General features: G+C 70.9%; 61 protein-coding genes (2 of these 61 running past the window's edge). 22 read left to right on the forward strand and 39 right to left on the reverse strand.

The features are described from left to right. From AB0N03_RS03570 to AB0N03_RS03605, 8 genes are all read right to left on the reverse strand, one after another. On the reverse strand, positions 1-1,799 hold the 5' portion of the coding sequence (locus AB0N03_RS03570) for a BTAD domain-containing putative transcriptional regulator (RefSeq protein ID WP_364365345.1). The gene continues 949 nt to the left of window position 1, outside the view; 1,799 of the gene's 2,748 nt are visible here — the first part of the coding sequence; its start codon is at positions 1,797-1,799; its stop codon lies beyond the left edge, outside the window. Positions 1,800-2,267: 468 nt separating this feature from the next. Then, the gene (gene thpD, locus AB0N03_RS03575) at positions 2,268-3,170 is read right to left on the reverse strand and encodes an ectoine hydroxylase (RefSeq protein ID WP_364364754.1); all 903 of its coding nucleotides are present in this window, start codon (positions 3,168-3,170) and stop codon (positions 2,268-2,270) included. A 32-nt stretch (positions 3,171-3,202) separates the two neighbouring features. Continuing rightward, the gene (locus AB0N03_RS03580) at positions 3,203-3,595 is read right to left on the reverse strand and encodes an ectoine synthase (RefSeq protein ID WP_364364757.1); all 393 of its coding nucleotides are present in this window, start codon (positions 3,593-3,595) and stop codon (positions 3,203-3,205) included. A 13-nt stretch (positions 3,596-3,608) separates the two neighbouring features. Further along, positions 3,609-4,862 carry a diaminobutyrate--2-oxoglutarate transaminase gene (ectB, locus tag AB0N03_RS03585; protein ID WP_364364760.1) on the reverse strand — a complete coding sequence of 418 codons (1,254 nt, stop codon included), beginning with the start codon at positions 4,860-4,862 and terminating at the stop codon, positions 3,609-3,611. Between the two features lie 15 nt (positions 4,863-4,877). Next, on the reverse strand, positions 4,878-5,387 hold the full coding sequence (gene ectA / locus AB0N03_RS03590; RefSeq protein WP_364364762.1) for a diaminobutyrate acetyltransferase: 510 nt from the start codon (positions 5,385-5,387) through the stop codon (positions 4,878-4,880). 267 nt (positions 5,388-5,654) lie between these two features. Further along, a complete protein-coding gene (locus AB0N03_RS03595) occupies positions 5,655-8,810 on the reverse strand; it encodes a patatin-like protein (protein WP_364364765.1) in 3,156 nt (1,051 codons plus the stop codon). A gap of 107 nt (positions 8,811-8,917) precedes the next feature. Further along, positions 8,918-10,153 (reverse strand): DUF445 domain-containing protein, encoded by a 1,236-nt coding sequence (locus AB0N03_RS03600; protein ID WP_364364768.1) that lies wholly within the window; start codon positions 10,151-10,153, stop codon positions 8,918-8,920. A 4-nt stretch (positions 10,154-10,157) separates the two neighbouring features. Then, the gene (locus AB0N03_RS03605) at positions 10,158-10,964 is read right to left on the reverse strand and encodes an Abi-alpha family protein (protein ID WP_364364771.1); all 807 of its coding nucleotides are present in this window, start codon (positions 10,962-10,964) and stop codon (positions 10,158-10,160) included. 82 nt (positions 10,965-11,046) lie between these two features. Between AB0N03_RS03605 and AB0N03_RS03610 the strand changes: the two genes are divergently transcribed. Further along, positions 11,047-11,868 (forward strand): maleylpyruvate isomerase family mycothiol-dependent enzyme, encoded by an 822-nt coding sequence (locus AB0N03_RS03610; protein WP_364364774.1) that lies wholly within the window; start codon positions 11,047-11,049, stop codon positions 11,866-11,868. Here AB0N03_RS03610 and AB0N03_RS03615 read toward each other — a convergent pair. Genes AB0N03_RS03615 through AB0N03_RS03630 form a run of 4 tightly spaced genes read right to left on the reverse strand, consistent with a single transcriptional unit; the run spans position 11,865 to position 15,122 of the window. Then, complete coding sequence (locus AB0N03_RS03615; protein WP_364364777.1) at positions 11,865-12,329, reverse strand: LapA family protein; 465 nt, start codon at positions 12,327-12,329, stop codon at positions 11,865-11,867. The two genes, AB0N03_RS03610 and AB0N03_RS03615, sit on opposite strands and share 4 nt — an antisense overlap. A 46-nt stretch (positions 12,330-12,375) precedes the next feature. After that, complete coding sequence (locus AB0N03_RS03620) at positions 12,376-13,515, reverse strand: dipeptidase (protein ID WP_364364780.1); 1,140 nt, start codon at positions 13,513-13,515, stop codon at positions 12,376-12,378. A gap of 42 nt (positions 13,516-13,557) precedes the next feature. Beyond that, the gene (locus AB0N03_RS03625; RefSeq protein WP_364364783.1) at positions 13,558-14,160 is read right to left on the reverse strand and encodes an alpha/beta hydrolase; all 603 of its coding nucleotides are present in this window, start codon (positions 14,158-14,160) and stop codon (positions 13,558-13,560) included. Continuing rightward, positions 14,157-15,122, reverse strand: a complete 966-nt coding sequence (locus tag AB0N03_RS03630; protein WP_364364786.1) for a ring-cleaving dioxygenase — start codon at positions 15,120-15,122, stop codon at positions 14,157-14,159. Before AB0N03_RS03630 ends, AB0N03_RS03625 begins: the two co-directional genes overlap by 4 nt. Positions 15,123-15,205: 83 nt before the next feature. On the opposite strand from AB0N03_RS03630, the gene AB0N03_RS03635 reads away from it, so the two are divergent. Together AB0N03_RS03635 and AB0N03_RS03640 are read left to right on the forward strand one after the other, a co-directional pair. Next, positions 15,206-15,652 (forward strand): MarR family transcriptional regulator, encoded by a 447-nt coding sequence (locus tag AB0N03_RS03635; RefSeq protein WP_364364789.1) that lies wholly within the window; start codon positions 15,206-15,208, stop codon positions 15,650-15,652. Positions 15,653-15,704: 52 nt separating this feature from the next. Next, positions 15,705-16,085 carry a VOC family protein gene (locus AB0N03_RS03640; RefSeq protein WP_364364791.1) on the forward strand — a complete coding sequence of 127 codons (381 nt, stop codon included), beginning with the start codon at positions 15,705-15,707 and terminating at the stop codon, positions 16,083-16,085. On the opposite strand, the gene AB0N03_RS03645 is transcribed toward AB0N03_RS03640, so the two are convergent. The 7 genes from AB0N03_RS03645 to AB0N03_RS03675 all read right to left on the reverse strand — a co-directional run bounded on the left by AB0N03_RS03645 (position 16,077) and on the right by AB0N03_RS03675 (position 25,571). Next, positions 16,077-16,931 (reverse strand): amidohydrolase family protein, encoded by an 855-nt coding sequence (locus tag AB0N03_RS03645; RefSeq protein WP_364364794.1) that lies wholly within the window; start codon positions 16,929-16,931, stop codon positions 16,077-16,079. The genes AB0N03_RS03640 and AB0N03_RS03645 overlap by 9 nt on opposite strands. Continuing rightward, positions 16,928-18,472, reverse strand: coding sequence for a benzoate-CoA ligase family protein (locus AB0N03_RS03650; RefSeq protein ID WP_364364797.1), 1,545 nt, complete (start codon positions 18,470-18,472; stop codon positions 16,928-16,930). Before AB0N03_RS03650 ends, AB0N03_RS03645 begins: the two co-directional genes overlap by 4 nt. Before the next feature lie 8 nt (positions 18,473-18,480). Next, positions 18,481-19,902, reverse strand: a complete 1,422-nt coding sequence (gene boxB / locus AB0N03_RS03655) for a benzoyl-CoA 2,3-epoxidase subunit BoxB (RefSeq protein ID WP_364364800.1) — start codon at positions 19,900-19,902, stop codon at positions 18,481-18,483. A gap of 5 nt (positions 19,903-19,907) precedes the next feature. After that, complete coding sequence (gene boxC / locus AB0N03_RS03660; RefSeq protein ID WP_364364803.1) at positions 19,908-21,527, reverse strand: 2,3-epoxybenzoyl-CoA dihydrolase; 1,620 nt, start codon at positions 21,525-21,527, stop codon at positions 19,908-19,910. A 32-nt stretch (positions 21,528-21,559) separates the two neighbouring features. Beyond that, entirely contained in the window at positions 21,560-21,997 is a 438-nt protein-coding gene (locus tag AB0N03_RS03665; RefSeq protein WP_364364806.1) for a hypothetical protein, read from the reverse strand. 91 nt (positions 21,998-22,088) lie between these two features. Further along, entirely contained in the window at positions 22,089-22,991 is a 903-nt protein-coding gene (locus AB0N03_RS03670; protein ID WP_364364809.1) for a GNAT family N-acetyltransferase, read from the reverse strand. Positions 22,992-23,144: 153 nt separating this feature from the next. Continuing rightward, positions 23,145-25,571, reverse strand: a complete 2,427-nt coding sequence (locus AB0N03_RS03675) for a glycoside hydrolase family 3 C-terminal domain-containing protein (protein WP_364364812.1) — start codon at positions 25,569-25,571, stop codon at positions 23,145-23,147. A gap of 73 nt (positions 25,572-25,644) precedes the next feature. Here AB0N03_RS03675 and AB0N03_RS03680 point away from each other — a divergent pair, with 73 nt between their 5' ends. Next, positions 25,645-26,226, forward strand: a complete 582-nt coding sequence (locus tag AB0N03_RS03680) for a TetR/AcrR family transcriptional regulator (protein WP_364364815.1) — start codon at positions 25,645-25,647, stop codon at positions 26,224-26,226. Between the two features lie 2 nt (positions 26,227-26,228). Here the strand turns inward: AB0N03_RS03680 and AB0N03_RS03685 are convergent, their stop codons facing one another. Continuing rightward, complete coding sequence (locus AB0N03_RS03685) at positions 26,229-26,612, reverse strand: PPOX class F420-dependent oxidoreductase (protein WP_364364818.1); 384 nt, start codon at positions 26,610-26,612, stop codon at positions 26,229-26,231. 11 nt (positions 26,613-26,623) lie between these two features. Continuing rightward, entirely contained in the window at positions 26,624-27,211 is a 588-nt protein-coding gene (locus AB0N03_RS03690) for a dihydrofolate reductase family protein (protein ID WP_364364821.1), read from the reverse strand. 89 nt (positions 27,212-27,300) lie between these two features. On the opposite strand from AB0N03_RS03690, the gene AB0N03_RS03695 reads away from it, so the two are divergent. Beyond that, on the forward strand, positions 27,301-27,753 hold the full coding sequence (locus AB0N03_RS03695) for a helix-turn-helix domain-containing protein (protein WP_364364824.1): 453 nt from the start codon (positions 27,301-27,303) through the stop codon (positions 27,751-27,753). A gap of 3 nt (positions 27,754-27,756) precedes the next feature. Here AB0N03_RS03695 and AB0N03_RS03700 read toward each other — a convergent pair whose 3' ends face one another. After that, the gene (locus AB0N03_RS03700) at positions 27,757-28,203 is read right to left on the reverse strand and encodes a MarR family transcriptional regulator (RefSeq protein ID WP_364364826.1); all 447 of its coding nucleotides are present in this window, start codon (positions 28,201-28,203) and stop codon (positions 27,757-27,759) included. A gap of 49 nt (positions 28,204-28,252) precedes the next feature. Between AB0N03_RS03700 and AB0N03_RS03705 the strand changes: the two genes are divergently transcribed. The 4 genes from AB0N03_RS03705 (at position 28,253) to AB0N03_RS03720 (ending at position 31,808) form a co-directional block, all read left to right on the forward strand. Next, positions 28,253-28,720, forward strand: coding sequence for a DUF1579 family protein (locus tag AB0N03_RS03705; RefSeq protein WP_364364829.1), 468 nt, complete (start codon positions 28,253-28,255; stop codon positions 28,718-28,720). Positions 28,721-29,093: 373 nt separating this feature from the next. Then, a complete protein-coding gene (locus AB0N03_RS03710) occupies positions 29,094-31,019 on the forward strand; it encodes an ABC transporter ATP-binding protein (RefSeq protein WP_364365348.1) in 1,926 nt (641 codons plus the stop codon). A gap of 104 nt (positions 31,020-31,123) precedes the next feature. Further along, the gene (locus tag AB0N03_RS03715) at positions 31,124-31,255 is read left to right on the forward strand and encodes a hypothetical protein (protein ID WP_364364832.1); all 132 of its coding nucleotides are present in this window, start codon (positions 31,124-31,126) and stop codon (positions 31,253-31,255) included. Between the two features lie 34 nt (positions 31,256-31,289). Next, complete coding sequence (locus tag AB0N03_RS03720) at positions 31,290-31,808, forward strand: alpha/beta fold hydrolase (RefSeq protein ID WP_364364835.1); 519 nt, start codon at positions 31,290-31,292, stop codon at positions 31,806-31,808. Between the two features lie 18 nt (positions 31,809-31,826). Here AB0N03_RS03720 and AB0N03_RS03725 read toward each other — a convergent pair whose 3' ends face one another. Both AB0N03_RS03725 and AB0N03_RS03730 read right to left on the reverse strand, forming a co-directional pair. Further along, on the reverse strand, positions 31,827-32,582 hold the full coding sequence (locus AB0N03_RS03725; RefSeq protein ID WP_364364838.1) for a fumarylacetoacetate hydrolase family protein: 756 nt from the start codon (positions 32,580-32,582) through the stop codon (positions 31,827-31,829). Further along, entirely contained in the window at positions 32,579-33,379 is an 801-nt protein-coding gene (locus AB0N03_RS03730) for a 2-keto-4-pentenoate hydratase (RefSeq protein ID WP_364364841.1), read from the reverse strand. The genes AB0N03_RS03725 and AB0N03_RS03730 overlap by 4 nt, the downstream gene beginning before the upstream one ends. A 139-nt stretch (positions 33,380-33,518) precedes the next feature. On the opposite strand from AB0N03_RS03730, the gene AB0N03_RS03735 reads away from it, so the two are divergent. The 4 genes from AB0N03_RS03735 to AB0N03_RS03750 are packed head-to-tail and all read left to right on the forward strand — an operon-like array spanning position 33,519 to position 35,810. After that, positions 33,519-34,022 carry a VOC family protein gene (locus AB0N03_RS03735; RefSeq protein ID WP_364364844.1) on the forward strand — a complete coding sequence of 168 codons (504 nt, stop codon included), beginning with the start codon at positions 33,519-33,521 and terminating at the stop codon, positions 34,020-34,022. A 56-nt stretch (positions 34,023-34,078) separates the two neighbouring features. After that, positions 34,079-34,651, forward strand: coding sequence for a hypothetical protein (locus AB0N03_RS03740; RefSeq protein WP_364364847.1), 573 nt, complete (start codon positions 34,079-34,081; stop codon positions 34,649-34,651). A gap of 23 nt (positions 34,652-34,674) precedes the next feature. Next, a complete protein-coding gene (locus AB0N03_RS03745; RefSeq protein ID WP_364364850.1) occupies positions 34,675-35,076 on the forward strand; it encodes a CoA-binding protein in 402 nt (133 codons plus the stop codon). A gap of 11 nt (positions 35,077-35,087) precedes the next feature. Next, complete coding sequence (locus tag AB0N03_RS03750) at positions 35,088-35,810, forward strand: dienelactone hydrolase family protein (RefSeq protein WP_364364852.1); 723 nt, start codon at positions 35,088-35,090, stop codon at positions 35,808-35,810. A gap of 7 nt (positions 35,811-35,817) precedes the next feature. Here AB0N03_RS03750 and AB0N03_RS03755 read toward each other — a convergent pair whose 3' ends face one another. From AB0N03_RS03755 to AB0N03_RS03780, 6 genes are all read right to left on the reverse strand, one after another. Next, entirely contained in the window at positions 35,818-36,351 is a 534-nt protein-coding gene (locus AB0N03_RS03755; RefSeq protein WP_364364855.1) for an NHL repeat-containing protein, read from the reverse strand. 74 nt (positions 36,352-36,425) lie between these two features. After that, positions 36,426-36,986 (reverse strand): GvpL/GvpF family gas vesicle protein, encoded by a 561-nt coding sequence (locus AB0N03_RS03760; protein WP_364364858.1) that lies wholly within the window; start codon positions 36,984-36,986, stop codon positions 36,426-36,428. Next, entirely contained in the window at positions 36,983-37,300 is a 318-nt protein-coding gene (gene gvpJ, locus AB0N03_RS03765) for a gas vesicle protein GvpJ (RefSeq protein ID WP_364364861.1), read from the reverse strand. The genes AB0N03_RS03760 and gvpJ overlap by 4 nt, the downstream gene beginning before the upstream one ends. 85 nt (positions 37,301-37,385) lie before the next feature. Further along, a complete protein-coding gene (locus tag AB0N03_RS03770) occupies positions 37,386-37,583 on the reverse strand; it encodes a GvpL/GvpF family gas vesicle protein (protein WP_364364864.1) in 198 nt (65 codons plus the stop codon). Between the two features lie 159 nt (positions 37,584-37,742). Next, entirely contained in the window at positions 37,743-38,027 is a 285-nt protein-coding gene (locus tag AB0N03_RS03775) for a gas vesicle protein (RefSeq protein WP_364364867.1), read from the reverse strand. Positions 38,028-38,044: 17 nt separating this feature from the next. Beyond that, a complete protein-coding gene (locus AB0N03_RS03780) occupies positions 38,045-38,182 on the reverse strand; it encodes a hypothetical protein (protein ID WP_364364870.1) in 138 nt (45 codons plus the stop codon). A gap of 179 nt (positions 38,183-38,361) precedes the next feature. Here AB0N03_RS03780 and AB0N03_RS03785 point away from each other — a divergent pair, with 179 nt between their 5' ends. After that, complete coding sequence (locus AB0N03_RS03785) at positions 38,362-38,502, forward strand: hypothetical protein (RefSeq protein WP_364364873.1); 141 nt, start codon at positions 38,362-38,364, stop codon at positions 38,500-38,502. Here AB0N03_RS03785 and AB0N03_RS03790 read toward each other — a convergent pair. Together AB0N03_RS03790 and AB0N03_RS03795 are read right to left on the reverse strand one after the other, a co-directional pair. Beyond that, entirely contained in the window at positions 38,489-39,169 is a 681-nt protein-coding gene (locus AB0N03_RS03790) for a response regulator transcription factor (protein WP_364364876.1), read from the reverse strand. The genes AB0N03_RS03785 and AB0N03_RS03790 overlap by 14 nt on opposite strands. After that, entirely contained in the window at positions 39,169-40,557 is a 1,389-nt protein-coding gene (locus AB0N03_RS03795) for an ATP-binding protein (RefSeq protein WP_364364878.1), read from the reverse strand. The genes AB0N03_RS03790 and AB0N03_RS03795 overlap by 1 nt, the downstream gene beginning before the upstream one ends. Positions 40,558-41,054: 497 nt before the next feature. Here AB0N03_RS03795 and AB0N03_RS03800 point away from each other — a divergent pair, with 497 nt between their 5' ends. The 3 genes from AB0N03_RS03800 to AB0N03_RS03810 are packed head-to-tail and all read left to right on the forward strand — an operon-like array spanning position 41,055 to position 44,091. After that, positions 41,055-41,837, forward strand: coding sequence for an IclR family transcriptional regulator (locus tag AB0N03_RS03800; protein WP_364364881.1), 783 nt, complete (start codon positions 41,055-41,057; stop codon positions 41,835-41,837). 3 nt (positions 41,838-41,840) lie between these two features. Next, complete coding sequence (locus AB0N03_RS03805; RefSeq protein WP_364364884.1) at positions 41,841-43,526, forward strand: lactate permease LctP family transporter; 1,686 nt, start codon at positions 41,841-41,843, stop codon at positions 43,524-43,526. A 10-nt stretch (positions 43,527-43,536) separates the two neighbouring features. Beyond that, positions 43,537-44,091 (forward strand): HD domain-containing protein, encoded by a 555-nt coding sequence (locus tag AB0N03_RS03810; protein ID WP_364364888.1) that lies wholly within the window; start codon positions 43,537-43,539, stop codon positions 44,089-44,091. On the opposite strand, the gene AB0N03_RS03815 is transcribed toward AB0N03_RS03810, so the two are convergent. From AB0N03_RS03815 to AB0N03_RS03825, 3 genes are read right to left on the reverse strand one after another with little or no spacing between them, the layout of a single operon-like run. Next, complete coding sequence (locus tag AB0N03_RS03815; RefSeq protein ID WP_364364891.1) at positions 44,088-45,353, reverse strand: RNA polymerase sigma factor; 1,266 nt, start codon at positions 45,351-45,353, stop codon at positions 44,088-44,090. The genes AB0N03_RS03810 and AB0N03_RS03815 overlap by 4 nt on opposite strands. A 39-nt stretch (positions 45,354-45,392) precedes the next feature. Beyond that, entirely contained in the window at positions 45,393-45,740 is a 348-nt protein-coding gene (locus AB0N03_RS03820; protein ID WP_364364894.1) for a YciI family protein, read from the reverse strand. Next, positions 45,740-46,165, reverse strand: a complete 426-nt coding sequence (locus AB0N03_RS03825; RefSeq protein ID WP_364364897.1) for a YciI family protein — start codon at positions 46,163-46,165, stop codon at positions 45,740-45,742. Before AB0N03_RS03825 ends, AB0N03_RS03820 begins: the two co-directional genes overlap by 1 nt. A gap of 142 nt (positions 46,166-46,307) precedes the next feature. Here AB0N03_RS03825 and AB0N03_RS03830 point away from each other — a divergent pair, with 142 nt between their 5' ends. Then, positions 46,308-47,282, forward strand: a complete 975-nt coding sequence (locus AB0N03_RS03830; protein WP_364365351.1) for a small ribosomal subunit Rsm22 family protein — start codon at positions 46,308-46,310, stop codon at positions 47,280-47,282. Further along, a complete protein-coding gene (locus AB0N03_RS03835) occupies positions 47,279-47,851 on the forward strand; it encodes a dihydrofolate reductase family protein (RefSeq protein WP_364364900.1) in 573 nt (190 codons plus the stop codon). Before AB0N03_RS03830 ends, AB0N03_RS03835 begins: the two co-directional genes overlap by 4 nt. On the opposite strand, the gene AB0N03_RS03840 is transcribed toward AB0N03_RS03835, so the two are convergent. Then, complete coding sequence (locus tag AB0N03_RS03840; RefSeq protein ID WP_364364903.1) at positions 47,848-48,684, reverse strand: maleylpyruvate isomerase N-terminal domain-containing protein; 837 nt, start codon at positions 48,682-48,684, stop codon at positions 47,848-47,850. The two genes, AB0N03_RS03835 and AB0N03_RS03840, sit on opposite strands and share 4 nt — an antisense overlap. A 63-nt stretch (positions 48,685-48,747) precedes the next feature. On the opposite strand from AB0N03_RS03840, the gene AB0N03_RS03845 reads away from it, so the two are divergent. Genes AB0N03_RS03845 through AB0N03_RS03855 form a run of 3 tightly spaced genes read left to right on the forward strand, consistent with a single transcriptional unit; the run spans position 48,748 to position 51,457 of the window. Beyond that, complete coding sequence (locus AB0N03_RS03845; RefSeq protein ID WP_364364905.1) at positions 48,748-50,073, forward strand: HAMP domain-containing sensor histidine kinase; 1,326 nt, start codon at positions 48,748-48,750, stop codon at positions 50,071-50,073. Positions 50,074-50,129: 56 nt separating this feature from the next. Continuing rightward, on the forward strand, positions 50,130-51,032 hold the full coding sequence (locus tag AB0N03_RS03850) for a DUF2079 domain-containing protein (protein WP_364364908.1): 903 nt from the start codon (positions 50,130-50,132) through the stop codon (positions 51,030-51,032). Further along, positions 50,927-51,457, forward strand: a complete 531-nt coding sequence (locus AB0N03_RS03855) for a DUF2079 domain-containing protein (protein WP_364365354.1) — start codon at positions 50,927-50,929, stop codon at positions 51,455-51,457. Before AB0N03_RS03850 ends, AB0N03_RS03855 begins: the two co-directional genes overlap by 106 nt. A gap of 215 nt (positions 51,458-51,672) precedes the next feature. Here the strand turns inward: AB0N03_RS03855 and AB0N03_RS03860 are convergent, their stop codons facing one another. The 3 genes from AB0N03_RS03860 to AB0N03_RS03870 form a co-directional block, all read right to left on the reverse strand. After that, on the reverse strand, positions 51,673-52,278 hold the full coding sequence (locus AB0N03_RS03860; RefSeq protein ID WP_364365357.1) for a DUF4232 domain-containing protein: 606 nt from the start codon (positions 52,276-52,278) through the stop codon (positions 51,673-51,675). A gap of 14 nt (positions 52,279-52,292) precedes the next feature. Continuing rightward, on the reverse strand, positions 52,293-52,784 hold the full coding sequence (locus tag AB0N03_RS03865) for a DUF4232 domain-containing protein (protein ID WP_364364911.1): 492 nt from the start codon (positions 52,782-52,784) through the stop codon (positions 52,293-52,295). Between the two features lie 132 nt (positions 52,785-52,916). After that, positions 52,917-54,616, reverse strand: partial view of a CHAT domain-containing tetratricopeptide repeat protein gene (locus tag AB0N03_RS03870; protein WP_364364914.1) — the 3' portion only. Its footprint extends 817 nt past the window's final position; 1,700 of the gene's 2,517 nt are visible here — the last part of the coding sequence; its start codon lies beyond the right edge, outside the window — the gene reads right to left on this strand; its stop codon occupies positions 52,917-52,919.

Here is a 54,616-nt window from a genome sequence, read left to right on the forward strand (position 1 = left end):
ACCGTCCAGCCGATCGCCTCGTCGCGTTCCTTCTCGCCCAGCTCCTGTTCCGCGAGCTCGCGCAGGTAGAGCCAGACGAGGTCGTGCGGGGCGAAGACGTCCCGCGCGGTCTCGGCGATCAGGTTGTGCGCGGCCAGCGCGCGCAGCCGCCGCCGGGCCTCGACGACCGGGATCTGCGCCACCGCGGCCATCAGGTGCGGCCCGACCAGCACCCCGGGCACCGCGCCGAGCTGCAGGAACGTCTCGGCGATCTCGCCGGGCAGGCCGCGGAAGGAGACGTCGAAGGCGGCGCGCACGCTGTCGTCGGCGCCGTCGACCTGCAGCCCGGCCAGCCGGGTCCGCTCGTTGCCCAGCTCGTCGACCAGCTCCTCCGCGGTCCGTTGTGGACTCGCCGAGAGCCGTGCCCCGGCGATCCGCAACGCGAGCGGGAGGTAGCCGCAGAGCCGCGCGAGCGCGTGGTTGAGCCCGGCCGGGCCGGCGAGCTCCTCGATGAGCCGCACCGCGTCGTCCGGCGCGAGTGTGCCGAGGACGCGCTGCTTGGCCGCGTTCGACACGGCCAGCCCGTCGAGGCGCGACCGGCTGGTCACCACCGTCATCGTCCGCGCGCTCGGCGGCAGCAGCGGGCGCACCTGCTCGGCCGCGCGGGCGTCGTCGAGCAGCACGAGCATCCGCCGCCCGGCGATCAGCGACCGGTAGAGCGCGACGCGTTCGTGCAGCCGCTCCGGGATCTTCGCGGTTTCGACGCCGAGGCCGAGCAGGAACTGCGTGAGCAGCTCGGCGGGCTCCAGCGGCGGGTGGTGTGGGTCGAAGCCGCGCAGCGACGCGAACAGGACGCCGTCCGGGAACCGCGGCGCCACCCGGTGCGCCCACCACACGACCAGGGTGCTCTTGCCGACGCCGGCGGTCCCGGTGACGATCGCGATCGTCGTTTCGCCGGCTTCGGCGCGGGTGACCAGGCCGTCGAGCCAGGCCAGCTCACCGGCCCGCCCGGCCAGGCTCGGCACCGCGGCGGGCAGCTGCGAGATCGGCTTGCCCGGCTCCTCGGCGGCGGCCGGGGTGGCGGCCTTCCGCGCCGGGAGGTCGTCGTTGAGCACGCGCTCGTGCAGCCAGCGCAGCTCGGCGCCGGGCTCGACGCCCAGGGTGCGGAGGGTGGCGCGCGAGACCGTCCGGTACAGCTCGAGCGCGTCCCCGCGGCGCCCGGCGTGGTACAGCGCCCGCATGAGCTGGCCGGCGGTCCGCTCGGCGAGCGGGTCGGCGCGGACGATCGGGCTGAGCTCGACGATCAGCTCGGCGTGCCGGCCGAGGCCGAGGTCGGCGTCGACGCGGGCGCCGTGCACGGCGAGGCGGAGGTCCTCCAGCTCGGGCGCCCGCAGCGAGTCGGGCACGCCGCCCAGCGCGGGGCCCTGCCAGAGCGCGAGCGCCTCGGCGAGCAGCGCGGCAGCGGTCTCCGGGGTGGCCACGGCCGCGCGGTCGAGCAGGGTACGCGCCCGGTGGACGTCGATCCGGTCGGGCTCGACGGCCAGGCGGTAGCCCGGCGGGGTGGTCAGGATGCTCGGGCCGTCGATGTCGCGCAGGATCCGCCGCAGGTGGGAGACGTTGCCGTGGACGATGGTGCGGGCGGTGGCGGGCGGATCGTGGCCCCAGAGGGCGTCGATGATCTCGTCGAGCCCGACGACCTTGCCGGGCTTGAGCGCGAGCAGGGCGAGCAGCCCGCGGACGCCCGGGCCGCCGATCGGGACGGCGACGTCGCCGTCGAACAGCTGGACGGGCCCGAGCAGCTGGAACCGGCATTCGGCCATGCTGGCGCCCACCTCCCCGGGGTCTCCCTCGCCGCGAAAATCAACCTACCGTGGTGACGGGTTGTCGAGCAGGGCCGGTACCAGGAGTTTTGGGCCTTCTGCGAATTCCGCAGCGAAGAGCGGGACGGGGTGCGACATCCATGGGCCGAGCGTCACCCGGACGTGAGACGACCCCGTACCAGCGGTCCCGATCCGCTGGTACGGGGTCGTAGTGAAACTCCCGGCTGGGCCGTCAGGGGGCACGGTCCACCCGTTCGTCTTCGAAGGCGACCGGGCGGGTGAGCTCACCCCGAGCGAAGCACCCGCCGATCGTCCGCGAAGACGTCTGTTGCGCGGGCCACACGCCCACGCGGTGGCGACACGGTAACAAAGCGCACCGGGTCGGTCACCGCCGGGTTGACTCAGCGCTTTCGGGGGCTCCGGGTGGCGGAGCCCCCGGCCCGGGGCGAAGCCCCGGTATGACTCGGCTCACCGCGAGATCGGGGTCGAGTCGCGGCCGGCGATGAACGCCGGCCGGGGCACGCTCGCCGCGAACGGCTCCTGCAACGCGTTCTCCACGCTGTTGAACACCAGGAAGATGTTCGAGCGCGGGTACGGGGTGATGTTGTTGCCGGAGCCGTGCATGATGTTCGAGTCGAACCACAGCGCCGAACCGGCCTGGCCGGTGAACTGGTCGATGCCGTGCTCGGCCGCCATCTTCGTGATGTCGTCCTCGCCCGGCACGCCCACCCGCTGGTCCTTGAGCGACGCCTTGTAGTTGTCGTCCGGCGTCTCCCCGGCGCACTGGACGAACGTCCGGTGCGAGCCCGGCATGATCATCAGGCCGCCGTTGAACGGGTAGTTGTCCGTCAGCGCGATGGAGCAGCTGACCGCGCGCGGCGTCGGCATGCCGTCCTCCGCGTGCCAGGTTTCGAAGTCCGAGTGCCAGTAGAACCCGGTGCCCTTGAACCCCGGCATGTAGTTGACGCGGCTCTGGTGGATGTACACCTCGGAGCCGAGTAGCTGCCGGGCCCGGTCCAGCACGCGCGGGTCGCGCACCAGCTCGGCGATCAGGTCCGAGAGCTCGTGGACGTCGAAGATCGACCGGACCTCCCCGGTCTTCGCTTCGCTGATCACGCGTTCGTCCCTGGCGAGCTCCCGGTCGGAGGACAGCCGCACCAGCTCCTGCCAGTACGTCTGCACCTCCCCGACCGAGAGCGTGTCCTCGACCACGGTGTAGCCCTTGGTCTCGTGGTTCGCCAGCGTGGCGGCGTCGATCGGACCGTCGGCTTCGGTGCCCCACACCGTGGGGTGCATGCGCGGCAGCCGGGCCGGCGTGCCGGTGATCCGGGTCGGGTAACCGTCGTCGACCCGGGTGTCCGTCAGCGTCACGGGGCTTCGCCTCCCTGTTTCCTCTCCGGCTCTTACGATTCCTCGGTGATCAGCGGGTAAACGCCGTTCTCGTCGTGGACCTCGCGCCCGGTCACGGGCGGGTTGAACACGCACACGCACTTGATCTCGGTCTTCGGCCGGACCTGGTGCTTGTCGTGGTCGTTGAGCAGGTACAGCGTCCCCGGCGCGAGCTGGTGCACCTCACCGGTGGCGAGGTCTTCGATCTCGCCCTCGCCGGAGGTGATGAACACGGCTTCGATGTGGTTCGCGTACCAGAAGTCGTTGACCGTTCCCGCGTACAGCGTGGTCTCGTGCACCGAGAAGCCGACACCCTCCTTGGCCAGGATGATCCGCTTGCTGCGCCAGTTCTCCGTCTTGATGTCGGCGTCGGTGTCGGTGACCTCGTCGAGGGTGCGAACGAGCACGGGTGAAACTCCTTTACTTCTTCAGGACGGCCTTGATGGACTCGTCGATGATCGACAGGCCCTGGGTCAGCTCGTCGTCGGTCAGGGTGAGCGGCGGCAGGAGCTTCATGACTTCGCCTTCGGGACCGGAGGTCTCCATCAGCAGGCCGCGCGCGAACGCTTCGGCGCAGACCCGGCCGGCCAGGTCGCCGTTCTCGAACTCCAGGCCGCGCGCGAGGCCGCGGCCCTTGGCGACCAGGTTCGCGTCCGGGTAGGCCTCGACGATGCCCGAGAACGCGGCGGCGATGCGCTCGCCCTTCGCCTTGGTCGACTTCTCGAGCTCGTCGTCGCTCCAGTAGGCGTTGATCGCCTCGGTCGCGGTGACGAACGCGGGGCTGATGCCGCGGAAGGTGCCGTTGTGCTCGCCGGGCTCCCAGACGTCGAGCTCCGGCTTGATCAGCGTCAGCGCCATCGGGAGGCCGTAGCCGCTGATGGACTTCGACAGGCAGACGATGTCCGGCTTGACCCCGGCGTCCTCGAAGCTGAAGAACGGCCCGGTGCGGCCGCAGCCCATCTGGACGTCGTCGAGGATCAGCAGGATGTTGTGGCGCTTGCAGAGGTCGTCGAGACCCTTCAGCCACTCCAGGCGCGCCGCGTTGATGCCGCCCTCGCCCTGGACGCCCTCGACGATCACCGCGGCCGGCTCGTTGAGCCCGCTGCCGGAGTCCTTGAGGAGCTTCTCGAAGTACAGGAAGTCCGGCATCGCGCCGTCGAAGTACGCGTCGTACGGCATCGGGGTCGCGTGCACCAGCGGGACACCGGCGCCGCCGCGCTTCATCGAGTTGCCGGTGACCGACAGCGCGCCCAGCGTCATGCCGTGGAAGGCGTTGGTGAAGTTGATGACCGATTCCTTGCCGGTCACCTTGCGCGCCAGCTTCAGCGCGGCCTCGACGGCGTTCGCGCCACCCGGACCCGGGAACACGACCTTGTAGTTCAGGTCGCGCGGGTCGAGGATCTTGTCGCGGAAGGTCTGCAGGAAGTCGCGCTTGGCCACGGTGTACATGTCGAGCGCGTGGGTGACGCCGTCGCGCTGGATGTAGTCGATCAGCGCCTGCTTGAGCCGCGGGTTGTTGTGCCCGTAGTTCAGCGCGCCGGCTCCGGCGAAGAAGTCCAGGTAGGACTTTCCGCTCTCGTCGTAGAGATGGCTGCCCTGGGCGCGGTCGAACACGACCGGCCAGCCGCGGCTGTAGCTGCGGACTTCGGATTCGAGCTCTTCGAAGATGCTCATGACGTTTCTTTTCTCCTACTCGCCCGGATCTTTGCGTGCGGTGAGCGGACCGATGCGGTAAAGCTCTTCGGCGAGGTGCCCGGCTTCGGGGAAATCCTCACCGGCGAACAGCACACTCGTTTCCACCGCGGCGTTCCAGCGCTTCGCGAACGACGTGAACAGCCGGATGGACGCTTCGTTGTCCGGGGTGATGGTGGTCTCGAGGTAACGCACCCCATCGGCGACGAGCCGCGTGTACAGAGCGTCCAGCAGCGTGCCGGCCAGGCCTTTTCCCCGCTGCGACGCGTCGACCGCGACCTGCCAGACGAACCCGACCCGGGGGTCTTCCACCCGGCGGTAGCCGGTCACGAATCCGACCGCCTTGCCGTCTTCGCGCGCGACCACCGAGGACTCGGCGAAATCGCGGCACCACAGCATGTATGCGTACGGCGAGTTGAGATCGAGCTTGGCGGAATCGCGCGCGATTCTCCACAGCTCCGCGCCGTCCGCCTTGGTCGGGGATTCGATCAAGTGCGTTACGGACATACTCAGGAAACGTAACAGAGAATTTTCCGCTTGCCAGCGACGTGGCTCACGAACCCCGCAATGACCTGCGACGACGCGGAGTACCCGGTGAGCAGTCCCACAAACATGTTTAGGGTGAACGGTGCCTGGGCATACGGGCGGCCTGGTCGCGTGCCCGTGGCTCGCGACCTACCCGCACCATGAACCTTCGAGCCCGTGATCGCAAGGCGACGGGCCGTATTCCGCACGAGTCCGCACGAGCGGCGCCCTTGTCCGGACACCTCGCGCTCACGATGAGGGCTCGGGAGCTTGGGCCGCCGGGCCGGTGTCCGGGAGAGCCACGGAGGCCGGGGTCGTCAGGACGACCGCGGCCGCCGTCTTCGCCTGTTCCTCGCGCCCCACCGGTCGCGCACCAGGTTTCTCGGGCTTCGCCGGACGGTCGCCGGGGCGGATGCGCCGCCACAGGGTGCCCATCGGCGGCACGACCCACGGCAGCAGCAGTACGGCGACGAAGACGACCCACGCGACCGGCGCGTCACCGCGGCCCCAGCCGTCGACCACCGAGCCCAGCCAGCCGAAGAACGGCTGCGCGAGCACCGGCAGGAACGGTGCGAGCACCAGGCCGAGCACCACGAGCAGGCCGAGCAGGTAAAGCACGAGCAGCGGTGACTTCTTCGACATCAGCAGCACGTTGACGACGACGAAGACCACCCCGCCGGCCAGCACCGGCAGCCCGATGAGCCCCACGATCGCATTGCCGTTGCCGCCCATCAGCAGGCCCGCTACGAGGGCGAGCACCGCGGCCGCGATGGTTCCCGGTGTCTTCAGCGCCATCGCGCCCTTGGTGATCCGCCACGTGCTGCGGGCCGTGGCGCGGACGGCGGTGACCATCGACCTGGCGGCCTTCGGGGTCGACGGCGCGGTCGCGGCCACCGCGTTGACCCCGGCCGCGGCCAGCTTGATCACGGTCTTGACCAGCAACGGAGTGCCACGCTCGTCCGAGATCCGTTCGGCCGAGACGCGGCAGGCCTGGAACACTCCCTGGGTCCGGTCGTCGCCGTCCAGCGGGAACACCGCATTCCCGGTCTTCGGGTCCGGTGCGGCCAGTGCGCGGAAAGCCTTCGACTTCTTGTCGCTCGCCTTCGCCTTGACGACGTCGTCGTCCGCGTGCCGCCACACGACCGGCAGTTCGGCCCGGGCGATCTCCAACTGCCGCGACCTGGCGAGGACCAGTGCGGTGACCGGCATGCTTTCGGGCACTTCGGAGGCGTATGCGACCGGCTTCAGCTGCCCGTCGAGCCCGAGGAAGCCCAGCTCCTTGCCGAGCTGAGCGGTCAGCTCGGCGACGTCCGCTGTGCTGAGGTGGTCCGCCTCGCGCGGCGGGCACCAGCCGATCTCCCCGAAGGTCCGCTGCACCTGCGCGCGGAACACGTCCCGGTCGGCGAGGTCGGCGAGGTTCCGCAGCCGGACCGGGTCGAGGAGGACCTGCATGAGCCAGCCCGCCCCGTCGATCCGGCCCCACATCCAGTCGTTCGCGCGCCAGGACGCCTTGTAGAAGGCCCCGAAGTGGCCCGCCTGCATCCCCGTCAGCTTCTCCCACGAGCGCCGCCGGTCCATGTCGAGCAGCGTCCGGGAATCGGCGCTCACCTGCACGAAATCGGCTCGCTGGTCGACGGCGGGTGCCTCCGCCAGCAGCCCGCGGCCGGCGACGTGCAGGGCGAGCAACCGCGCCTGCACGACCTCGTCGTCGTTTTCGCCTTCGAGCACGAGCCAGTCCAGCAGCGTCTTCACGACGTCGTTTTCGTCCGGTCGCGCATCGACCCGGCGGCGCAAGGCTGGTGCCGTGGTCCGGAGCGCGTCGACGACGCAGGACCAGGCACCGGCGAGGTCGTCCGTGTCCACGGCCGCTGCCCACCCCCGGGCCAGTTCGCCGACCCACGCTTCGAGGGACTTGTCCGGCTCCGGCTGTGCCGAGACCCACTCGTCCAGTTTCTTCTTCCGAGCGGCATTCTTCCGCGCATCGTGCAGCTTTGCCCTGGCGTCGTTGAGCACCTCGGCGTCGACCGCGTCCGGGCCGAGCAGGAAAGCCGCGTTGATCAGCTGAAGTCCGGTCGCGACGGCGTCAGCGAGGGCCGAAGTGCGATAGGGCAGCAGCGCTGCCACCGGCATCCGGGTCAGCGGCGGAGCGAGCGCGCTCGTCAGCCCCTCGGCCGCCTTGTCGCGCAGGGTTGCCGACATCCCCGTGGACCACTGCAGCTCCAGACTGTCCACATGGGACTGTGCATACCGGCAGGCGGCGAGCTCGGCCAGCTTCGCGGCGTCCTCGGCCGTCCGCCGCTCGAGGTAGGCGCGGAAGAGCTGCTTGTCGATCAGCGACTCCGCGCCGCCGCGCAGCCCGAGCCCGGCCAGGACGACCCGGGTGTCCCTCGTCCGCACCACACCGGCGTTGTGCCGGGAGAGCTCCTCGAGCTCGGCACTGATGGACTGGCTCATCACCGCGGTGACGACCTTGCCCATCGTGGTGGTGAGCATCGGGAAGTCGTTGGCGTCACAGGGTTTCGCGACGGCCTCTTGCTCCCCGGCCGGCACGACGTACAGCAGCAGCCGCCGGACGTCGGAAGCGGCGGGCCGGGCGAAGATCTCCTCCAGGGCCGGCCGGAGCGGCTTGGTGAGCAGCACCCCGCCGTCGGTCACCCAGTGCGAGCGGCGGAGCTGGGTGTACAGCTTCATGTCCGGGTGCTTCTCGTCCGTCTGCGGGGTATCGATCGGCACCCGGGACAGCTCGAACGCACCGGGGTAGGAGGAGGTGGACCGGGCAGCGAGGGCGAGCGGCCCGAGCACCTTCCCCGATCGCCAGTGCTCGCCGTGGAACCGGAAGAGCATGCGGTGCTCGGTGTCCCGCACCAGGTTGCCCAGCGCGTCCTGGTACCGGGTGCTCTCGCCGTCGATCATGGTTCCGGTGAGCAGCACGGTGAGATCGGGCGGGCCCGCCGCCGGTCCCGGGCTGTTCCCCTTGATCTGGTCGAGCGCGCAGCGGAGCCCGTCGAGGAGGACGCGGTCGCCGTCGAACAGCGACCGCGGTTCAGGCTCGGCGGGATCGCGGATCAGCTTGTCCAGCGAACCCGTCGAGATCCAGGTGTCGCGCAGAACCTCCGGGCTCGAGTCGAACGCCTCCGCGAGCCCGAGGCAGGCGGCGTTGATACCCCCGGCGCTCGTCCCGGTCAGGACGTCGACCGAGACGTCCGCCCGGAGCAGGCCGGTCAGCTTCCGGTAGCTGCCCGGGGCCACGCTGTCCCGTGCCTCGCGGAGCAACTGGGACGTCTCGGCCGCGATGCCGCCGATCCAGACGGCGAGGCTCGTGCCGCCGACCATGGTCATCGCGAGCCTGATCTCCTGCCGGGGCAGTTTGTCCTCGGCGCTTCCGGGTTCCGGTGTCTCAGCCATGGGCTCCCCCGCCCGTCGTCGTCCTGCGCAGATTAGAGGCGTGAAGTGAGCGCGGGGATACGTCCGGGTGTACGGCCGTTCGGGTGGACTTGCTCGCCCGGCCGGGCTCAGGCGGCCAGGTGCTCCAGCAGCAGCACCTGACCCTCACCGACCGCGAAGCCCAGCACCGCCCCGGTCGCGATCAGGATCCACTCGTCCTGTTCGAACGCCGGGCGCAGCAGCCGCTCGAACTCGTGCGGCGAGAGTTCCTTCATCTTCGACACCAGCACGTTCCGGATGTCCATCGCGTCGGTCGCGTAGTCCTCGATGTACCGCATGGTCTCCGGCAGCCGGTTCATGATCTGCTCGGCGATCGACAGCTTCACGTCCTGGTACTTCCGGCTGCCCACCGCGAACACCAGCAGCGGCCTCGCGACACTGCCGAGCTCCCGGTCGAGCTGACGCTGGATCAGGGCCAGCACCCGGTCGGACAACGGCCCGTGCAGGATCGCCTCGATGACGTTGTGCGGGGTGATGATCTCCTGGGCGATCAGCGAGCCGTACGCCTCCGCGACCTCCGCGCGCCGCTTGAGGAACAGGCCCTGCCACTGCACGCCGAAGTAGCGCCGGGGCTCGATCGGGTAGAAGATCATCCGCAGCGCCAGCCAGTCGGTGAACCAGCCGGTGAACAGGCCGAACAGCGGCATGATCAGCGGGAACTCGAACAGGATCCAGGCCCCCATCTGGATCACGCCGATCGCGCCGCCGAACACGAGACCCGACCGGGCGATGAACTTGAACTCCTTCGCGCCCGCCTCCTGGAAGATGCGGTTCAGCAGCCGCTTGTCCTTGACCAGGCTGGTGACCACCATGCCCTTGAGGTCGAACACACTGTCCACATCGGACTTGATGAGGTCGAGCACGGCCGCGACCATCCGCGGCGACTCGTGCTGGACGCGCTCGATCACCAGCCGCTGCACCCGCACCGGCAGCGACTCCCACAGCCCCGGCTGGTAGTGCCCGGCCACTTCACGCACGATGTCCTCGACGCCCGCGAGCAGCGGTTTCTCGATCTCTTGGGCGATCCGGGAAGCGTCCAGCCGCGCGACGACCTCGGCCGGCTTGATCAGCTGCTCGGTCATCGTGTCGCAGGCGATGCTCGCCATCCGCGCGGCGCGCTTGGGCACGATGCCCTGCCAGCCGAGGAACGGCTTGACGCCGATGAACTCCACCGGCTGGAACATCATCCGGATCGCGACGAGCTTGGTGCCGTAGCCGATCAGCGCGGCGACGACCGGGATCGAGACGTAAAGGGGCCAGTGCTGCGCGAAGTCGGCGACGATGCCGGCGAGGAACGACCCCATCCGGCTAGGCGAAGCTGGGTGGTTGAAAAGCGGGGTCGCAGGCCTGCCAGAACTGCGCCCCCAGGCGCGAGATGTGGATCGTCCGCCGGACGTACTTCGCGCGTTTGACGTGCTTCTCCGCGTCGCGCACGGTCTCGTCGGTCAGCAGGATCTCGTACTGCGTCTCCAGCGAGGGCACCTCTTCGTCGAGGTCGACCAGGCCCAGCCCGATCAGCCGCGTGACGTACCCGGGCACCTGGTCGGGCAGCGACACCCCGGCCGCCTTGCCGACCGTGGAGGCGTTGCGCAGTGCGACGCGCCCGCTGCTGCCGAGGCCGGTGCGCTCGACGACGTCGATCACGGGGAACGGCGAGCCGTCCGAGAGGGCGGAGAGGATGCGGGCCTCGTCCGGCGTCAGCTGGCGCAGGATGATCGCGTAGAAGTACTCGCGGGACCGCTCGCGGCCGAAGCCGATGGAGTGGTTGAGCAGCTCGGCCATCGCGGCACGCAACGGCTCGGCGTGGTTGTCGCGCGCGGGCACGAGCGTCACGGTCGCTTCGACCTTCCCGGGCACCGCCGGGCGGTTCATCGCCGACGCCGCCGTCAGCGCCGCGTGGTACGGGTCGTCGACCTCGTCGAGCCGTCGCCGCAGCTCGGCCAGCAGCTGGCGCTCGACCTGCCGCACGCCGCGTTCGGCGGTCTCGACGCCGGGGAGCTTGCGGCCGAGCGCGAACCCGGTGCGCGCGGCCCAGCCCGCCAGCTGCCCGGCGCGCCGGGCGAGGTCGGCCACCTCGTCGCCGGTGCCCCGGCCGTTCGGTCGCGCTGCGTTCACCGGCGGACTCCCCTCTGCTTACGCGCCGATGCTACCTGCGGGTAGGCCGAACGGAGGTGTGACATCCGTGTTGGATGGACGCATGAGTCCGACGCGCTGGGGCCCGCCGATCGACGTCCTCCCGTACTTCTCCAAAGAGGAACAGTCGCTGATGACGCTGCTCGGCGCGCTGACCGAGGAAGACTGGGAGCGTCCGACGATGTGCGCCGGCTGGACGGTCAAGGACGTCGCCGCCCACCTGCTGGGCGACAAGGTCGGCCGGCTGTCCCGCGGCCGCGACGGGCACGCCTCCGAAGCCCCCCGTCCGGGTGAGGCGTTCCCGCGCTTCATCGACCGGATCAACGAGGAGTGGGTCGTCGCGTGCCGCCGGCTCTCGACGGACGTCCTGCTCACGATGATGTACGAGTTCATGGGCCAGACGACCGAGTACTGGGCGAAGCTCGACCTCGACGTCCTCGATGGGCCGGTGAGCTGGGCGGGCGACGAACCGGCGCCCCGGTGGCTCGACGCGGCCCGCGACTATTCGGAGTTCTGGGTCCACCACGTGCAGATCCGCGAGGCGCTGGAGCACACCCCGCTGGAAGCCGAGTACGCCGAGCCGATCGCCGACACGTTCGTCCGCGCGCTGCCGCACACCCTGCGCGACGTCGACGCGCGCGTCGGCAAGCAGGTCGGTTACACGGTCGCCGGCGCCGGCAAGTGGTACGCGCGCCGCGAGCGCGACGGCTGGCTCCTGGACCGCGGCGCGCCACCGTCCCGCACCCCGCTGGCCACCGTGACGACGGACCTGGACACGTTCTGGCGGCTCTGCACGCGCAACGCCGCCGACGTCGGCCGCGTCCGCACAACAGGCGACGAAAACGTTTGCGCGCAGGTGCTGACGATGACTTCGATCATCGTCTAGCGGCGGCGCGCCTGCTTCCGCAGCTGCAGGATCCGGGCGCCGCCGATCAGCGCGACCAGCGCCGCGCCGCCGATGGCCGAGAACAGCATCGCGATGGCCAGCGGCAGGCTGCCTTCGGCGCCGAAGAAGTGCACCGTCGCCGGATCGAGGTTCTGCAGGATGAAGACCAGCAGCACGATCAGCACGACCAGGCCGGCGATGACGGCGACCCAGGTGCCGCTGATCCGCGTCGGCCGTGGCTTCTTGGCGGCGGACGCGGGCCTGGCCGGCGCCGGGCGCACCGGCGTGACCTCCTCGGCGCCGGGCCGGACGTCGCCGGCGCGCAGTTCGGCGGGCTCGAGGGCGCCCTCGGGCACCTCGTTCCCGGGCAGGTCGCGGTGTGTCGGGCCGCTGCTTCCGGGCAGGTCGTGGCTGGCGGGGCCGGTGGGGCGGTCGGCCGCGTCCCCGCGCGCGTGCGTCATGTACTCAGTGTCCGTCCGGGACGCGGGGAGCGCCGTGCCAAACCCCCTAACGGGCGAAGCCGTCGACCTCCCGCAGCACGCGGAGCGTGTTCTTCCCGGCCAGCTTCACGCAGTCTTCGTCACTCCACCCGCGCTCGAGCAGCGCCGCGAACAACACCGGGTACTTGGAGGTGTCCTCCAGCCCCTCCGGCAGCGTGCCGACGCCGTCGTAGTCGCCGCCGAGGCCGATGTGGTCGATCCCGGCGACCTCGCGGGCGTGCTCGACGTGCGCGACGACGTCGTCGACGCTGGCCTTCGGCTTCACCGGGCCGTCCCACGCCTTCACGAACTCCCCGCGCTGGGCCAGGTTCCGGTACTCCTGGCCGGCGGCCTCCATCGCGGCCTTCAGCTCCTGGTCCCACGCGCTGACCTTCGGCGAGATGAACGCCGGCACGAAGGTCGTCATGGCGACCCCGCCGTTGCCGGGCAGCAGCGCGAGGACGTCGTCCGGGATGTTGCGCGGGTGGTCGTTGACCGCGAGGCAGGAGGAGTGGCTGAAGATCACCGGCGCCGAGCTGACCTCGATCGCCGCGCGCATCGTCGACGGCGCGACGTGCGACAGGTCGACCATCATCCCGATCTTGTTCATCTCGCGCACGACGTCGCGGCCGAACTCGGTGAGCCCGCCGTGGGCCGGCTCGTCGGTGCCCGAGTCGGCCCAGGTGGTGTTGAAGTTGTGCGTCAGCGTCATGTAGCGGACGCCGAGGCGGCGCAGGATCCGCAGCACGCCGAGCGACTCGGCGATGCTGTGCCCGCCCTCGGCGCCGAGCAGCGACGCGATCCGGCCGTCGGCGAACGCGGCCTCGGCCTCGTCGGCGGTGTCGACCAGCCGGAGCCGGTCGGGGTAGCGCTCGGCCAGCTGGTGGACGACCTCGATCTGTTCGAGCACGGCGGTGACGGCACTGTGGCCCTCGAACTCGCAGGGCACGTACACCGACCAGAACTGCATCCCGAGCTTCCCGTCGGCGAGCTTCGGGAAGTCGGTGTGCAGGGCCGGCTGCCGGACGGTCAGGTCGAGCGACGCGGCGGCCTCGACCGGGTTCGGGCCGCCGTGCAGCCGCAGCTCCCACGGCAGGTCGTTGTGCCCGTCGGCGAGGATGACGGCGTCCAGCAGTTTCGTAGCACGCTGTAGTGCCTCGTTAGTCATCGCCTGATAGTAGGGCGAGCCGATATACGCTCCGTACAAACGTCAGGTCATGATCCACTTCTTGGCCGCCTCGACGCCGCCCACCGTGATCTGGTGCCCACCGGGGTGGCGCTGCGTGACGACGTCGGCTCCGCGCTCGCGCAGCAGCCCGATCAGCTCCTCCGTGGACGCCAGGGGCGCCATCGGGTCGCGTTCGCCGTTGGCCAGGAAGACGCGGGAGCCGGACAGGTCGTGCGACGGCGGGTCCGGGATCGGGGACATCGCCGCGAACAGCGCGGCCTCGCGGACGACGTCCGGCCGCAGCAACGTCACCGCGGCCGCGATGTTGGCGCCGTTCGAGAAGCCGACGGCGACCAGCCGCCGGTCGCCCAGCCCGTACCTCTCCCGGGCCTCGACGACGAAGTCCGCGAGCTGGTTCGCGCGCTTGACGACGTCTTCGTGGTCGAACACGCCCTCCGCGAGCCGCCGGAACCAGCGCGCGGCGCCGTGTTCCGAGACCGGGCCGGCCGGGGCCAGCACGGCGGAGTCCGGGCTCAGCTCGCGCGCCAGGCCAAGCAGGTCGCCGGGGCTGCCGCCGGTGCCGTGCAGCAGGAGCAGCAGCGGCGCGTCCGGCGAACCCTCGACGTACTCGTGATCGAACGTCATGACAGCTCCGGGTTGTTCTCGGCGGGGAGGTTCAGTGCGGGGAGCATGCGCTGGATCTCGTCGCGGCGCGGCTCCAGCCACGGCGGCAGCTTGAGCGCGCGGCCCAGCTCCAGCAGCGGCTCGTCGATGGCGAACCCGGGCTCGTCGGTCGCGACCTCCAGGAGCGTGCCGCCCGGCTCGCGGAAGTAGATCGAGCGGAAGTACTGGCGGTCCAGGATGGACGTCACGTGCACGCCCTGGCCGACGAGCTCTTCGCGCCAGGCCTTCTGGGTCTCCTCGTCCGGCGCGCGCCAGGCGACGTGGTGCACGGTGCCCGCGGCGACCAGCCCGCGCGGCGCGTCCGGCGTCACGAGGACGTCGACCAGCGCGCCCGGTCCGCCTTCGCCGGCGGAGAAGCGCAAGCGATTGCTGTCCTGGGTCGAGAAGCTGAGGCCGAGACCGTCGGTGAGCATGCCGGCGGTGGCGTCCTCCTTGATCACGGAAAGCGTCACCGAGTGCAGGCCGCGGATCGCGTGCTCGGCCGGGACCAGCTCGGTGTCCCACGGGTCGCGCGGGTCGCCCTGCGGGTGCGCGACGAGGGCGAGCTTCAGGCCGTCGGGGTCGCGGAAGGTGAGGGTGTCCTCGTCGTCGGCGTTGCGGATCTCGCCGGTTTCGATCTTCTGCGCGTTCAGGTGCTGCTTCCACCAGCCGATCGACGCCTCGGGGATCGAGAACGACGTGGTCGTCGCCTGGCCGGTGCCGTGGCGGCCGCTCGGCGCGTCGGGCCACGGGAAGAAGGTCATCAGCGAGCCCGGCTTGCCGGCGCTGTCGCCGTAGTAGAGGTGGTAGGTGCCCGGGTCGTCGAAGTTCACGGTGGTCTTCACCAGCCGCAGGCCCAGGGTCCGCAGGTAGAAGTCGGCGTTGCGCTGCGGGTCGCCGCCGATCGCGGTGACGTGGTGCAGGCCGGACGTCTTGATCGCCATGGTTGCCTCCTGGATTCAAGGTAACCGGAGAACCTCTCGCGAGCAAGATATATTCCATACAGACTTTCCGGTAGGCTGGCCCGGTGGAGCCGAAGACCGACGACGACGAGATCGTGACGTGGTGGGGCCTGGTCATCGAGGGCTACCTGGCCACGCAGGACAAGCTGATGGGCGAGATCGCCGACCGCCTCGGGCTCGCGCCCGCGTCGTTCGACATCCTGCTGCGGCTGGTCCGCTCGCCCGACCACCGGATGCCGATGACCAAGCTGGCCACGGAGGCGGCGCTGTCCAGCGGCGGCTTCACGAAGGTGGCCGACCGCCTGGTGGCGGCGGACCTGATCTGCCGCGTCCCGAGCCCGGACGACCGCCGCGTCACGTTCGCGGCCCTCACCGCCCACGGCCTCGAGATGGCGAACAAGGCCCGCACCGCGGCGGCGGAGATCCTTCGCCGCATCGTGCTGACCCCGCTGGGTGACGACGCGCCGGCACTCGCGGAAGCGATGCGGACACTGCGCGCGTTCAACGGCTGACGGTGAAAAAGTCGAGGTCACCGCGGCGCCGGGGGCGGCGCACCATGGAGCCATGCTGACCGAATCGACCATCACGACCATGCTCCCGGTGACCGACAGCGAACGCGCCGGCCACTTCTACGCGGACTGCCTGGGCCTGAAGCAGACGGGGAAGGGCGAAGACGGAACGCTGTACTTCGCGGCGGCCGCGGGGGCCATCGGGCTCCGGACCATGCCGGCGGGTGCGCAGAGCCAGAACACGGCGTTGAGCTTCGAGGTCTCGGACCTTTCGGCCGAGGTCAGAACCTTGGAAGACCGTGGGGTGCGGTTCCAGGACTTCGAGCTGGAGGACCTGAAGACCGTCGACCACATCGCGGAAGTGGGGAACGAGCGGGCCGCGTGGTTCACCGACTCCGAAGGCAATGTGCTCTGCCTGCACGAGGTTCTAGGCTAGGCCCGGCATCAGCTTCACCGCGTTGCCCCCGAGGACGCCGTTCAGGACGTCCTCGGGCCAGCCCAGCCCGATCAGCGTCCGCACGTTCTTCGCCACCGAAGGCACCCCGGGCCAGTCCGTCCCGAACACGAACTTCCCCGCCAGCCGGGCGAGGTCGAACCGCTGGTAGTACTCCGGCAGCTTCTTCGGCGGCAACCCGGCGAGGTCCAGCCAGACGTTCTCCCGCGCCAGCGCGAGGAACGCCGCGACGTCGTACCACCACCCGCGACCGCCGTGGGCGAAGACGAACTGCAGCGACGGGAAGTCCTCGACCACATCGGACATCAGCTCGGGATTCCCGAAACTGGTGCGAGAGCCCGGAAAGCTCGACGTTCCCGAGTGGAGGATCACCGGCACGCCGCGTTCGGCACACAGCGAATAGACCGGGTACAGCTCCTTGTCCGCCGGGGAAAACGCGCCGTGCACCGGGTGGATCTTCAGCGCCACCGCGCCCAGGTCCAGCTGCCGCGCGACCTCCGACGCCGGCGGGTGGTGCAGGTACGGATTGACGTTCGCCACCAGCCGGAACCGCGTCGGATTGTGCTCCACCAAAGGCAAGTTGTCTTCGATGGGCTGGATCCCGGTCGCCCGGGGGCTGTACTCGCAGAACAACAGCACCCGGTCGACGCCCTCGGACTCCATCAGCTCGTCCATCGCCGACGGGATCACCTCCCCCGAAGAGGAGTACACCGAACGCCACGGGTACGAACCCGCGAAGTCGTGCGCCCACTGCGTCCAGGCGGGCTTGAGCGTCGGCAGGCGCGGTGTGTGGACGTGCGCGTCGACCACGAAGTAGCCGTCGATCACGTGCTGGGCACCACCCGCAGGACGTCCCGGACCTGCTCGCGGATCACGTTCCGGCGGATCTTGCCCGTCGCCGTCTTCGGCAGCTCCGCCAGTTCGACCACGCCTCTCGGACGCTTGAACGCCGCAAGGCCCTCGCGGCAGAACTCGATCAGCTCGTCCGGGTCGACCGCGAACCCGGGGGCCGCCACCACGCACGCCACCGGCTTGTCGAGCCCGTCGCCGTCCGGTGCGGCGACCACCGCGACCTCCGCCACGGCCGGGTGCTGACGCAGCCGTTCCTCCACTTCGGACGGTGACACCCAGATTCCGCCCGCCTTCAGCATGTCCCCGAACCGGCCGAGACAGCTGTACGTTCCGTCCTCGTTGCGGACGTAGCTGTCACCGGTCCGCAGCCATTCGCCCTGGAAGACGAGCTTCGTCGCGTCGTAGCGCGCCCAGTAGCCGGTCGCCGTCGACGGCCCGGCCACGAACAGCTCGCCGGGCTTGCCGCAGGCGTCGATCACCGCGCCCGCCTCGTCGCGGATCTGCACGGAGTACCCCGGCACCGCGACGCCGGTGGTGCCCGGCCGTACCGCGCCGGGCTGGTTCGACAGGAAGATGTGCAACGCCTCGGTCGACCCGATGCCGTCGAGGATCTCCAACCCGAAACGGGCCCGGAACCGTTCGAACAACGACGCCGGCAGCGGCTCACCCGCCGAAACCGCGTGCCGCACCGAAGAGAACGAGTCGTCCGGGACGTCGCTCGCGAGCAGCGCCGCGTAGAACGTCGGGACGGCGAAGAACAACGAAGGCTGTTCCTCGCGCGCGCGTCGAGCGAACAACGCCGGCGTCGGCCGCGAAGGCTCGAGCAACGTCGTCCCACCCGCGCCCAGCGGGAAGAAGCACGAATTCCCGAGCCCGTAGGCGAAGAAGAGCTTCGGCACCGACAGGAACCGGTCCACCGGCGTCGTCGCCAGCACGTCGCGCGCGTACGTCTCGCACACCGCGCGGATGCTCGCGTGCCGGTGCATCGCGCCCTTCGGCTGTCCCGTCGTCCCCGACGTGTACAGCCACAACGCGGGCGAGTCCTCCCACGTCTGTCCACTTCGGAACGTTCCGCTCAGCGACGACCACTCGTGCGTCCGGACGCCGAACGCCGCCGCGTCCGACCGGTCGAGGAGGACGTCGGTGACCTCGGGGGCGAACCCCAGCGCGATCGCCGCCTGCTCGGCGAACTCCCCGGACACGCACAGCAGGCGCGCCCGCGAGTCGGCCAGCATCCTGCCCAGCTCGAGCCCGGTGACCATGGTCGAGACCGGCACCGCGACGGCGCCGGCCAGCATCGCGCCGAGGATGCCGGTGAGCAGCTCGACGTCGTCGACCATGCAGAACATGACGCGCTCTTCGGGCCGCACGCCGAGTTCCACGAGCCCGCCCGCGACCCGGCGCGACTCCTCCGCCAGCTCGGCGTAGGTGAGCGCGCGGCGGGGCGAGACGACCGCGGTCGCGTCCGGGTGCCCGGCCGAAAGCAGGTACTCCGCGGCATTGAACCCTGTCGCCACCAGACCTCCTACGTGAGGTAGACGTACTCGTAGTCGAAGGGCTTCCCGTTGATGCCCTGCCGCGGCGGGGCCACCCAGCTCGCGATCTTCCCCCGCTCGTACACCGGGTGCATGAGCGAGCGGACGAACGTCAGGTCCTCGGTGGTGGGCAGCCATTTGCTCTTGCCGGCCTGCCAGGTCGCCTCGTCGACGATGGTGCCGTCGGGAGTGACGTGGTGGCCGGAGTTTATGCCGACTTCGCGGTTGAAGCCAGGGTGCGGCAAGCGGAACGTGTGGTCGATCCCGGCGTCGGCGAGGATCTTGTTCCAGCGCTTCACGCCGGTCTGGCAGTCCGTCACGTATTCACTGCGCAGGTCGAGGTTCAGCAGCAGGATCGCCTGCATCTCCTCCGACGTCCACGTGCCGTCGCCGGCCGGTTTCTCCAGCGTGCGGGCGTCGCCGGTGAGCTTGTGGTCGTCCTTGCGGCGGGCCTCCTGCCAGCGGCCCTTGAGCCCGGCCGTGTAGTAGTTCGCCGCGTTCGTCGACGTCTCGCTGCCGAACAGGTCGAGCGAGACGGTGTAGTGGAAGTTGATGTACTTCTGGATGAGGTCGAGCGGGATACCCCCGTGCGGGGCGATGTCGAGCGTGTCGTGCTCGCGGATCAGCTCAGCGCTGCGGATCACCACCCGGTCGACGCCGGTGGTGCCGACCATCATGTGGTGCGCCTCCTCCTTCAGCATGAACTCGCAGGTGCGCGAGAGCGGGTCGAAGGAGCTCTCCTTGAGCGTGCCGAGCTGGTACTTCCCGTCGCGGTCGGTGAAGTAGGTGAACATGTAGAAGGCCAGCCAGTCGGCGGTCTCCTCGTTGAACGCGCCGAGGATGCGGGGCGCGTCGGGACTGCCGGAGTTGCGCAGCAGCAGCCCTTCGGCCTCGTCGCGGCCTTCGCGCCCGAAGTAGGCGTGCAGCAGGTACACCATCGCCCACAGGTGCCTGCCCTCTTCGACGTTGACCTGGAACAGGTTCCGCAGGTCGTAGAGGCTCGGCGCGGTGAGCCCGAGGAGTTTCTGCTGCTCGACCGACGCCGGTTCGGTGTCCCCCTGGATGACGATCAGCCGCTGCAGGTCGGCGCGGTACTCGCCGGGAACCTGCTGCCAGACCTCCTCGCCCTTGTGCTCCCCGAAGGCGATCCGCCGGTCCGGGTCGCGCTCGGCGAGGAAGATGCCCCACCGGTAGTCCGGGACGTTGACGTGGTCGAAGTGCGCCCACCCCTCCCGGCCGACGCTGACCGCCGTGCGCAGGTAGACGCCTTGGGTCTCCAGCGTCGGGCCCATCTCGCCCCACCAGTGCATGAACTTCGGCTGCCAGCCCTCCAGCGCGCGCTGCAGCCGGCGGTCTTCGGAGAGGTTGACGTTGTTGGGGATCTTGGCGTCGTAGTCGATCTTCTCGGGCATCTGCGCTAGACCCGCTTCCTGTCGAAGACGGCCTTCCGACCCGTACCGTATCGGCGCAGCGCGCCTTCCGGCCCGGATGCGTTCGGCCGGGTGAAAATCCAGTTCTGCCAAGCCGCCAGCCGGCCGAAGATCTTGGTCTCGATGGTCTCGGGACCGACGAACCGGTGGTTGGCCTCCATGCCGGTGAGCGCGTCCGGGCTCAGCGACGCCCGGCCTTCGAGCGCGATCCGGATCTCGTCCTCCCAGTCGAGGTCGTCCGGGGCGTCGGTGACCAGGCCGAGTTCGACGGCTTCGGCCGCGCTCAGCTCGTGGTCCTTTTCGCGCGCCAGCCAGGCGAGGTGGTCGTCGTCGCCGTAGAAGCGCGTCTGCAGGCGGGTGAGGCCGTTGCCCATCGGGAACAGCCCGAAGTTGGCTTCGGACAGCCGGATCGTCGCGCGTTCGTCGCTGTCCTCGTCGTCGATCGGCGGCCCGTCCAGCAGGTACTGGCGGTCGGCGGCGAGCGCGAGTTCGAGCAGGGAACCGGCGAAGCAGCTACCGGGCTCGATCAGCGCGATCAGCGTGCGGCTGGTGACGTCGAGGCGCTTGAGCGTCCGCTTGAAGTACTGCGTGATCTCGTTGCCGAGCCAGTCCTTCGCGCCGAACACGGCCTGCTCGTGCGCGAGCACCTTCTCCGGGTCGCCCTGGGTCTTCAGGATCCACGTGCCGGCTTCGACCTCGTTGGTGCGCAGCCGCAGGATGGCGTCGTCCAGCTCGCGGGTCATGGCGAGGAACCAGCCGTTCGCGCCTTCTTCGTGCAGGTCACCGGGGTTGTTCTCGGGCCCCTTGACGGTGATGGTGACCTGATCCTTGGCGACGTCGATGTCGACATGGCGATGTTCCAGCGGGGTCAGCTCGATGCCGCCCTCGCCGGTCCGGTCGGACTCGCGCGCGATCTCCCGGGCCCGTTTCGCCACGGCCTCGCGGAACCCTTGGCGCGGGACCAGTTCGTCGACCAGGCGCCAGTCGACGGCGGTCTTTCCCTTGACGCCGTCGGAGCGCGTCGCGAAGACGTCGGCGAGGTCCTTGCGCACGCGCCGTTTGTCGACGACGCGGGTCAGGCCGCCGGTGCCGGGCAGCACGCCGAGCAGCGGCACCTCCGGCAGCGCGACGGTCGAGGAGTTGTCGTCGATCAGGAGGATCTTTTCGCAGGCCAGCGCGATCTCGTAGCCGCCGCCGGCGCAGGTGCCGTTCACCGCGGCGACGTAGGTCTGGCCGGAGTGCGCGGTGGCGTCCTCCATGCCGTTGCGGGTCTCGTTGGTGAACTTGCAGAAGTTCACCTTCCAGTGGTGCTCGGAGGCGGCGAGCATCCGGATGTTCGCGCCGGCGCAGAAGACCTTGTCCTTCGCGCTGGTCACCACCACCACGCGCACCTCGGGGTGCTCGAACCGCAGCCGCTGGGTGGCGTCGTACAGCTCGATGTCGACGCCGAGGTCGTAGGAGTTGAGCTTGAGCTCGTAGCCCTCGACGAGCCCGCCCTGCTCGTCGACGTCCATTTCCAGCCAGGCCACCTCCCCGTCGAGCTGGAGGCGCCAGTGGCGGTACTCGTCCGGACGGCGATCGAAGGTAACCGGAGTGGTGGTGGTCACTCATCCGAGTGTCTACATAGTTTCGACGAACGTCAATGTTGTGTAGAAACTTGATCTCGCGAGGTCACCCGGTTGAGTGTCGCCCAGGCCCACGTGAGGAACGCCCAGAGCGCGAGCCCCGCTGCGGCATCCGTGAAGATCGTCGCGAAGAAGAACCCGGGGATCTGCGGCACACCGGTCAGGAAGTGGCCGAGCGTGATCATCCCGGCCAGCGAATAGACCAGCAGGAACGCCAGCGCCCGTGGGTAGTTTTTTCGCACGTACGCGCGGTAACCGAGCCAGCCGAACGCCGTGAACAGCACCCAGCCGAAGGCGACGACGATCCCCGCCACCGTGGCCGGGACGCCGGGCAGCTGCGGGTAGTCCGCGACGCGGATGGTGTTGTGGGCGTAGTGGATTGTCGTGCTGACCAGCGAAAAGCCGAGGATCACGCGGAGCGGCGTCAGCCCCTTCTCCTGCAGAACGTCCATCTCGGGCCCCCTGTCAGCCGATTTGATAGATCGCTCTAGCGACGGTACCGCGCGGCGGCCGCGCCCGGCAAGACGCGGCCGCCGCCGGCAATCACACGAGGTCGATGCGGTGCTGGGTCACCGGGTAGCCCGCCTTGGCGAACGCCTTGGCCATCGGGACGTTGCCGACGTCGGTGCCGGCGACGATCTTCTCCGCGCCGTACCCGACGAGGTCGTGCGTGGCCTCGACCAGCAGGTCGTACGAGTAGCCGTGGCCGCGGTGCTCCGGCACCACGGCGACGTACCCGACCACCGGGTCGTAGGCGTTGCGGCTCGGCAGGACGAGCCCCACGAGTTCGCCCTCGGGCGTGTACGCCAGCCGCCACCAGTCCCGCGGCGCCGGCATCCACAGCATGATGTCGAGGTCCTCACGCGCGGCCGCGTCGAGCCCGTGCTCCTCGATCGTCTTCCGCACGTGCGCGTCGAGGCTGCCGACGTGCACCCGCTTGAAGACGTCGAGGATCACGTCGTCGTCCGGCTCGGGCCGGTAGACGAGCCTGCCGGTTCGTGCCGGCAGGCCGTTTTCCGGCGTCCAGCAGAACCGGTAGCGCTCGACGAGCTTGCGGTAGCCCGCCTTCTCGGCCGCCTCGACGCGGATGGCGACCTCGTGCGCGACGTCCGGGTCGTCCTGCCAGCCGGGCGGCGTGGTCAGGGCGTACTCCGCGCGCAGCGGCACCCTCTTCAGCAGCTCGACTCCCGCGTCGAAGTCGGTGAAGTCGAACCAGTCGAGCGCGATCGGTTCCGCGTCCTTCGGGGTTCCCCACCACGCGGCGCGCGCGACGACGACGTCATCGCGCAGCGCGACCCAGACCCAGTCGGGCCGGTACTCGCCCTTGGCCGCCATCTCGGCGAAGTCGTTGCCGAACAGCTTGCGGCCGACGAGACCGCGGTCGGGCAGGGAGGTGAACAAAGCTTCTTCGCCCGCTTCGAGCGGGCGCACGACCAGATCGGTCATGGAAGTCCTTCCGGGAGTACGCGCTCCCGGTCAGAAACCCGGCACCCTCGAGGCGAGGTGGGAGCGCGTGATCGGTTGCGTGATCATCGGACCCACCTCCCTTTCGCTCGTTCCGGGGTGCGCGGCTGAAGTTAGGGGCTCCCGCGTCGCGCGTCAACGTATTTTCTGGAGGACGACGCGCGTGCTCAGCCGGGGCTGCGCGTAGGAGTGCGAAGCCTCCAGGACGTACTCGCCGGCGATGTGCTGCCAGCCGTCGCGCCAGACCTCGACCGATCTCGGCCGGATGACGATGTCGGTCTCGACGGCCTCGCCGGGCCCGGCTTCGACGCTCGCGAAGCCGGCCAGCCACCGGGGCGGCCGGTCGCCGCGCTCGGTCGGGGCCAGGTAGAGCTGGACGACTTCGCGGCCCTTGCGCGTCCCGGAGTTGCGGACGCGGACCCGCACGCGTGCGCCACCTTCGTCGTCCGGGAAGACGTCGAGTTCCTCGTACACCCAGGTCGTGTAGCCGAGGCCGTGACCGAACCAGTACGCGGGTTGCTTCTCGGTGCGCGCCCAGGCGCTGTAGCCGATGTACACGCCTTCGCCGTACTCGAGGACACCTTCTTCCGGCGTGACGTCGGTTACCGGCGCGTCTTCGAGCTTCGCGGGCCAAGTCGTCGGCAAGCGGCCGCCGGGTTCTTCGCGGCCGAAGAGGACGTCGGCGAGCGCGTCGCCGCCGGCCTGGCCGGGGAACCAGGTGAGCAGCACCGCGGCGACGTCGTCGCGCCACGGCAACTCGACCGGGGAGCCGGCGTTGACGACGACCACGGTGTTCGGGTTGGCTTCGGCGACCCTGGCGACGAGTTCGTCCTGTCTTCCCGGCAGCGCCAGGGAAGTCCGGTCGAACCCTTCGCTCTCGACCTCGGCGGTCGTGCCGACCACGACGACCGCGACGTCCGACTTCCCCGCGAGGGCAACGGCTTCGTCGAGGGCGGCGTCCGGAGCGGGGACCGGGCCGCGGTGGCCGAGCGCGAAGGTGACCCAGGCGAAGGTGCCGCGGGCGAACTCCGCCATCTCCGACGGGATCCAGTACGTCAGGCTGACGTCGACGAGTTCGCCCGCCGTCAGCTCGACCTCCCGGCGCTGCTCGATCACCTGCATGATCGACGTGAAGACGTCGCCGCCTTCGGGCAGGTTGACGCCGTCGAAGAGGATCTGGCCCGCGACGTCGAGGCGGAGGTCGCCGGGACCGGTGACGGCGAAGGTGTGCGTGCCGGTTCGCTCCGGCAGGTAGGTGCCTTCGATCTCGACCGACGCGAGCGTGGCGATGTCGAGCCCGTTCGGCAGCTCTCCGATCCAGTTGATTTTGGCTTCTCTGAGCGGAAATTCAGCCAATCGGGTGCCATCTGCACTCTTGGCCGTCGCGCGGAGCCGGAAATTGTCGGTGGCCGGCGGTAGCGTCGTTCGCGGATCGGCACCGATGGCGAACGCGAGGTCGGTGCCCGGGGGAACGGCCTTCCGGAGGCCGTCGAGAGGGGAGACGATGTGATCGGGGAACACGGTGGCGCTGCCGCCGCCGAGGATCTTGGGGTCGGCGGCCAGCGCGCCGATCAGGGCGATGCTCTGTGGTTGCTGGAAGGGGAGGACACCGGTTTCGTTGCTGAGCAACACGAACGACCGGTGCGCGACCTCGCGCGCGATCGCGTCGCCGTCCACAGTGGACGGAATGGAGACAGGACTGCCGCCGAGCGCGCCGGTCCGGTGGGCCAGCTGGAGCACGCGGCGCACCATCTTGTCGACGACGTCTTCGTCGACTTCGCCGCCGCGCACGGCTTCCGCGAGCTGTTCCCCGAAAACCGTGCGGGGGCCGGGCATCGCGACGTCGAGGCCGCCGTTCGCGGAGGCGACGGTGTCGCGCGCGGCGAGCCAGTCGGAGACGACGAAGCCGTCGAATCCCCATTCGTCGCGCAGCACGCCGTCGAGCAGTTCGGCGTGCTGAGTCATCGTAGTGCCGTTGACGCTGTTGTAGGCGGCCATGATCCCCCACGGCTTCGCCCGCCGGACGATGAGTTCGAACGGCGCGAGGTAGAGCTCGCGCAGGGCGCGCTCGCCGACGTGGACGTCGGCCGTGAAGCGCTCGGTCTCGAAGTCGTTGGCGACGAAGTGCTTGACCGTGACGGCGACCCCGCCGTCCTGCACGCCGGTGACGTAGCCGGCGCCGATCATCCCGGTGAGGAGGGGATCTTCCGAGTAGCACTCGAAGTGACGGCCGCCCAGGGGCGAGCGCTGGAGGTTGATCGTCGGGGCGAGGAGGACGTGCACGCCCTTGCGGCGGGCCTCCTGCGCGAGCAGCCGCCCGGCGCGCACGGCCAGCCGCGGGTCCCAGCTCGCGGCGAGCGCCGTCGGGCTGGGGAGCGTCACCGAGGGGTCGTCCGGGCTCCACCGGACCCCGCGGACGCCGACCGGGCCGTCCGAGAGCACCAGCGACCGGAGCCCGATCCGCGGGAGTGCGGGCAGGCTCCAGACGTCCTGGCCGGCGAGCAGCCTCGCCTTGGCGTCCAGGTCGAGCTCGGCCAGCAGCGCGTCGACGTCGAAGCTCATGGGACGTACTCTACCTGGCGATGAGTAGTGAACGTTACGATTCCGTGACAGCCCGTCCCGTAGGCTCGGGATCATGACCCGGGCCAGGGGCGCCGACCGCCGAGCGAGCATCGTCCGAGCGGCGTTCGAAGTGATCGCCGAACGCGGCTATCGCGGCACTTCGCTGGCAGCGGTGGCCGAGCGCGTCGGGCTGACCCAGCAGGGGCTGATGCACTACTTCCCCACGAAGGAGGACTTGCTGGCGGCGGTGCTGGAGACCCGCGACGAGTGGGACCTGCTGCACTTCGGCCACGCCCCGCAGGGCGACGAGTCGTCGATGACGGTCAACCAGCTGGCCGAGCTGGTCGACTACAACGCGACCCGGCCGGGGATCGTCCAGACGTACACGGTGCTGTCGGCGGACAGCGTCACGGAAGACCACCCGGCGCGCGAGTACTTCCACGACCGGTACGAGCGAGTCCGGGCGGGCATGACCCAGATGCTCGAACGCCACCGGGACGAGCTCCCCGCGGGAGCGACCCCGGAACAGCTGGCGCCGATCGCGATAGCGGTCCTGGACGGGTTGCAGCTGCAGTGGCTCCTGGACCCGGCGGCGGTCGACATGCCGGCCGGGTTCCGCACGTTCCTGACGCTGCTGGGCATCAAGCCGGACTGACCTCAGTCCATCCCCACGCTCTGCCGCTCCACCGCGATCAGTGCCACGGCCCGCTCCTGCTCACGCGGGTACGGCTGCCCGATGTACTTGGTCGCGATCCGGTCGATGATCGCCCAGCCGGCGTCGCCGTCGATCCACTTCTCCACCCGGCCGCGGATGATCACCGGCTCGAACGGGTTGTCCGCCGGCGTCAGGGACAACGCCACCCGCGGGTCGCGCCGCAGGTTGCGCGCCTTGCGGGAGTCCGGGCCCGTCATGATCGCGATGTGGTCGCCCTCGGGGTCGACCCAGATCGGGATCGAGTGCGGGGCGCCGTCGGGCAGGAGAGTGGCGAGGTGACCCACCACGGCGGTCTCGAGGATGCGGCGGACGTCAGCGTTGATCATGGCGATCTCCTTCAGGCAACCGAGTAGTGGAGGTGGGTGACACCGGGCGCGGCAACGGCTTCGACGAGCCGCAACCGTACGTGCGAAGGCAGCTCCTGGAAGAACGGCCGCCCACCGCCGAGCAGGACCGGCACCTGGTGCAGGACGATCTCGTCGACGAGCCCCGCCGCCAGCGCCGCGGTCAGGACGCCACCGCCCATGAGGCCGACATCCTTGCCATCCGCCGCCGTGCGAGCGGCCTCGATGGCTTCCTTGACGTCGCCGAACAGCGCCTGCCGTTCGGTCAGCTCGGGCGCCGGCCGGTGGCTGACGAGGAAGAGCGGGGCGCCCGGGTGCGGGCTGCCGCCGCCGAAGTGGTCCGAGTCCTCGTACGTGTTTCGGCCCGCCACCACCGCGCCGACGCGGCCGGCGAGGTCGTCGAAGACGCGGGCGCTCGGCTCGCTGAGCTTGAAGAAGTCGAACACCCGGCTCTGCGTGTCGCCGTCGGTGTACCAGTCGAAGAGCGTTCCGCCGTCGCCGAGACCGTGCCCGGGGCCGGCGTCGCGGCCGGTGATGTACCCGTCCACCGACACCGCGTGGGCGCTGAAGACCTTGCTCATCGCCACGATCCTTTCTGGGTTCCTTGAGGAGACTCCAGAACCGTAGCAGTCCAAGTTCCCTAAGGGAACCCCGAATGCTAAAGTGCCTCATGCAGCGAACGAACTTCAGCGAGCTGGCGGCGTGCTCGATCGCGCGCACGCTCGACGTCATCGGTGAACCCTGGTCACCACTGATCCTGCGGGACGTGTGGGTCGGCATCAGCCGGTTCGAACAGATCCAGGGCGACCTGGGCATCTCGCGCAAGGTCCTCACCGAACGCCTGAACCACCTCGCCGACCAGGGCATCGTCGAGCGGCGGCCGTACGACCGGCGGCCGCGCTACGAGTACGTCCTGACCGACAAGGGCACCGAGCTCGTCGACATGCTCATGGCCATGACCCGCTGGGGCGACAAGTGGCTCGCGGGCGAGGCCGGCCCGCCGGTGCTCTACCGGCACCACGCGTGCGGTGAGATCACCACCATCGACCTCCGCTGCACCCACTGCGGCGAGTCGATGCACGCGCGCGACATCGACGTGCTCCCCGGGCCCGGGGCGGCATGACCCTCAACGCAACCGCGGCCGGGCCACGACCTCGCGCAGCCGCCGCAACGTCCGCAGCGTCGTCTCCAAATCCTCCTGGGACACCTCCGCCGCCACGTCCTCCGCCCACTCCTCCTGCCGCGCCCCCAGCTCGCGCAGCGCCTCTTTCGCCCGTCGCGTCAGCGACAGCACCGGCGCCCGCGCGTCGGCGGGATTCGGGACGCGGTCGAGCATTCCGTTGCGCAGCAAGCGGTTCACCGTCTCCTGCACGCTCTGGCGCCGCAGCCCGCGGCGGCGCGCGACCTCCGCCGCGGTCGCCGGGCCGTCCTCGAGGAAGCCGAGGACCTGCCACTGCGCCGCCGTCAGCCCGACCGGCCCCGTCAGCGCGTCGCCCGCGGCCAGGAAACCGCCATTGCACGCGAAGACCGCGTCGATCACCCGGGTGAACGTCTCGGCTCGAGGGGATCGCATGCGTGCTAGTCTCGCATATCGACAGGCGCCTGTCGAAATGGAGACGACCATGGACATGCCCACGCTCGGCCCCGCGCACGACGCCCTGAAGGCGTTCGCCGGCGACTGGACCGGCACCGAGGACCTCGCCGCTTCACCGTGGGCGCCGGCCTCGACCGCGCGCGCCGACTGCGAATACCGCGTGGCGCTCGACGGTTTCGCGCTGATCCAGCACTACCGGCAGCACCGCGAGGACGGCTCGGATCTCCTGGGGCACAACGTCTTCGCCGTCGACCCTCGAACCGGCGAGACGCTCTGGTACGGCTTCGACAGCTACGGCTTCCCGCCCGAGTCGCCCGCCCGCGGCGGCTGGACCGGCGCCACGCTCGTCCTGGAGAAGAAGACCGCCCGCGGGGTCGCCCGGCACCGGCTCACCCCGGACGGCGGCACCCTGACGCACGAAATCGACGTCAAGATGGGCGAAGACCGCGAATTCAGCCCATTTCTGCGCGCGCGGTACACCCGGGAAAAGAAGTAGAGGAAACAGGCGACGCCCCTCCCCCCTTACCCGAGGACGTCACCTGTTTCCGGTCTCTGCCACCACATCCGCGGACCTACCGACCTCGGGCGATCCAGCGACGGGTCAATTACACAACAATTATTAGTTATTCCGTCTTGCTCGTTTCCCGCCTGCCAGCGAGTGTGTCCCCGATACTGCCGAAGGCCCAGAGAAAACGATTACTTTCACCCGAACGGCCTAGCATCGGCACCCGCCCACCGCGAGCCCGCCGCCGCGCGGACGTCCGGAATTGTCGGACCCCCGGAGTAGAGATGGAGGCGTGCGCAGATCCGCCGGAACACCCCAGGACACCACGGAATCGCCCCCGCTGATCGGGGTCGAGAACCTGAAGATGCCCGAATGGGCGCGCGTCGACGAACGCGTGGCCGACGCCGGGTTCGGCCAGGCCGTGCGCGCGCTGCCGGCCGCGATCGCCGTCGTGCTTCGGCTGGCCTGGCGAACCTCGCCGCGGCTGACGCTGCTGGCCGGCTTCGTGCACGTCGTCTCGGGCTGCGTGACGGCGTTCGGGCTGCTCGCCACCGCGAACGTCTTCACCGCGTTGCTCGAACAGGGCCCGACTCCGGAGCGGGTGCTGCAGTCAGTGCCGGCGATCGCGGTCGTCATGGGTTCGTACGCGGCGCGGGCGGTGCTGGACGCGGCGGTCGCGGCCGTCGAAGGAGCGCTGCGGCCGAGGGTCACCGCGGCGGCGGACGACGCGGTGACGGCGTCGGTCGTGCGCGTCGGGCTGATCGCGTTCGAGGACGCGGACTTCCGGGAGCTGGCGCGGCAGGGCGCGCGGTTCGGCGTCCGATCGATCGAGACGAGCCTGCGCCGGGTGGCCGACCTGACGTCGTCGGCGATCTCGCTCGCGGCGGCGATGCTCACCGCGGGCCTGCTCAACCCGTGGCTGGCGCCGGTGCTGCTGCTCGCCGCGGCCGCCGACGGCTTTGCCGCCGCCCGCATCGCGAAGCTGAACTACCGGCACTTCATCGACACGGTCGGGCGCAACATCCGCAAGTCGGTCGTCGAGGAGGTCGCCACCTGGCGGTCGATGGCCCTCGAACGCCACGCGCTGACCCTGCAGGAGCCGCTGCTCGGCGAGTACCGGCGCATCTCGCGCAGCCTGACGCGGGAGGAGGTCCGGCTGGCGCACCGCAGCAACCTGGTGCGCACCACCGGCCGGGCGGCGGCCGGGTTCGGCACCGCCCTCGCGTACCTCGTGCTCGGCTGGCTGCTCTACTCCGGCGGGATGGAGCTGGCGCTGGCCGGCACGGCGGTGCTGGCGATGCGCACGGCGTCGACAGCGCTGTCCAACACCATGCGCGCGGTCAATTCGCTGTACGAGGACTCGTTCTACATCGGGTTCTACAACCAGCTGCTGGTGGAGTCGGTCAAGCGGCAGCCGCCGCCGACGGCGCTGTCCGCGCCGGCCGACCCGGCCGAGATCCGGCTGGAGAACGTCACGTTCACCTACCCGGGGCGGGAAAACCCGGCGCTGCGGGACATCTCGCTGACGATCCGGCGCGGCGAGGTGGTCGCGCTCGTCGGCGAGAACGGCTCGGGCAAGACCACCCTCGGCAAGCTGCTGACCGGGCTCTACCCACCGAGCGAGGGCGTGGTGCGCTGGGACGACGTCGACCTCGCGCACGCCGACCCGGCGTCGGTGCACGCGAACATCGCGGTGATCGCGCAGGAACCGGCGGAGTGGCCGATGACGGCGGCGAACAACGTCACGGTGGGCCGCCTCGGCCACGCCGATCCCGACGGCCGGGCGTGGCGCGAAGCGGTGGACTACTCGGGCGCGGACGAGGTGATCGAGTCGTTGCCCGCCAAGGAGAACACGGTGCTGTCGAAGAAGTTCGACGAGGGCCACGACCTGTCGGGCGGCCAGTGGCAGCGCATGGGCATCGCCCGCGGCATCTACCGCGACGCCTCGGTCCTGGTGGCCGACGAACCCACGGCGGCGCTGGACGCCCGAGCGGAGGCCCGGGTGTTCGCGGGCCTCCAGCACGCAAGCACCTCCCACGACGGCCGCCGCACGACGGTCCTGGTGACGCACCGGCTGGCCAACATCCGCTCGGCGGACCGGATCCTGGTACTGGAGAAGGGAAGACTGATCGAGCAGGGAACGCACGAGGAGCTGATCCAGGCGGGCGGGGTGTACCACGAGCTGTACGAAATCCAGGCGCGCGCGTACCGCAACGGCACGGAGGTCCCGGCGCCCCGCGTCACGAGCGGGTCGAACGAGCCCTCGCCGGGCGGAACGCCCTCGCGCTAGGGAGGGTGAGAGCGCCACCTGCGGGCACGCCCCGCACCCGGCCAGCGGATTTACCCCCGCCGATCCCGCGGGGCAGACTGGCCTGCCGAGCCGGAGGAGGCGCGATGCGTCAGCTCACCGCCCTGGACGTGCAGTTCACGCCGGAGCAGGCGAAAGACGCCGGGAACGAGGTGTCGGTCATGCTCGCCCGCTGCCGACGCACCTCGCCGACCCCGCCGCGCGGCTGGCCGAGCTGACGAAGCTGGCCGCCGAGCACACGCGGGAGGCCTGATGGCGGAGCAGGTCGCGGCGGTCAACGGCGTCGAGCTGTGCCACGAGACCTTCGGCGACGCGGGCGGGCGGCCACTGCTGCTCGTCATGGGACTCGGCGCGCCGATGATCTGGTGGGACGAGGAGTTCTGCGAAACCCTTGCCGAACAAGGGTTTTACGTCATCCGGTTCGACAACCGGGACGCCGGGCGGTCGAGCCGGATGCGCGGCCGGGCCAACCTCGCGCAGGCGTACCTGCTGCACCGCGCGCCGTACTCGCTCGCGGACATGGCCGCCGACGCCGCCGGGCTGCTAGACGTGCTGGGCATCCCGGCCGCGCACGTCGCCGGCGCGTCGATGGGCGGGATGATCGCGCAGAACCTGGCCATCCGGCACCCCGAGCGGGTGCGGTCGCTGACGTCGATCATGTCCAGCACCGGCGGGCGGCTGGTCGGCCGGCCGAGCGGCAAGGCGATGTCGATGCTGCTCACCGCGCCGCCGCGCGACCGCGCGGCCTACGTCGAGCTGCTCGTCGCGTGATTGGAGGGGCGACACGGCTTACGTGGAGAGGGTGACCGAGCCCAGGTGGGAGAAGTGGGCCGCGATGCGGGAGCCGCGGCGGACCGGGACCGCGTCCGTCATGCCGCCGGTCAGGACCAGCCAGCCCGGCTCCAAAGCCAGGCCCCGCGCGCCCAGGGCGTTCGCCGCCAGGGCCAGCGCCTCCGCCGGGTGGCCCTGGACCGCCGCGCCGGTCGCCGTGTCGACGATCTGGCCGTCGACCTCCAGCAGTGCCGCTTCCAGCGACAAGTCCAAAGCCGACGGCGGGAGGCCTACCGGACCCACGCTGAAGAGCGCCGACGAGCCGTTGTCCGCGACGGCGTCCGGGAGCGTGAAGCGGTAGTCGGCATACCGGCTGTCGATGACCTCGATGCCGCCGTACACGCGGTCGACCGCGGCCAACGCCGTCGCGGCCGTGACGCCGGGGCCCGCCAGCCGCGAGCCCAGCACGAAGACCAGCTCCGGCTCGGCCCGCGGGTGGATCAACGAAGGCACGGGGACTCCCGCCGGCAGGACCATCGCGTCCGTCAGCCAAGCCAGCAGCGGCGAGTCGATGCCCATTCGCTGCTGCTTGGCCCAGGACGTCAGCCCCAGCTTCAGCCCGATCAGCGTCTCGCCGCGGGCCCGCCGCTGCCGCAGGGCCTCGTCCTGGATCGCGTACGCCGTGTCGACGTCCAGCCCGGGCCACTCCTCCGAGAGCGGCGAGCGCTCCGAAACCGTCCCCAGCAGCGCAGCGGCTGCCTCGCGCACGTTCACGATTCCTCCGAAGCGGGAGCGAAGACCGCGGTGACACTGCCGAGGCCGGCGATGGTCGCGACGACCGTGTCGCCCGGCGACACCGGGATCGCCCGGGTCATCGATCCCGGCAGCACGACGTGCCCGGGTTCCAGGGTGACCCCCAGCGGTCCCACGGTGTTCGCCAGCCACACCAGCGAGTTCAGCGGCGAGCCGAGCACCGCGCCGCCCGCGCCCGTCGCCGCCACCGAACCGTTCTGGTAGAGCACGCAGCCGGCCAGCCGCAGATCCACGGAACCCAACGCCGTCGGACTGCTGCCCAGCACCACGCCACCGGACGACGCGTTGTCGGCGATCGTGTCGAAGAGCGAGATCTTCCAGTCCCGGATCCGCGAGTCGACGATCTCCAGCGACGGCAGCACGAAGTCCACCGCGCGGACCGCGTCGGCGACCGTGACGCCGGGGCCGCGCAGCGCCGAGCCGAGCACGAACGCGATTTCCGGCTCGATCCGCGGCTGCAGGAAGGCCGACGTCGGGATCGCCTGGTGCTCGAGGTGGAACATGCTGCCGGTGAGGTGCCCGTAGTCGGGCTGGTCGACGCCCATCTGCCGCTGCATCGCGGCGGACGCGAGCCCGACCTTGTGCCCGCGAACGGCGTCACCGCCTTCGACCCACTGCCGCACCTGTTCCTGCTGGATCCGGTACGCGTCCTCGATCCCCGCTTCCGGGTAGGTCTTGATCAGCGGCTCGATCGGCTCGCGGGTCGCGTAGGCCCGCGCCAGTACGGCGGCGGCCTCCTGCACCTTGCTGACGTCCACTCCGGGGACTCTGCCGTGAGCGCTTCCCCTGAGCAACCCTCGATGTTCCGCTCAGCGGACCTCTCGCCAGACAACCTCTTGCGTGCGAGATAAATCCGGCGTACCGTGAACGACACCACCAGGAAGGGACGTGAGGGACATGGCACCGACCCAGGCCGAGGTCACCAAGCTCGCCGAGGTCCGCGACGAGCTGCGCGAGCGCCACCTGCGCCCGGCCGCCGACCGCCCGGCGACGAACGGGCGCGGCATCCACCACACGGCGCTGATCTCCAGCGACGTCGAGCGGACCATCGGGTTCTACCAGGACATCCTCGGCTTCCCGCTCACCGAGCTGATCGAGAACCGCGATTACCCCGGCTCCAGCCACTTCTTCTTCGACGTCGGCAACGGCAACGCCGTCGCGTTCTTCGACCTGCCCGGTCTGGACCTCGGCCCGTACGCGGAAGTCCTCGGTGGACTGCACCACCTGGCCCTGTCCGTCACGCCCGAACGGTGGAGCGCGATCAAGGACAACCTCGACGAAGCCGGCGTGCAGTACCTGCTGGAGAGCAAGACCTCCATCTACCTGTCCGATCCGGACGGTGCCCGCGTCGAGCTGATCTCCGATCCGCTCGGCGAGATGTACGGCGAGAAGATCGGCTGAAACCGTGTTCCGGGCGCCGCGCGCCGTTTAGCCTGTGCGCGACGCCTGGAGGTCCCATGTCCGATTGGACGCTCTCTCGCGCGAAGGCGCGGCTCGATCACCGCGAACGGCTCGACGAGCTCAGCGCGCGCACGCGGTTCGAAGTCCGGCTGCACCTCAACGAGCCGGCGACGAACGGCGCCTACGACGAGCTCACGAGCATCTTCGCGATCGGGCACGGCGAGTGCGCCGCGCTGCTGGCCCACCAACGGCTGCTGCCGTGGTGGGAGCGCTCGCTCCTGCACCGGTACGCGCGCCGCCTGCACGGCAAGGCGATCACGCGCAGTGTCGGCGTCGTGCCCGCGGAGGTCGCGCCGCAGGCGGCCCGCGCGTTCGGCGCCGAGATCGCCGAGCTGGCCCCCGACTCGGGGGACACCGGCGCGAAGTACGACCTCCAGGGCCGCGGCCTGCTGACGGTCTTCCGGATCGCCATCGGCGCCAAGGGCGAGGTCTGGGCGGATCGGCACGAGGTCTCGACGACGTCCGCCCGCAACATCCTCACCTGCGCCGCGACTTTCGCCCGCCGCAAGCCATGGCACGTGATCTGGCCCGTCTACCGCGTCCGCGGCTTGCGGCTCTGGAAGCTTTGACGCCGTCCGGGCGTTCCCCCCACATGAAGGCAGAAGAGATCCTGGCCGACGCGAAGACCATCGCCGTCGTCGGCCTGAGCCGCGACCCGGCCAAGGCCGCCCACGGGGTGCCCGCGGTGCTGCAGGCGCACGGGTTCCGGATCATCCCCGTGCACCCGAGCGCGACCGAGCTGCTCGGCGAGAAGGTCTACCGGTCGCTGAAGGACATCCCGGAGCCGGTCGATGTCGTGGACGTTTTTCGGCCGTCCCCCGAGGCACCCGGCATCGCCCGCGAAGCCGTCGAGATCGGCGCGAAGGCGCTGTGGCTGCAGCAGGGCATCGTCTCCGCCGAAGCGCGCCGCATCGCCGAGGAAGGCGGGCTCGAGTACGTCGAGAACCGCTGCACCGCCGTGGTGCGCGCGACGGCCGCGATCTCGAAGAACTAGGCGGGACGACAGTGCTCACCCGGACGTTGCAGATTTCCACCGCGGACGGCGAGGCCGACGCTTTCGCCGCCTTCCCCGGCGAGGGCGGGCCGCACCCGGGGGTGCTGATGTACCCGGACGGCTTCGGCATCCGGCCGGTGCTGCGGGACATGGCCCGCGAACTGGCCGGTCACGGGTACTACGTGCTCGTCCCCAATCCCTTCTACCGGAACGGCCCGACCCCGGTCCTCGACCTCCCCGAGCACATCGGGGAAGAAGCCAGGCCCGCGATCTTCGCCAAGCTGATGCCCATGATCGAGGCGCACACCACCGAACGCGTCCTGCGGGACGCCGACGCCTACCTCCGGTTCCTCACCACGCAGCCCGAGGTCGGCGCCGGACCCGTCGCGGTGACCGGCTACTGCATCGGCGGTCTCCTCGCGACGCGTACCGCCGCGGCCCACCCCGGGCAGGTGGCCGCCCTCGCCGCGTTCCACGCCCCGGTGGGCGCCGCCGGGCCCGACGACCTGCAGCGGCTCACCGCCCGGGTCCACTTCGGCCACGCCGAATCCGATCTGACGCCGGCGGCGCTCGGCGAGCTCAACCAGACCCTGGACGCCGCGGGCGTCGGCTACACGTCCGAGATCTACCCCGGCACCGTCCACGGCTTCACGATGTCCGATACCGACGCCTTCGACCCCGCCGCGCTGCGGCTGCACTGGGACCGCCTGCTGCCTCTCCTGGCCGGCGCGTGAGCCGGAACTAGGCCGACGCTCCGAAGTGGACGATGCGGTGGTTGCCGGTTTCGGCGACCCAGACGCCGCCCAGGCCGTCGTCGGCGACGTCACGCGGTGAGCTGATCGGCTCGGTCGTGTCGGTCAGCGCCGCGCCCGTGCGGGTGTCGAACCGCGCGACGCGCCGCTGTCCGGCGTCGTCGACCAGCAGCCGGCCGGCCGGGTCGAGCGCGACCGCGCGAGGCCGGCCGAAGCCGCCGAACTCGCGCACGAACCCGCCCCACCACGAGAACTGCACCACGCGGCGGTTGCCGGTGTCGGCGACGTAGACGTTGCCCGCCGCGTCGACCGCGACCCCTTCCGGCGCCTTGAGCCGCCCGGCCAGCACGCGCACGAGGGCGCCGTCGCGGGTGAACGCCTGCACGCGGTCGTTGCCCGTGTCCGCCACCCAGACGCGTCCGCGCACGTCGACGGCGATCCCGGACGGCGCGCGGAACTGGCCCGGCCCCGAGCCGGGCCCGCCGAAAGCGCGCGGGAGCGCCGCGACTTCACTGGTGGCCACGACGCCAGGATCGCCGACCGCGAGCCACGGCGGCCAGTACCGAAAAGAGTGTTCAGCGACTGTTCCGCCGTCGCTCACCAGCTCCACCGCGGGCAGGTCCGCCGCTCCAGGAAGCTGTACGCGGGCAGCGGCCCGAGCCAGTCGGCCTGGACGCCGCCGCCGCGGGCCAGCTCGGTGACCGCGTCGCGGACGACGAGCAGATCGCCCATCCCGACCAGGAACGCCCACCGCTCGTCGGCGGACTCGCCCGCCGGCAGCGACACCGAATCGCGGGCGCGTTCGGCGACCTCGCTCAGCAGCACGTCGGAGCGCGCCGCCCGCCAGGCCGAGCCGGGTTCGGTGAACCGCAGGCAGACGTGCACCTCGGCCAGGCCGTCGAGCCGGTCGAGGTCGGCGCGGTATTCATCGGCGGAGGGCGCCAGCACCTCGTCCCGGACGGCTTCTTCGTCGTCGGCCACCGTGCCGAACCGGACCGGCAGCACCGGGCCGCCCTCGACGAGCGCGGACACCACCGCCAGGTGCACCGCCGGATCGGGCTCGGGTTCGCCGACGACCATCGCCAGGTCCTCCCAGCACACCGTCCGCGGCGCCCGCGGGTGCCCGGCGCGCACGACGCCGTAGAGCTGCAGCGTCACGGCTGCTCGACGGGGATGACCGGTTCCACCGGCACGGCCACCGCGGGCGTCGGCGGCGGGGGCGGGATCAGCCCGGTCGTCTGCCCGAGCCCCGGCGAGATCTGCCCGGGCACGGTCGTGTCCTGCAGCCGCTGCATCGCTTCGAGGTACCGGATGTAGGTGTCGACGCCGGCGATCACGATCCGCGCCTCGATCGCCAGCAGCTCGATCCCGATCACCGACACCCGCACCGATGCGTCGATCACGAGTCCCTTGTCGAGCAGGATGTCGAGCGTGTCGGCGAGGCCGCCACCGGTCTGTCCCGGTCTGGTCACTTAAATCCTTTCGTCGAGGGCCGCGCGGATCTCGGCGAACCGGAGCTCCAGTTCGAGCAGGTCGGCGACGGCTTCCACCGCGGCGTCAGCCATCAGCCGTCACTCCCAGTTCGACGTCGGTGAACGAGTACGGCGGCCACGGTCCCGATGTCTCCACCGTCGCCCCCGCCTCTCGCAGCTCCTGGGCGAACCACTCGAACTCCGCGTGGAACGCCGCCTCCCGGCCCTTCGCGACGAGGTACGCCGTGTTGACCAGCACGCCGTGCGGCCGGGCTCGCTCCATGCAGTCGGCGGCGTGCCCGCGCAGCGCGGCGGTCGAAGCGCGTCGGAGTCACCTCGGAGACGACCACGCCGAGATCCCGGTAGCCGATCAGCCGCGGCGCGCCGATGTCCAAAGTGGCCGGACGGTTGCGCGTGATCGCTTACGCGCACAGCCAGTCGCTCACCGCGGTTCTTCCGTCGCGCTCGGCGCGGGCAGTCGCGCCTCCAGTTCGGCGACGCGCGCCGCCAGCTCTTCACGCTGGGCATTCGGCGAGAGAAACGGGTCGTTCGTCCACCAGTCCATACCCATTTCCTTCGCGGTCTGGGCCGAGGCGATGAACAACCGGATCCGCAGCGTCAGCAATTCGACGTCGACGACACTGACGCCGATGTCACCGGCTATCACCACACCCTTGTCGAGCACGCGTTCCAGAATGTCCGCCAATGAATCGGACGAAGCGGCCAATCGTGTCACTCTTCCTTTCAGGAATCGGTCGCGCCCCGGGTGAACCGCCGCAGCCGTTCGCACGCGGCGAGCTCGCCGACGGCGTCGAGCACGGACCAGCCGCCGTCGGCGCGGGTCCGGAGCCCGGTCACGGCGTGCGGGGGCAGCTCCGTCACCACGCCGAACTGTGCTGTCGCCTCGCGAATGGCGTCGGCGGCGCGGAGTCGGGAAACGGATTTCCCGGAGGCTTCTTGAACGGTGTTATCGGAGGCAGGGAACGGTCGTGGCGATTCCGTCATCGCTTTCCTGGTCTCGGGTGGGTGCCCACCGTAGCAATGGGCACAACCGTCCGCAGATGACCTACGACACGGTATTTTTCACCGGTTCGCGGGAACGGCTGGTCGATTCGCGGCAACCGGCGGCGGCAGATGGCCCAGCACCGGACGCCCAGCGGAACCAATTCCCGGATTCCGCCCGGAATATCACGATCGAGTAACGTCCACCAGCCGGTACCCGACGCCCCGGACCGTCTCGATGGTCCGGGTGCCGAACGGGACGTCGATCTTGCGCCGCAAGTAGCCGATGTAGACCTCGACGACGTTCTCGTCGCCGTCGTAGTGCGCGTCCCAGACGTGGCCCAGGATCTCGTTCTTCGTCAGCGCCGCGCCCGCCCGGCGCAGCAGGAACTCCAGCAACCCGAACTCCCGCGCGGTCAGCTCGATCCGCTGCTGTCCCCTGTGGACGGTCCGGGCGGAGGGGTCGAGCCGCAGGTCGCCCGCCTCCAGCACGGCGGGCCGGGCCGGCGCGCCCCGGCGCAGCAGTGCGCGCAGCCGGGCGATGAGGACGACGAAGGAGAACGGCTTCGACAGGTAGTCGTCGGCGCCGAGGTCGAACGCGTCGGCTTCGTCGTACTCGCCGTCCTTCGCGGTGAGCATCAGCACCGGCGTCCAGTTCTCGGCCGCACGCAGGCGTTTGAGCACTTCGTAGCCGGACAGCTCGGGCAGCATGATGTCGAGCACGACGACGTCGTGCTCCTGCTCGGTGGCGCGCCAGAGCCCCTCGCGCCCGGTGTGCGCGACGTCGACGGTGAACCCCTCGGCGACCAGGCCGCGCCGCAGCGTCTCCGCGAACTCGCGCTCGTCCTCCACGATCAGCAGGCGCACTACTCCTCCTCCGGCAGTTCGAGCACCGGCAGCTCGAGCACGAACCGCGCGCCCGGCTCGTCCGACGCGCGGTAGCGTGCCCGGCCGCCGTGGCGCGCCGCGATGCCCGCCACGATCGGCAGGCCCAGCCCGGTGCCGCCGTGCCCGCGCTGCCGCGACGCGTCCAGCCGGACGAACCGCTCGAAGATCCGTTCACGGTCGGCTTCCCCGACGCCCGGGCCGTCGTCGCTCACCTCGACGACGGCGAGGCCGCCGCGCACCGAACTGGCGACGCGGATGCGCGAGCGCGCGTGCCCGCGGGCGTTGTCGACGAGGTTCCGCACCGCCCGCCGCAGCTGGGCCTCGCTGCCGCGGACCTTCGCCGGCCCGGCCCGGACCTCGACGTCCAGCGCGCACTCGCCGCGGACCCGCTCGGCCTCCGCGCGGACGATGTCGTCGAGGTCGACCTCGGTGCGCGACGGCCGGTCGGTCGCGTCGTCGGTGCGGGCGAGCATGAGCAGGTCGTCGACGAGCTCGCGCAGCCGCGCGGTCTCCCGGGCGATCACCGGCACCAGGTCCTCGGTGCTCTCCGGGTGCCGCCCGGAGACGTCGAGCGCGGTGCTGATCGTGGACAGCGGCGAGCGCAGCTCGTGGCTGGCGTCCGCGACGAACCGGCGTTGCGCCGCCTGCGCCGACGCGAGCCGGCCGAGCATCCCGTTGAGCGTCACGGCGAGGCGGTGCACCTCGTCGCCACCCGGCGGCAGCGGGACGCGGGCGGCGAGGTCGCGCGTCGAGATCTCCGCGACGGTCCGGCGCATCCGCTCGACCGGCCGCAGCGCCGAGCCCACCGCGCGGTAGACCGCGAGCCCGGAGATCGCCAGCAGCGGGATCGCGATCAGGCCGAGCAGCAGCGTCAGCCGGGTCGACGCCTCGGTCACCGGCTCCAGTGAGCGCGCGGAGACCACCGTGTACGGCCCGCCCGGCCCGTTGACCTGCTGCGACACGACCCGGTAGTCGTCGCTGTCGCCGTTGAGCCCGAGCGGGAGGGTCTCGATGGTCTCGTGCCCGGCGGCCGGGCGGGCGGCGGTCAGCGGCGGGTGCCCGACGATCGCCGGGTCGCTCGCGATCGGCACCCCGCGCGCGTCGAGCACCTGGGTGACGGCCTCGGTGTCGCCGGTGCTCGCGACGTCGGACGCGCTGAGGTCGCGCGCGCCCTCGCGGACGAGCTGGATGGCGACCTGCCGGCCGGTGCCGCGCGCACTCTCGGTGACACTGCGGTCGAGCGACTCTTCCAGCAGCAGCACGACGACGACGCCCGCGGCGGCGATGGCCAGCGCGAGCGCGAAGACGGCCACCGCGGTGGTCCGCATCCGGACGCCGGTCGCGGCGATCACGCTGCCCAGTTTCACCAACGCAGGGTAACCAGCTCGCCGGGCCGCGGGCCGGTCCCCGCTTCGACGCGCGGGCACGGGCTCGGGGGTCACCGGCTGGATGGTGCCCGGAGAGCGCTGTGATTTCGCTGAGTCCGTGACCCGGGTCTCGGGCGGCCTCTCGACGTCTTGAATGAGTCATTCAGGTCTTCGGGCGTCCTGAATGACCCTGAATGACTCATTCAAGACGCGCGGCCGAACCGTCTCTACTTCCTTCATCCCCCATTCACGGATATGAACCGACCATGGTCGAACTTGTCGAACGATCCCGTCAACGGCTCCGCAACCGCCATAGGTAGGAAACTTAACCATCGGAGGTTGTACCAATTAGCCTGCGCAAGTAACCGCATTCTCCGCGTCTTCTTCTGAGACGTTTCAAGATCTTCCGCACATACATCGGAGGTGTTACCGTCCAAGCCCACCCAGCGGAAATGCGTACCGCTGAGCGGAAACGGGAACGTCCAACGGAGGGCAGCGTGGCACCGGAACGCGGGCTGGAGAACAGCGGAACTCTCGAACGCGGACTCGCGGTGCTCGAGCACGTGGGTCGGCACCAGGAGATTTCCACCAATGCGATCGCGCGGCAACTGGGGCTTTCCCGCAGTGCCGCCTACCGCATCGTCGGCACCCTGAAGAGCCTCGAATACCTCGAAGCCGACCAGGTCACCGGCCGGGTCAGGCTCGGCACGCGGCTCGTCGAGCTCGGTGCGCGGGCCATGGCCGCCACCGATCTGCACCGGTGTGCGCCGCGGTACCTCGCGTCGCTCGCCGAACGGTCCGGGGAGACGACCTACCTCGCCGTGCCCGACAACGACACCATGGTCTACGTCGCCACCGAACGCAGTGCCAGCGCCGTCACCCTCGCCTGCCGGCTCGGCACGCGGCGGCCGCAGCACGCGACGTCGCTCGGGAAAGCCTGGCTCGCCGCGCTCCCCGAACCCGACCGGGCCGAGCGCGTCCGGCGGATGAAGCTCGACTCCCTCACGCTCAAGACGATCAACGACCCGCTCCGGCTGCTCGACGACCTCGCGCGGACCAGCCGTCGCGGCTGGGCGATCGACGAAGTCGAAAACGAGCCGGACGTCGGGTGCGTCGCCGCCGCCGTGCGCGACCACTCGGGACGCCCGATCGCCGCCATCAGCATCGCCGGGCCGGCGCCGCGCGTGCTGCGCCGCCTCGACGAGCTCGGTGCCTCCGTGGCCGGGACCGCCGCCGCCCTGTCGCTGAGGCTCGGTTACGTACGAGGGCAAAGGGGCTGACCCGTGACCTGGATCCAGGACTACCAGCCGGCGGGCGGGCTGTGGGTCTCCGCGCTGCTCGCCGCGCTCCCGGTCATCGTGCTGCTGGTCGCGCTCGGCGTGATCCGCTTTTCCGCGCACCTTTCGGCGGCGCTCGCGCTGGTCACCGCGCTCGGCGTCGCCCTGCTGCTGTACCGGATGCCGGCCGCGCTGGCGTTCGACTCCGCGGCGATGGGCGTGGTCTTCGGCGTGTGGTCGGTGGCCTGGATCGCGTTCCACGCCGTGTACTTCCACAACGTCACGGTGGCCACCGGCCGGTTCGACGCGATCAAGCGCGTGCTCGCCGGGTTCAGCGAGGACCGGCGGCTGCAGGCGCTGCTCATCGCGTTCGGCTTCGGTGCGCTGCTCGAAGGCGTCGCGGGCGGCGGGTCGCCGATCGCGATCACCGCGGCGATGATGGCCGCGCTCGGGTTCCCGCCGGTGAAGGCCGTCGTGCTGGCGTTGCTGGCGAACACCGCGCCGGTCGCGTTCGGCGGCCTCGGCAACCCGCTGATCGTGCTCGGCCGGCTGACCGCGCCGATCATGCACCTCAAGCAGGACGAGGCGACCGAGCTGTTCTCGGCGGCGGTCGGCCGCCAGGTACCGGTGCTGGCGCTGATCATCCCCGCGTTCCTGGTCGTCGTGCTGGCCGGCTGGAAGCGCATGCTCGAGGTGTGGCCGGCGGTGCTGACCGCCGGGCTCGCGTTCGCGGCCATGCAGTTCGTCGTGTCCAACTACATCAGCGCCAGCCTGGTCGACGTCCTCGCCGCGCTCACCGCGATGGCCGCGCTGTGGATCCTGACGCGGTTCTGGCAGCCGGCTTCGGTGTGGCGCTTCGAGGGCGAGGAAGCCGCGGCGAAGAGCCTGGGCGCCGCGAAGGCCGAGCGAGGCGCGCTCTACGCGTGGATGCCTTACATCATCCTGATCCTGGCCATCTTCCTGTCGCGGATCGGGACCATCTTCAAGAACCTGCCCACCTGGCTGGACCTGACGAAGCTGCTGCACAAGGCGGACTGGATCTTCGCGTGGCCGGGGCTGCACAACCACGTCGTCCAGCACCCGCCGATCACCGCGAAGAACGCGCCGTACGCGGCGACGTTCACGGTGGACTTCCTGTTCTCCCCGGGCTCGGTCGCCCTGATCGCGGCGGTCATCGCCGGCTTCGCGATGGGTGGCCGCGCGGGGCTGCTGGTCAAGACGTACCGGCAGACGCTGGTCCAGATGCGCTGGGCGCTCGCGACGATCTTCATGATCCTGGCGATCGCGTTCGTGATGAACTACTCGGGCGCGACGCAGACGCTGGGCCTGGCCCTGGCGACGACCGGCGTGGTCTTCCCGCTGTTCTCGGCCTACATCGGCTGGCTGGGCGTGTTCCTGACCGGGTCGGACGCGTCGACGAACAGCCTGTTCGGCCCGATGCAGGTGATCTCGGCCCAGCAGCTGAACCTGAACCCGATCCTGGCGGGCGCGACGAACACGTCGGGCGGCGTGATGGGCAAGATGATCTCGCCGCAGAACCTGTCGATCGGCGCGACGGCGATCGGGCAGAGCGGCAAGGAGGGATCGCTGCTGCGGCAGACGTTCCTGTGGTCGTTGCTGCTGACCGCGGTGGTCGGCGTGATCTCCCTGCTGCAGGCGACGATCCTGACGGCGATGATCCCGTCGCCCTAGGCTGGGCGGCATGAGTGCTGACGGTCTGGCGTCCTTCGGGTACGAGCTGGGTCTGCTGAAGCGCGTCCGCCGGTCGGGCTGGTGGCACGCGGGGGTCCGCGACCCGGAGTCGGTGGGCGAGCACAGCCTGCGGACGGCCCAGCTGGCGGCGCTGATCGCGGCGGAAGAAGGGGCGTCGCCGGAGCGGGCGGCGTTCCTGGCGCTCTGGCACGACACGCAGGAGACCCGGACGGGTGATCTTCCGCTGACGGCGGTGGAGTACCTGAAGAAGCCCGAACCCCGGGACATCACGGCGGACCAGACGGCCGCGCTGCCGGACCGCTCGCGCTCGCTCGTGCGGGACGCCGTGGACGAGTACGAGACCCGCTCGTCGGCCGAGGCGTTGTGCGCCAAGGACGCCGACAAGCTGGAGATGCTGCTGCAGGCGCTGGAGTACCGGGACGTCGGGGTGCGGCCGGTCGGCGAGTGGATCGAGTCGGCGCGGAAGGGCCTCAAGACCGAGACAGCACGGAAGGTCGCGGAAGCGGCGTTGACGTTGTCCCCGATGTCCTGGCGGGGACGCTAGCGACCCACCGCCGTCGCGCGGTCGAGGAGCAGTGCGCGTTCGCGGGCGTTCTCCGTCATCTCCGCCGCCCGCCTGAACTCCCGCTCCGCCTCCTCCGGCCGGCCCAGCTTCTGCAGCAGGTCGCCGCGGACGCTCGGGAGGAGGTGGTAGTCCTTCAGGGCCGGCTCGTCGGCCACCGCGTCGACCACCGCCAGGCCCGCCGCCGGGCCGTACGCCATCGCCACCGCCACCCCGCGGTTCAGCTCGATCACCGGGGACGGCTGGAGCTTCCCGAGCCCCTCGTACAACGCCGCGATGCGCGCCCAGTCCGTCTCGTCGGCCGTCCGGGCCCGGGCGTGGCACGCCGCGATCGCCGCCTGGGCGGAGTACGGGCCGTACGCGCCGTCGGCGATCTGCTCCGACAGGGTCAGCGCCGCCAGGCCGTGCTGGATCAGGAACCGGTCCCAGCGGGCGCGGTCCTGCTCCAGCAGGAGCACCGGTTCGCCGTTCGGGCCGGTCCGGGCCTTCGCGCGCGACGACTGCAGCTCCATCAGCGCGACCAGGCCGTGCACCTCGGACTCGCCCGGCATCAGCCCGGCGAGGACGCGGCCGAGGCGCATCGCCTCCTCGCAGAGCGCCGGACGCATCCAGTCGTCGCCGCGGGTGGCCGAGTAGCCCTCGTTGAACACCAGGTAGACGACCTCGAGCACAGACGACAGCCGGGCGACGCGCTCGTCGCCCTCCGGCACCTCGAACGGGACCTTCGCCGCCGCGAGGGCCTTCTTCGCGCGCACGATCCGCTGCGCGATCGTCGATTCGCGGACCAGGAAGGCGCGCGCGATCTCGTCGGTGGTCAGCCCGCCGAGCATCCGCAGCGTCAGCGCGACGCGGGCCTGCGTGTTCAGCACGGGGTGGCACGCGACGAACAGCAGGCGCAGCAGGTCGTCCTCGATGTGGTCGTCGAGGGCGGCGTCGAAGTCGGGCAGCACGCCCTCGCCGAGCTGCTGATCGCGCCCGACCTCTTCGAGCTTCTCGGCGTACCGCTCGTTGCGGCGGAACTGATCGACCGCGCGGCGCTTGGCGATGGTCATCAACCACGCGCCGGGGTTGCGCGGCACGCCGGACTCCGGCCACTGCTCCAGCGCCGCGACGAGCGCGTCCTGCGCCAGCTCCTCGGCGAGACCGACGTCGCCGCGGGCCATGCGGGCCAGACCCGCGATGAGCCGCGGCGACTCGATCCGCCAAACCGTCTCCACCGTGCTCCGGGTGTCCGCAACCGTCACCCGGCCATCAGACAGGGTGATCGGCCGCGGTGCAACCCACTACTCGGCGATGGCGCGGATCTCGATGACACCGCCCTTGGCCTCGGGGTTCGGCGCGCGCTTCATCAGCGTGACGACGTCCTCGAGGGATTCGCCGTTGAGCACCCAGACGCCGGCGACGAGCTCCTTCGTCTCGGCGAACGGACCGTCGATGATCTTGGGTTCGGCGTCGCCTTCGAAGAGGACGCGCACGCCCTCCGAGCTCCGGGTGAGGCCCTCGGCGAACACGATCCGGCCGTCTTTCGCCAGCTCCTCGTTGAACTTCGACATCGTTTCCAGCTCTTCGGTGCTGGGCCCGCGGCCGGCCTCGGACTCGGGGGTGGCCTTCACCATCACCAGGAAGCGCATCAGGCGTTCCCGGCGCTCTGCGCGCGGAGCCGTCCCTCCAGCTCCTCGACCTCGGGCGTCATGTTTTCGAAGTCGGACGCCTCGGCAACGCGCCGGATCTCGACCACGCCGGCCTGCCCGTCGGGGTTGGGCATCCGCTTGATCCACTCGACGCACTCGTCGCGGTCGCGGCACTGCAGGATCCAGAAGCCGCCGACGAGCTCCTTGGTCTCGGCGAACGGACCGTCGACGACCTTGGGTTCCTCGCTCCCGGAGAACACGACGCGCGCGCCCTGCGAGCTCGGCGTCAGGCCCTCCCCGGCGAGCATGACGCCGGCCTTGACCAGCTCTTCGTTGAACTTCCCCATCTCGGCCAGCAGCTCGGCGCTCGGGCCCTGGCCGGCCTCGGACTCTTCGTTCGACTTGATGATCACCATGAACCGCATCGCGGTCTCCTCTCGCTCGGTCTGCCTACGCGTCGAACGGCCGCACCCCGGATCGACAGCCTCCGCCGGAAAACTTTCGTGCCGGAAAACTAGCAGCTCAGGCCCACTCCGGCGGGGCAATTCGGACAGGGGAGAATCGACGATCGTGGCGGTACTCCCCGACGACCTCTCCTCCGCGCTCGACGACGAGCTGGCCCGGCACCCCGTGCCGCGGCTCGCCCAGTCCGTGGATCGGCTCAGCACGCGCTACCGCCAAGGTGACGCGGCGACCTCGCCCATTCTCAGCTCCGAAGCCGACGTCGCCGCGTACGCCGGCTATCGGATGCCGGCCACCTACGCCGCCGTACACGCTGTGCTCGCCGAAGCCGCTTCGCGCGCGCCCGGCTTCGAGCCGCGTACACAAATCGACGTCGGTGGGGGCACCGGCGCCGCCGTCTGGGCGGCCGCCGCCGTGTGGCCGTCGCTGGCCCGCTGCACGGTTCTGGAACAGGTCGCGGGCGCCATCGGGCTCGGCAAGCGGCTCGCCGGCGGCGCCAAGCTGCCCGCCGTCCGGGACGCGCAGTGGCGGCGTGGGTTCGTCGACCCGGCCGCGCCGGCGCCGGACGCCGACCTCGTGACGCTGTCCTACGTGCTCGGCGAGCTGCCCGACGCCACCCGCGCCGACGTCGTGCGCTGGCTGGCCACCGACGCGCACACCGTCGCCCTGATCGAACCCGGCACCCCCGCGGGCTACGAACGGATCCGCGCCGCCCGCGGCCGGCTGATCGAACGCGGCCTGCACGTCGTCGCGCCGTGCCCGCACGACGCCGCCTGCCCGATCGTGCCCGGCGAAGACTGGTGCCACTTCTCCGCGCGGCTGCCGCGGTCGAGCCTGCACCGGCGGCTCAAGGCGGGAACGCTCGGGTTCGAGGACGAGAAGTTCGCCTACGTCGTCGCGTCGCGGTCGGCGCCGGAGCGGCCGGACGCGCGGATCATCCGGCACCCGAAGAAGCACAAGGGCTGGGTCGCGCTGGATCTCTGCACCGAAGACGGACTCAAGCCCGGCGTGGCAGTCTCGAAGAAGCAGGGCCCGCGGTACCGCGCGGCCCGCGACGCCGAATGGGGGGACAGCTGGTGACGGTCATCGCGGAGATCAGCATGTCGGTGGACGGGATCGTGGCCGGGCCGGACACCGGCACCGAGCATCGCCTCGGCAAGGGTGGCGATCTGCTGCACCACTGGATGTTCGAGGGAACGGACGCCGATGCCCGGGTCGGGGCCCGGATCCTGGAGGGCATCGGGGCGTTCGTGGTCGGCCGCACGATGTTCGACGTCGGCGTCGATCCCTGGGGCGACGACGGCACGTTCGAGAAGCCGGTGTTCGTCGTGACGAACCGGCCGCACGAGCCCGTGGTCAAGGGCCCGACGACGTTCACGTTCGTCACGGACGGCCCGGAAGCCGCGCTGCGCCAGGCCAAGCAGGCGGCGGCCGGGAACGACGTGATGCTGATGGGCGGCGGCACGACCCTGCGGCAGTACCTGCTGGCCGGGCTGGTCGAGGAGCTGCGCCTGCACGTCGTCCCGCTGCTGTTCGGCACCGGGGTCCGGCTGTTCGACGCCGAGGTCGGGGCGCACGTGAAGCTCGAACGCACGGCCGTCGAAGAGACGCCGAACGCGACCCACCTGACCTACCGGGTGCTGAACTAGGGCATCCGCACGGTCCGGAGGAACGCGGGCAGCAGCCACGGCCGCGGCCCGCCGATCCGGACGCCGCCGCCCAGCACGGCCCGCGCCTTCGAGATCCGGCCGAACATCATCGGCACCAGCACCGCCGGGTCGAACGTCAGCCGCACGTCGGCGGCGCCGTCCGGGTGCTCGAAGCGCAATTCGCCGTGCTGGAGCGCCAGTACCGCGGGTTTCGTGTGCGCCGACCGGAACTCGACCGCGATCCGGCGCGGGCACGGCGTCGCGTCGTCGAGCAGGCGGCCCATGTCGTTGCGCACCATGCCGAACAGGAACAGCTCCAGGAACAGCGCCTCGTGCGCCGCCGGGATCGGCCACGGCCGCCGGATCGCGCGGGCGATGTCGAGGCCGTGCAGCAGCATTTCGTTGACCAGGTGCGCGAGCACGCCCGCGACCGGCACGCGCGAGCCGCCCAGCCACCACACCGGCTTCTCCGGGTCCAGGTCCGCGCTGACGAGCAGCACCTCGGCGATGTCCGCGCGCAGCCGCTCGGCCAGCCGGACGGGGTCGCGTTCCGGGTACAGCTCGAGCGCGAGCGCGTTCATCCGGGAGATCGTGTCGACGCGGGCCGCGTCGATCGGCCCTTCGAGACCCGGCAGCGGCAGCGGGCCGCCGTCGCCGCGGATCATCGACGTGTACATCAGCGCGATCATCCCGACGTGCGACGCCGTTTCGGCGATCGACCACGCGCCGAGCGAAGTCGCGTGCCCGTACCGCACGCCGGCCACCAGATCCGCGAACCGGGCGCCGGTCTCCGGCAGCGCGGCGCGCACCGCCTGCCACTTCTCGAGCGTCACGGATTCGACGGTAGGAGGCCGGACGGCGTCCCGGGTCTTCCAAGGTGCGGTTATCTTCTGCTCATGGTCCGGCTCCTGCCCCGGTCGACCCGGTGGCGGGTCGCCCTCTTCGCCGCGCTCGCTTCGGCGCTCGTCCTCGGCCTCGGCTCGTACTGGTTCGTGCAGGCGCTGCGCGGCGGACTGGAGAACAGCGCGCGGGCGCTGGCGAGCGACAAGGTCACCGCCGTGCTTGCCCTGCTGAACTCCGGGGTCGCGCCCGCGGACGTGCCGCGGCGGCTCGAGAAGGGCGGCGGGTACATGATCAGCCCGGAGCGGATGAACCGCTGCTCGGCCGGTCTTCCGGACGTGCCGTTCCAGGGTCGCGCGCTGGTGTTCTCCCCGACCTGCGTCATCGCGATGCCCTATGGCGAGGAGGAGCAGGAATACAGCGGCGCCGGGACGGCGGACGGCCGGTACTTCGTCGACGCGGCCGAGTCCCTCGATCCCGTCGGTCTGCAGACCGTGGCCACCGCCCAGCGGATCCTCTGGGGCGGCGTGCCCGCGGCCGCGCTGCTCGTCGGCGGCGTCGCCTGGTTCGCCGTGCGGCGGTCGCTGCGCGCGGTGGGCGGCCTCCGCGCCGAGGTCGACGGCGTGCGCGCGGGCGACCTCGCCCGCCGCGTCCCGGTGCCGGACTCCGGCGACGAGATCACCGAGCTCGCCGTGACCATGAACGAGATGCTCGCCCGGCTCGACCGGTCGGTGCGGCGGCAGAGCCAGTTCACGGCGGACGCGTCGCACGAGCTGCGCACGCCGCTGGCGTCGCTGCGCACCCAGCTCGAGGTCCAGCTCGCCCACCCGGACCGGCTCGACTGGCGCCGCAGCTGCGAAAACGCCGTGCTCGACGTGACGCGGATGGAGACGCTGGCCGGGGACTTGCTGCTGCTCAGCAAGCTGGACGCGGACCAGCCGGCCGGGACCGAACCGGTGGCGCTGGCCGACTTGGTGACCGCGCACGTCGCCGCGCGGGTCCCGCACGACGGCGTCGAGCTGATTTTGGCAGCGTCGCCGGTGGTGCGCGGCCACGCCGGACGGCTGGAACGCGTGCTGCGCAACCTCGTCGACAACGCCGAACGCCACGCGAAGAGCCGCGTGACGATCACGCTCACCGCGCTCGACGGCCGGAGCGTGCTGACCGTCGAGGACGACGGCCCCGGCATCCCGGCCGGACAGCGCGAGCGTGTCTTCGACCGGTTCGTGAGGCTCGACGAGGACCGCGCCCGCGAAGACGACGGCGGCTCCGGACTGGGCCTGGCGATCGCCGCGGAGATCGCGCGCACGCACGGCGGCACCTTGCGCGTCGCCGAGAGCACGTCCGGCGCGCGTCTGGAGCTGCGTCTCCCGCTTGCCTGAAGACGTCTTCAGCTCGCTTAAGCTCCGGTTCAGCGTGGCCCCAAGAGCATCCCGCCATGCTGATCGACTTCGCGCCGGCTCCGGCGCGCACGCGCGAAACCCGCGCGGTCCCCTACGCCGTCGCCGCGATCGCCTTCGCGGGGTACGCCGCCTGGTCGCTGCAGAGGCTGCGGACGTTCGACGCGAGCGGGTTCGATTTGGGAATCTTCGAGCAGGCGGTGCGGTCCTACGCGCACGGGCACTGGCCGGTGTCGGACCTGCTCGGCCCCGGCGCACCGACGCTCGGCGACCACTTCCACCCGATCCTGGCGCTGCTCGCGCCGTTCTACCTGCTCTGGCCGTCGCCGGCGTGCCTGCTGGTCGCGCAGGCTTTCCTCTTCGCGCTCTCCGCGGTGCCCGTGACGCGCTGCGCTTCGCGCGTACTGGGCACGCGCCGGGGCCTGGTCGTGGCCGCCGGATACGTGCTGTCGTGGGGGCTGCTGTCGGCGGTGAACTTCGACTTCCACGAGGTCTGCTTCGCCGTCCCGATGGTGGCGTTCGCCGCGGAGCACCTGCTGCACCAGCGGTGGCGGGCGGCGGTGTGGTGCGCGTTGCCGCTGGTGCTGGTCAAGGAGGATCTGCCGATGACGCTCGCCGCGGTGGGCGTGGTCCTGGTGCTCAACCGGCAGCGCCGGCTCGGCTGGGCGGTGGTCGTCTTCGGCGGCGCGACGTCGGTGCTGCTGGTGACGGTCGTGTTGCCGGCGCTGAACCCGGCCGGCGCGTACGCGCACAGCGGCGGCTTCAACCCCTTCGGCGGGTCGATCGTCAAGTGTCGATGCTGCTGGCCCTGGTGGCACCCACGGCGTTCACGGCGCTGCGATCGCCGGTGCTGCTGCTGGCGGTGCCGACGCTGCTGTGGCGGCTGGTCTCGGCGAACGACCGCTACTGGGGCATGGGCTACCACTACAGCGCGGTCCTGATGCCGATCGTGTTCCTCGCGGCGGCGGACGGCGTCCGGCGGTGCGGCTCCCGCTTGCGGACGTTGCTGCCGGCGTGCGCGCTGGTGGCAGGCCTGGGCTCGTTCGGCCTGCAGGCGGCGCACCTGACGGCCGGCGTCTGGACGCCGTCGCAGCGGGCCGGCATCGACGCGGTGCTGGCCCGGATCCCGGACGGCGCGGACGTCATGGCGTCGAACCGGCTGGCCCCGCGGCTGACGTCCCGCTGCACGGTGCGGTTCTTCGACGGCGTGTCGAAGGCACGCCCGGAGTGGGTGGTGGTGGCGAAACCGGAACAGTCCTGGCCGACGACGTTGGCCACGAAGGAATTCGCGCTGGAAGAGCTGAAGAGCACGGGATACCTGCGCGTCGCGGAGACGGACTCCGTCGTGCTGCTCCACCGTGCGTAGAAAGACCGCAGCGGTAACCGGCCAGTCGGGGGGCGTGCCGGCCGGTTACCGCCGCACCGACAAAGAGGGAGCCACACGCCAGGAATGACGCGCGACCCCGTGCATCACCCGATCGAGTGACACAGCGCCCCAAGGTGGCCTTGGTTGCGTCTGACGCACCCAATGTGGCCTTCGGTGCGTTCAACGCACCGAAGGCCACATTGGGGCGCTCGCTTTCAGGCCGGGTCGGCCAGGATGCCGTTCACGTAGGTACCCGGGTGAGTCGCCGCGTCCTGGCGCAGCACCGGGAGGTCCGACGGCCACTTCGCGGTCAGCGCCGAAGTCTGGCCCGGCGGGATCGTGTTCAGCTTCGCCGGCGTCCACGCCGGCTCACCGGCGGCCGCCTTCAGCACCGTGATCGTCGCCGACGCCGTCGTCCCCGCGGGCACCTCGTTGTACTTCACGCCGTTGTCGACGCGCGGCAGGTGGTAGACCGGGCCGAACGTCGCGTCGTCCGGGCCGACCAGGTCGACGCCCGGCACGCCGTACAGGCCGCACGTGTGGTCCGAGGTGTTGCGGTAGGTCAGCGGGATGTCGTACTGGCCCGGCGCGTCGTTCTTCTCGGCCGGCTTGCCCAGCAGGACCTCGAGGTCGGCCGGTGTGCAGCGCGGCGTCGTGGTCGAAGCCGCGGCGACGCCACCCACGGACCCGGCCGCCGCCGGGGCCTGAGCCGCCGCGGACCCTGAGGGCGCCGGAGCCGCCGATGTCGTGGTACCGCACGCCGCCAGCGCGAAGGCCCCCGCCATCGTGCCGATCCCCATCAAGATGCGCTTCATGTGAATTCCCCTCCCGAAGTTCAGTTGCCGACCGGCGTGACCTGCACCGAGTCGCCCTTCAAAACCGACCCCGCGGGCCACTCGACGCTCACCGGCTGGCCGTACGGGCCGGTCGGCAGGTCGAACGACACGAACGCCGGCGCGGCGGACGGCGTCGCCGCCGAGCGCTGCACGATCCGCGACCCGGCCGGGTGGCCCTCGCGCAGGTTGACCGGCACGGACTCGCTCCCGTCCGCCGTCGCGGTGACCGGCAGCCGCCGGCCGCCGGCGATGAAGGTCAACGCCGTCGGCGCGCCTTCGAGCTTGCAGTTCGTCGTCGGCGAGGCCGCGGTGTAGGTGAGGACGTAGGCCTCGTGCCCGGCGGCGTTCGCCGGGTCGCGGGCCACGGTCACGTGGACGTCCGAGGCCCCGCACGGCGTGTCGCTCGGCATGGCGTTCGCGGCACCCGCCGCGACCAGCAGCCCGCCGGCCACCAGACCGCCGACGATCATCGCGGTACCAGTTCGCTTCATGGTCATCCCTCCCTCGTTCCGTGATCAACCGGACTCACAGGGATAGATGCCCAGGACCCACCGGGGGATGCGCCGCGATGGGGTCGATCACCGGAAAGCAACCTCGAAGATCGCCAGACGTCGAAAAGAGTGTCAGCTGCGGCCGAAGCAGACGAACGGCATCAGCGGTTCCGCCTGCGCCGCGTCGGCCAGGGCACGCGCCGGGGGCGTGCCCGCCGAGAGCGCCCGGTGGTAGGCCAGCATCACGCCGCCGGCCGTCCGGTCGTCGACCCGCGCGACGCTCGAGACGACCGTCCGGCTGCCGCCGTAGAGCAACGCCGCCGTGAAGCCGAGGACTTCGTCGCCGTCGCGGACCACCGCCTGGCCGACGTCGCACGACGACAGCACCACCTGCTCCGGCGCCGTCGAAAGCTGCTGGACGTCGTACGCCATCAACGGCCCGTCGGCCAGGTTGAGCCGGGAGAACAGCACGTTCTCCTGTTCGTGGTGGCCGTGCGCGGCGAAGTGCGCGAGACGGCAGCCGTCGAACGCCTTGAGCGTGGCGGCGACCGTCGCGTCCGGGCCGGTCAGCACCTCGGCCTCCGGGTAGAACGGCGCCAGCAGGGCCACCTCGGTTTCCGCGTGGGTCAGGTCCGAGCCCGCCACCAGCAGCGGCGCCCCGGCCGCCCGGCGCGGGCGGCGGCCCGCGTCGAGCCAGGCCGACGACGACGGCGTGACCGTCACCGGGCGCCCGTGCAACGTCGGCAGCAGGCCCCACGGGATCGCCGAAAGCGCGCCGGTCGGCACGACGACGACGTCGAGGTCGCCGAGCCGGGAAGCCAGTGGCGCCAGCAGAATTCCGTCCAGGGCCGTGACCTGCGTCCGCACCGAACGGCGGATGACGTGGTCGAGCTGCGGCGGCAGCTGGCGCCCGCACAACGCGTCGAGGTCACTGTGCAGCCGCGCGACCGGTTCGGCCACCGCCGACGCCGGGCCGAGCTCGATCAGCGCGACCCGGTGGTTCGCGATCACCTGCGCGCACAGGGCGCCGTGGTCGGCGAGGAAGCAGACCATCGCGCTGCCGGTCTCGGCCAGCTCGTCGCCGACCTCGCGCAGCTTGGCCTCCGGGTGGTCGACGTCGGTGCCCTCGGCCTGCCAGCCCTTGGCGCGGATCTCGCGTTCCAGCGCGGCGCACCGCTTCACGGCCTGGGAGTCCGGCTTCCCGGACAGCTCGCCCGCGCGGATCTGCATCGAGAGGTACCGCAGCTCGGCGACGGCGTCCACGGTTTCCGGGTGCGCGGGCGGGCGCACCGGCCGGAACCGGAAGGCCTGCGCGCGCGAACGGTCGAGCCACCGGAACACGACGCCGGGCGAGCGCTGGGCCAGCGCGGCGGCGAGGCCCGCGTCGGCGAGTTCCTTGCCGAGCGACGTCGTCCCGGTCAGCAGGTCGATGCTGCCGAACCGGCCGCGGTGCCGCTCCAGCTGCGTCAACCCGGCCCGCGCGTTGGCGAAGGTGATGCGCCGGTCGCCGCTCGCGGCTCCGAGCTCGGCCAGCGCGAGCCGTCGCACCAGGCGGTTTTCCAGTGGCGCGGCGCGGCGGTCGCGCGGGGCGATGCCGGCCCGGGCGCCGTCGAGGTCGCCCAAGACGATGCGCGCGCGGGCGGCGAGCAGCGCGGCGATCTCCGCGTCGTTGCGCAGGCCCAGCCCGGTGAGCCGGCCGGCCAACGCGGTCGCCTCGGCGGCGACGCGGGCGATCCGCCGTCCGGCGGCGAAATCCGCGCGCAGCACGGTCAGCTGCGCGACCGCGGCCCAGGTTTCGTTGCCACGGCGGCGAAAGCGGCGTTCGGCGCGCC

Origin of the sequence: Amycolatopsis sp. NPDC051061 (assembly GCF_040682935.1) — a bacterium.
Taxonomy (GTDB): domain Bacteria; phylum Actinomycetota; class Actinomycetes; order Mycobacteriales; family Pseudonocardiaceae; genus Amycolatopsis.

What these genes read in the sequence shown, in the direction of transcription:
- ectB (WP_364364760.1), bottom strand. Translation starts at nt 4,862, where the DNA reads ATGAGCATCTTCGAAGAGCTCGAATCCGAAGTCCGCAGCTACAGCCGC.
- ectA (WP_364364762.1), bottom strand. Translation starts at nt 5,387, where the DNA reads ATGTCCGTAACGCACTTGATCGAATCCCCGACCAAGGCGGACGGCGCG.
- AB0N03_RS03595 (WP_364364765.1), bottom strand. Translation starts at nt 8,810, where the DNA reads ATGGCTGAGACACCGGAACCCGGAAGCGCCGAGGACAAACTGCCCCGG.
- AB0N03_RS03600 (WP_364364768.1), bottom strand. Translation starts at nt 10,153, where the DNA reads ATGGGGTCGTTCCTCGCCGGCATCGTCGCCGACTTCGCGCAGCACTGG.
- AB0N03_RS03610 (WP_364364774.1), top strand. Translation starts at nt 11,047, where the DNA reads ATGAGTCCGACGCGCTGGGGCCCGCCGATCGACGTCCTCCCGTACTTC.
- AB0N03_RS03615 (WP_364364777.1), bottom strand. Translation starts at nt 12,329, where the DNA reads ATGACGCACGCGCGCGGGGACGCGGCCGACCGCCCCACCGGCCCCGCC.
- AB0N03_RS03620 (WP_364364780.1), bottom strand. Translation starts at nt 13,515, where the DNA reads ATGACTAACGAGGCACTACAGCGTGCTACGAAACTGCTGGACGCCGTC.
- AB0N03_RS03625 (WP_364364783.1), bottom strand. Translation starts at nt 14,160, where the DNA reads ATGACGTTCGATCACGAGTACGTCGAGGGTTCGCCGGACGCGCCGCTG.
- AB0N03_RS03630 (WP_364364786.1), bottom strand. Translation starts at nt 15,122, where the DNA reads ATGGCGATCAAGACGTCCGGCCTGCACCACGTCACCGCGATCGGCGGC.
- AB0N03_RS03640 (WP_364364791.1), top strand. Translation starts at nt 15,705, where the DNA reads ATGCTGACCGAATCGACCATCACGACCATGCTCCCGGTGACCGACAGC.
- boxB (WP_364364800.1), bottom strand. Translation starts at nt 19,902, where the DNA reads ATGCCCGAGAAGATCGACTACGACGCCAAGATCCCCAACAACGTCAAC.
- AB0N03_RS03665 (WP_364364806.1), bottom strand. Translation starts at nt 21,997, where the DNA reads ATGGACGTTCTGCAGGAGAAGGGGCTGACGCCGCTCCGCGTGATCCTC.
- AB0N03_RS03670 (WP_364364809.1), bottom strand. Translation starts at nt 22,991, where the DNA reads ATGACCGATCTGGTCGTGCGCCCGCTCGAAGCGGGCGAAGAAGCTTTG.
- AB0N03_RS03675 (WP_364364812.1), bottom strand. Translation starts at nt 25,571, where the DNA reads ATGAGCTTCGACGTCGACGCGCTGCTGGCCGAGCTCGACCTGGACGCC.
- AB0N03_RS03680 (WP_364364815.1), top strand. Translation starts at nt 25,645, where the DNA reads ATGACCCGGGCCAGGGGCGCCGACCGCCGAGCGAGCATCGTCCGAGCG.
- AB0N03_RS03685 (WP_364364818.1), bottom strand. Translation starts at nt 26,612, where the DNA reads ATGATCAACGCTGACGTCCGCCGCATCCTCGAGACCGCCGTGGTGGGT.
- AB0N03_RS03690 (WP_364364821.1), bottom strand. Translation starts at nt 27,211, where the DNA reads ATGAGCAAGGTCTTCAGCGCCCACGCGGTGTCGGTGGACGGGTACATC.
- AB0N03_RS03695 (WP_364364824.1), top strand. Translation starts at nt 27,301, where the DNA reads ATGCAGCGAACGAACTTCAGCGAGCTGGCGGCGTGCTCGATCGCGCGC.
- AB0N03_RS03700 (WP_364364826.1), bottom strand. Translation starts at nt 28,203, where the DNA reads ATGCGATCCCCTCGAGCCGAGACGTTCACCCGGGTGATCGACGCGGTC.
- AB0N03_RS03705 (WP_364364829.1), top strand. Translation starts at nt 28,253, where the DNA reads ATGGACATGCCCACGCTCGGCCCCGCGCACGACGCCCTGAAGGCGTTC.
- AB0N03_RS03710 (WP_364365348.1), top strand. Translation starts at nt 29,094, where the DNA reads ATGCCCGAATGGGCGCGCGTCGACGAACGCGTGGCCGACGCCGGGTTC.
- AB0N03_RS03715 (WP_364364832.1), top strand. Translation starts at nt 31,124, where the DNA reads ATGCGTCAGCTCACCGCCCTGGACGTGCAGTTCACGCCGGAGCAGGCG.
- AB0N03_RS03720 (WP_364364835.1), top strand. Translation starts at nt 31,290, where the DNA reads ATGGCGGAGCAGGTCGCGGCGGTCAACGGCGTCGAGCTGTGCCACGAG.
- AB0N03_RS03735 (WP_364364844.1), top strand. Translation starts at nt 33,519, where the DNA reads ATGGCACCGACCCAGGCCGAGGTCACCAAGCTCGCCGAGGTCCGCGAC.
- AB0N03_RS03740 (WP_364364847.1), top strand. Translation starts at nt 34,079, where the DNA reads ATGTCCGATTGGACGCTCTCTCGCGCGAAGGCGCGGCTCGATCACCGC.
- AB0N03_RS03745 (WP_364364850.1), top strand. Translation starts at nt 34,675, where the DNA reads ATGAAGGCAGAAGAGATCCTGGCCGACGCGAAGACCATCGCCGTCGTC.
- AB0N03_RS03770 (WP_364364864.1), bottom strand. Translation starts at nt 37,583, where the DNA reads ATGGAGCGAGCCCGGCCGCACGGCGTGCTGGTCAACACGGCGTACCTC.
- AB0N03_RS03785 (WP_364364873.1), top strand. Translation starts at nt 38,362, where the DNA reads ATGACCTACGACACGGTATTTTTCACCGGTTCGCGGGAACGGCTGGTC.
- AB0N03_RS03810 (WP_364364888.1), top strand. Translation starts at nt 43,537, where the DNA reads ATGAGTGCTGACGGTCTGGCGTCCTTCGGGTACGAGCTGGGTCTGCTG.
- AB0N03_RS03820 (WP_364364894.1), bottom strand. Translation starts at nt 45,740, where the DNA reads ATGCGCTTCCTGGTGATGGTGAAGGCCACCCCCGAGTCCGAGGCCGGC.
- AB0N03_RS03825 (WP_364364897.1), bottom strand. Translation starts at nt 46,165, where the DNA reads ATGCGGTTCATGGTGATCATCAAGTCGAACGAAGAGTCCGAGGCCGGC.
- AB0N03_RS03845 (WP_364364905.1), top strand. Translation starts at nt 48,748, where the DNA reads ATGGTCCGGCTCCTGCCCCGGTCGACCCGGTGGCGGGTCGCCCTCTTC.
- AB0N03_RS03850 (WP_364364908.1), top strand. Translation starts at nt 50,130, where the DNA reads ATGCTGATCGACTTCGCGCCGGCTCCGGCGCGCACGCGCGAAACCCGC.
- AB0N03_RS03865 (WP_364364911.1), bottom strand. Translation starts at nt 52,784, where the DNA reads ATGAAGCGAACTGGTACCGCGATGATCGTCGGCGGTCTGGTGGCCGGC.